General features: G+C 34.9%; 49 protein-coding genes and 1 riboswitch (1 of these 50 running past the window's edge). Of the genes, 18 read left to right on the forward strand and 31 right to left on the reverse strand.

The features are described 5' to 3' along the window. Positions 1-178: 178 nt before the first annotated feature. The 7 genes from CF599_RS09785 to CF599_RS09815 form a co-directional block, all read right to left on the reverse strand. Positions 179-1,426, reverse strand: a complete 1,248-nt coding sequence (locus CF599_RS09785) for a hypothetical protein (RefSeq protein ID WP_121965853.1) — start codon at positions 1,424-1,426, stop codon at positions 179-181. A 58-nt stretch (positions 1,427-1,484) separates the two neighbouring features. Then, positions 1,485-1,928 carry a VOC family protein gene (locus CF599_RS09790; protein ID WP_121965854.1) on the reverse strand — a complete coding sequence of 148 codons (444 nt, stop codon included), beginning with the start codon at positions 1,926-1,928 and terminating at the stop codon, positions 1,485-1,487. A gap of 85 nt (positions 1,929-2,013) precedes the next feature. Then, positions 2,014-2,319 (reverse strand): helix-turn-helix domain-containing protein, encoded by a 306-nt coding sequence (locus CF599_RS09795; RefSeq protein ID WP_121965855.1) that lies wholly within the window; start codon positions 2,317-2,319, stop codon positions 2,014-2,016. Positions 2,320-2,499: 180 nt separating this feature from the next. After that, positions 2,500-2,919: a hypothetical protein gene (locus CF599_RS09800; protein ID WP_121965856.1), complete on the reverse strand. Its 420-nt coding sequence runs from the start codon at positions 2,917-2,919 to the stop codon at positions 2,500-2,502. Between the two features lie 195 nt (positions 2,920-3,114). Continuing rightward, positions 3,115-4,002, reverse strand: a complete 888-nt coding sequence (locus CF599_RS09805; protein ID WP_121965857.1) for a bifunctional 5,10-methylenetetrahydrofolate dehydrogenase/5,10-methenyltetrahydrofolate cyclohydrolase — start codon at positions 4,000-4,002, stop codon at positions 3,115-3,117. Between the two features lie 77 nt (positions 4,003-4,079). Beyond that, on the reverse strand, positions 4,080-5,417 hold the full coding sequence (ffh, locus tag CF599_RS09810; protein ID WP_121965858.1) for a signal recognition particle protein: 1,338 nt from the start codon (positions 5,415-5,417) through the stop codon (positions 4,080-4,082). 176 nt (positions 5,418-5,593) lie between these two features. After that, positions 5,594-6,277 carry a hypothetical protein gene (locus CF599_RS09815; protein ID WP_216821873.1) on the reverse strand — a complete coding sequence of 228 codons (684 nt, stop codon included), beginning with the start codon at positions 6,275-6,277 and terminating at the stop codon, positions 5,594-5,596. 209 nt (positions 6,278-6,486) lie between these two features. Here CF599_RS09815 and CF599_RS09820 point away from each other — a divergent pair, with 209 nt between their 5' ends. The 3 genes from CF599_RS09820 (at position 6,487) to CF599_RS09830 (ending at position 11,008) form a co-directional block, all read left to right on the forward strand. Further along, a complete protein-coding gene (locus tag CF599_RS09820; protein ID WP_121965859.1) occupies positions 6,487-7,704 on the forward strand; it encodes a HEAT repeat domain-containing protein in 1,218 nt (405 codons plus the stop codon). Positions 7,705-7,765: 61 nt separating this feature from the next. Further along, a complete protein-coding gene (locus tag CF599_RS09825) occupies positions 7,766-9,457 on the forward strand; it encodes an RluA family pseudouridine synthase (protein WP_121965860.1) in 1,692 nt (563 codons plus the stop codon). 318 nt (positions 9,458-9,775) lie between these two features. Continuing rightward, positions 9,776-11,008, forward strand: coding sequence for a DUF445 domain-containing protein (locus CF599_RS09830; protein ID WP_121965861.1), 1,233 nt, complete (start codon positions 9,776-9,778; stop codon positions 11,006-11,008). 567 nt (positions 11,009-11,575) lie between these two features. Here CF599_RS09830 and CF599_RS09835 read toward each other — a convergent pair. From CF599_RS09835 to hisS, 5 genes are all read right to left on the reverse strand, one after another. Next, positions 11,576-12,334 carry a hypothetical protein gene (locus CF599_RS09835; RefSeq protein WP_121965862.1) on the reverse strand — a complete coding sequence of 253 codons (759 nt, stop codon included), beginning with the start codon at positions 12,332-12,334 and terminating at the stop codon, positions 11,576-11,578. Positions 12,335-12,336: 2 nt separating this feature from the next. Beyond that, positions 12,337-12,831 (reverse strand): hypothetical protein, encoded by a 495-nt coding sequence (locus CF599_RS09840; protein ID WP_121965863.1) that lies wholly within the window; start codon positions 12,829-12,831, stop codon positions 12,337-12,339. A gap of 309 nt (positions 12,832-13,140) precedes the next feature. Further along, positions 13,141-13,947 carry a DUF4261 domain-containing protein gene (locus tag CF599_RS09845; RefSeq protein WP_121965864.1) on the reverse strand — a complete coding sequence of 269 codons (807 nt, stop codon included), beginning with the start codon at positions 13,945-13,947 and terminating at the stop codon, positions 13,141-13,143. Positions 13,948-14,059: 112 nt separating this feature from the next. Beyond that, entirely contained in the window at positions 14,060-14,452 is a 393-nt protein-coding gene (locus CF599_RS09850) for a hypothetical protein (protein ID WP_254050275.1), read from the reverse strand. Positions 14,453-14,515: 63 nt separating this feature from the next. Continuing rightward, positions 14,516-15,886 (reverse strand): histidine--tRNA ligase, encoded by a 1,371-nt coding sequence (hisS, locus tag CF599_RS09855; RefSeq protein WP_121965866.1) that lies wholly within the window; start codon positions 15,884-15,886, stop codon positions 14,516-14,518. 198 nt (positions 15,887-16,084) lie between these two features. Between hisS and CF599_RS09860 the strand changes: the two genes are divergently transcribed. Beyond that, a complete protein-coding gene (locus CF599_RS09860) occupies positions 16,085-17,302 on the forward strand; it encodes an ABC transporter permease (RefSeq protein WP_121965921.1) in 1,218 nt (405 codons plus the stop codon). 238 nt (positions 17,303-17,540) lie between these two features. Here CF599_RS09860 and CF599_RS09865 read toward each other — a convergent pair whose 3' ends face one another. After that, on the reverse strand, positions 17,541-18,236 hold the full coding sequence (locus tag CF599_RS09865) for a pseudouridine synthase (protein WP_121965867.1): 696 nt from the start codon (positions 18,234-18,236) through the stop codon (positions 17,541-17,543). Between the two features lie 178 nt (positions 18,237-18,414). On the opposite strand from CF599_RS09865, the gene yiaA reads away from it, so the two are divergent. Continuing rightward, the gene (yiaA, locus tag CF599_RS09870) at positions 18,415-18,897 is read left to right on the forward strand and encodes an inner membrane protein YiaA (RefSeq protein ID WP_121965868.1); all 483 of its coding nucleotides are present in this window, start codon (positions 18,415-18,417) and stop codon (positions 18,895-18,897) included. 617 nt (positions 18,898-19,514) lie between these two features. Here yiaA and CF599_RS09880 read toward each other — a convergent pair. Both CF599_RS09880 and CF599_RS09885 read right to left on the reverse strand, forming a co-directional pair. Further along, positions 19,515-22,169 (reverse strand): TonB-dependent receptor, encoded by a 2,655-nt coding sequence (locus CF599_RS09880; RefSeq protein ID WP_121965869.1) that lies wholly within the window; start codon positions 22,167-22,169, stop codon positions 19,515-19,517. Positions 22,170-22,310: 141 nt separating this feature from the next. After that, on the reverse strand, positions 22,311-23,159 hold the full coding sequence (locus CF599_RS09885; protein ID WP_121965870.1) for a GLPGLI family protein: 849 nt from the start codon (positions 23,157-23,159) through the stop codon (positions 22,311-22,313). A 408-nt stretch (positions 23,160-23,567) separates the two neighbouring features. Here CF599_RS09885 and CF599_RS09890 point away from each other — a divergent pair, with 408 nt between their 5' ends. After that, positions 23,568-24,986: an MATE family efflux transporter gene (locus CF599_RS09890; RefSeq protein WP_121965871.1), complete on the forward strand. Its 1,419-nt coding sequence runs from the start codon at positions 23,568-23,570 to the stop codon at positions 24,984-24,986. A gap of 47 nt (positions 24,987-25,033) precedes the next feature. On the opposite strand, the gene CF599_RS09895 is transcribed toward CF599_RS09890, so the two are convergent. From CF599_RS09895 to CF599_RS09930, 8 genes are all read right to left on the reverse strand, one after another. Then, positions 25,034-25,507, reverse strand: a complete 474-nt coding sequence (locus CF599_RS09895; protein WP_121965872.1) for a GNAT family N-acetyltransferase — start codon at positions 25,505-25,507, stop codon at positions 25,034-25,036. A 97-nt stretch (positions 25,508-25,604) separates the two neighbouring features. Next, positions 25,605-26,318 (reverse strand): CPBP family glutamic-type intramembrane protease, encoded by a 714-nt coding sequence (locus CF599_RS09900; protein ID WP_121965873.1) that lies wholly within the window; start codon positions 26,316-26,318, stop codon positions 25,605-25,607. Positions 26,319-26,451: 133 nt separating this feature from the next. Then, positions 26,452-28,839: a TonB-dependent receptor gene (locus CF599_RS09905; RefSeq protein WP_121965874.1), complete on the reverse strand. Its 2,388-nt coding sequence runs from the start codon at positions 28,837-28,839 to the stop codon at positions 26,452-26,454. Between the two features lie 80 nt (positions 28,840-28,919). Then, positions 28,920-30,164, reverse strand: coding sequence for a DUF4374 domain-containing protein (locus CF599_RS09910; RefSeq protein WP_121965875.1), 1,245 nt, complete (start codon positions 30,162-30,164; stop codon positions 28,920-28,922). A gap of 163 nt (positions 30,165-30,327) precedes the next feature. Next, positions 30,328-30,804: a hypothetical protein gene (locus CF599_RS09915; protein WP_121965876.1), complete on the reverse strand. Its 477-nt coding sequence runs from the start codon at positions 30,802-30,804 to the stop codon at positions 30,328-30,330. A 33-nt stretch (positions 30,805-30,837) separates the two neighbouring features. Then, positions 30,838-31,788: an NAD(P)-dependent oxidoreductase gene (locus tag CF599_RS09920; protein ID WP_121965877.1), complete on the reverse strand. Its 951-nt coding sequence runs from the start codon at positions 31,786-31,788 to the stop codon at positions 30,838-30,840. Positions 31,789-31,797: 9 nt separating this feature from the next. Next, positions 31,798-32,865, reverse strand: a complete 1,068-nt coding sequence (serC, locus tag CF599_RS09925; protein WP_121965878.1) for a 3-phosphoserine/phosphohydroxythreonine transaminase — start codon at positions 32,863-32,865, stop codon at positions 31,798-31,800. Positions 32,866-33,011: 146 nt separating this feature from the next. Next, complete coding sequence (locus CF599_RS09930) at positions 33,012-34,070, reverse strand: acyl-CoA reductase (RefSeq protein WP_121965879.1); 1,059 nt, start codon at positions 34,068-34,070, stop codon at positions 33,012-33,014. Positions 34,071-34,144: 74 nt separating this feature from the next. Between CF599_RS09930 and CF599_RS09935 the strand changes: the two genes are divergently transcribed. From CF599_RS09935 to CF599_RS09945, 3 genes are all read left to right on the forward strand, one after another. After that, a complete protein-coding gene (locus tag CF599_RS09935; protein WP_038987937.1) occupies positions 34,145-34,495 on the forward strand; it encodes a 4Fe-4S dicluster domain-containing protein in 351 nt (116 codons plus the stop codon). Between the two features lie 241 nt (positions 34,496-34,736). Then, a complete protein-coding gene (locus CF599_RS09940; protein ID WP_121965880.1) occupies positions 34,737-34,958 on the forward strand; it encodes a hypothetical protein in 222 nt (73 codons plus the stop codon). A 780-nt stretch (positions 34,959-35,738) separates the two neighbouring features. Beyond that, complete coding sequence (locus tag CF599_RS09945; RefSeq protein WP_121965881.1) at positions 35,739-36,848, forward strand: DUF6266 family protein; 1,110 nt, start codon at positions 35,739-35,741, stop codon at positions 36,846-36,848. Positions 36,849-37,067: 219 nt separating this feature from the next. Here the strand turns inward: CF599_RS09945 and CF599_RS09950 are convergent, their stop codons facing one another. From CF599_RS09950 to CF599_RS09965, 4 genes are all read right to left on the reverse strand, one after another. Next, entirely contained in the window at positions 37,068-37,883 is an 816-nt protein-coding gene (locus tag CF599_RS09950) for a hypothetical protein (protein WP_121965882.1), read from the reverse strand. Between the two features lie 198 nt (positions 37,884-38,081). Further along, complete coding sequence (locus CF599_RS09955) at positions 38,082-38,903, reverse strand: hypothetical protein (protein WP_121965883.1); 822 nt, start codon at positions 38,901-38,903, stop codon at positions 38,082-38,084. A gap of 199 nt (positions 38,904-39,102) precedes the next feature. Continuing rightward, positions 39,103-39,501, reverse strand: coding sequence for an acyl-CoA thioesterase (locus CF599_RS09960; protein WP_121965922.1), 399 nt, complete (start codon positions 39,499-39,501; stop codon positions 39,103-39,105). Positions 39,502-39,700: 199 nt separating this feature from the next. Next, a riboswitch (cobalamin riboswitch) is annotated at positions 39,701-39,893 on the reverse strand. A 134-nt stretch (positions 39,894-40,027) separates the two neighbouring features. Beyond that, the gene (locus tag CF599_RS09965; RefSeq protein ID WP_121965884.1) at positions 40,028-41,521 is read right to left on the reverse strand and encodes a hypothetical protein; all 1,494 of its coding nucleotides are present in this window, start codon (positions 41,519-41,521) and stop codon (positions 40,028-40,030) included. Between the two features lie 146 nt (positions 41,522-41,667). On the opposite strand from CF599_RS09965, the gene CF599_RS09970 reads away from it, so the two are divergent. From CF599_RS09970 to leuB, 4 genes are read left to right on the forward strand one after another with little or no spacing between them, the layout of a single operon-like run. Continuing rightward, positions 41,668-42,843: a 2-isopropylmalate synthase gene (locus tag CF599_RS09970; RefSeq protein WP_121965885.1), complete on the forward strand. Its 1,176-nt coding sequence runs from the start codon at positions 41,668-41,670 to the stop codon at positions 42,841-42,843. A gap of 11 nt (positions 42,844-42,854) precedes the next feature. Next, complete coding sequence (gene leuC, locus CF599_RS09975; protein ID WP_121965886.1) at positions 42,855-44,258, forward strand: 3-isopropylmalate dehydratase large subunit; 1,404 nt, start codon at positions 42,855-42,857, stop codon at positions 44,256-44,258. Beyond that, the gene (gene leuD, locus CF599_RS09980) at positions 44,242-44,829 is read left to right on the forward strand and encodes a 3-isopropylmalate dehydratase small subunit (RefSeq protein WP_121965923.1); all 588 of its coding nucleotides are present in this window, start codon (positions 44,242-44,244) and stop codon (positions 44,827-44,829) included. Before leuC ends, leuD begins: the two co-directional genes overlap by 17 nt. 1 nt (position 44,830) lies before the next feature. After that, the gene (gene leuB / locus CF599_RS09985; RefSeq protein ID WP_121965887.1) at positions 44,831-45,949 is read left to right on the forward strand and encodes a 3-isopropylmalate dehydrogenase; all 1,119 of its coding nucleotides are present in this window, start codon (positions 44,831-44,833) and stop codon (positions 45,947-45,949) included. A 46-nt stretch (positions 45,950-45,995) separates the two neighbouring features. Here the strand turns inward: leuB and CF599_RS09990 are convergent, their stop codons facing one another. Beyond that, entirely contained in the window at positions 45,996-48,041 is a 2,046-nt protein-coding gene (locus tag CF599_RS09990) for an LTA synthase family protein (protein WP_121965888.1), read from the reverse strand. 252 nt (positions 48,042-48,293) lie between these two features. Here CF599_RS09990 and rpmH point away from each other — a divergent pair, with 252 nt between their 5' ends. Both rpmH and carB read left to right on the forward strand, forming a co-directional pair. After that, positions 48,294-48,455, forward strand: a complete 162-nt coding sequence (rpmH, locus tag CF599_RS09995) for a 50S ribosomal protein L34 (RefSeq protein WP_006256972.1) — start codon at positions 48,294-48,296, stop codon at positions 48,453-48,455. A 148-nt stretch (positions 48,456-48,603) separates the two neighbouring features. After that, the gene (gene carB / locus CF599_RS10000) at positions 48,604-51,456 is read left to right on the forward strand and encodes a carbamoyl-phosphate synthase large subunit (RefSeq protein ID WP_121965889.1); all 2,853 of its coding nucleotides are present in this window, start codon (positions 48,604-48,606) and stop codon (positions 51,454-51,456) included. 51 nt (positions 51,457-51,507) lie between these two features. Here carB and CF599_RS10005 read toward each other — a convergent pair whose 3' ends face one another. Further along, on the reverse strand, positions 51,508-51,906 hold the full coding sequence (locus tag CF599_RS10005; RefSeq protein ID WP_143824814.1) for a hypothetical protein: 399 nt from the start codon (positions 51,904-51,906) through the stop codon (positions 51,508-51,510). A 184-nt stretch (positions 51,907-52,090) separates the two neighbouring features. On the opposite strand from CF599_RS10005, the gene rmuC reads away from it, so the two are divergent. Then, positions 52,091-53,413, forward strand: a complete 1,323-nt coding sequence (gene rmuC / locus CF599_RS10010; protein WP_121965891.1) for a DNA recombination protein RmuC — start codon at positions 52,091-52,093, stop codon at positions 53,411-53,413. Positions 53,414-53,591: 178 nt separating this feature from the next. Next, positions 53,592-54,905 carry a magnesium transporter gene (mgtE, locus tag CF599_RS10015; RefSeq protein WP_121965892.1) on the forward strand — a complete coding sequence of 438 codons (1,314 nt, stop codon included), beginning with the start codon at positions 53,592-53,594 and terminating at the stop codon, positions 54,903-54,905. A 62-nt stretch (positions 54,906-54,967) separates the two neighbouring features. Here the strand turns inward: mgtE and CF599_RS10020 are convergent, their stop codons facing one another. After that, positions 54,968-55,192: a hypothetical protein gene (locus CF599_RS10020; protein WP_121965893.1), complete on the reverse strand. Its 225-nt coding sequence runs from the start codon at positions 55,190-55,192 to the stop codon at positions 54,968-54,970. A 57-nt stretch (positions 55,193-55,249) separates the two neighbouring features. After that, positions 55,250-56,494 (reverse strand): MFS transporter, encoded by a 1,245-nt coding sequence (locus tag CF599_RS10025; protein ID WP_121965894.1) that lies wholly within the window; start codon positions 56,492-56,494, stop codon positions 55,250-55,252. A 136-nt stretch (positions 56,495-56,630) separates the two neighbouring features. Here CF599_RS10025 and meaB point away from each other — a divergent pair, with 136 nt between their 5' ends. Next, positions 56,631-57,671, forward strand: partial view of a methylmalonyl Co-A mutase-associated GTPase MeaB gene (gene meaB / locus CF599_RS10030; RefSeq protein WP_121965895.1) — the 5' portion only. 63 nt of this gene lie beyond the right edge of the window; only the first 1,041 of its 1,104 coding nucleotides appear in the window; its start codon is at positions 56,631-56,633; its stop codon lies off the right edge, out of view.

The following is a 57,671-nucleotide window of genomic DNA, read 5'->3' on the forward strand; positions in this document are numbered from 1 at the left end:
TTACTAGAAAAATATGTACTTTTACTCATCGTGTTTATTGTTTTGCAAGACTAAACTACGATAACTTTTTAGAAGTCAGCTTGCTGGCTTCTTTTTTTTTATCGGACAACAATGATTTAGTATAAAAAAAAGCTACCTTAACATCTATCAAAGTAGCTTTTTTTTATATTAATCGTGATTACCACACTAATGCCTTCTCCTCATTCTTCCAAACTAACAAACGGAAGTCCTCATAGATATCAGCATTTCCGATAGTATGTGTATCTCTAACCTTCTTATTTAATGTCAACTTATGTAATATTCCAGCGTGAGTTCCTACATATAGTGTTTTATTATCTTCTGACAAGGTCATTCCACTAATAGTAGAACCCAAATAATGTTGCCATAATTCCCCTCCTTCTGTACGAATAGCTCTTATATACCCATAAGCATCACCTAGAATATAATAATCCTCTAAAGCAACACCAGCATATACACGCATACCTTCGTCTAGTGTTATTGCGTCCTCATGCTCTTCCCATGCAGGAATATTTATTCCATTTAATTTGGCTGTTTCCACACCTATAGAAGCACCATTGTAGAAATGACATGTATTACTCAATAGTTGTTTATCATCACTAGAGAATAGACAATAATGTGGATAAGATGATTGCGCACCTATCACACCTATTTTTTCTCCTTCACTATTTAACACAGCATGGTCTCTACCTTGATCACCTACTACGATAGATTTATTATCATAAGATAAAGTAGCATTCTCCATATCAATACTTGTATCGAAATCTTCATCATTATCTTCATTTAAAGGATGAAGTAATTTCTCTTGCTCTTTACTTAATAAATAAATTCCTTCAGAAGAAATAAACAGTATTTTCTGCCCATCATTAAATGGTATAAGTCTTGTAATGCCAGTATCCTTTAATACATCTAATGCAAACTCGGCTATTATTTCTCCCTCCCATCCTTGGCGAGTTACTATCTTATCGGTATACGCTATTGCATAGACATTATTACGCATAGACTGCCCGATACTTCTAATCTCTTTATCTAAGCTAGTCAACTCTGTTCCCTTCGCTAAATAAGCCTGCCTATCTTCATATGAAGTCCCTTGCATAAAAGCAACTACATCATCTGAGATAGAACAGATATCTCCTATATATCCTCCCTTGTCATCTAACATTTCCGCCAATGGACTATGTGCAGGAGCAAACTCTTCTCTAAAAGCAGCGACAGTACCATTCGCATTAGCTTCTCTTAGTAGCTTAATAACTGCTTCTCCTATCTTACCTCTAGTATCCACAGCTTCCTCACCTTCCCAGTTATCCCATCCGTGTTCATTACCGAAAGCTACCATTTCATTAATATCCTTAGCGTATTTCGCTCCTTTTAAGCTCCACTCACGTTGTAACTCCTCTCTTGTTTTCATGTTTTATTCGTTTTATTAATGGCTAAAATACACTCTTAAGTTCATCTAATTAACACCTCTATTCCGCTATTTTACGTTCACCTAGATTCTCTATTAATCTCACTAAATACCCATCAGGATCTTGTACTAAGAACTGCTTTTGTCCAAACTCTACTTCTGGAGCTACTCTATACCAACGCTCTTCTAAAGAAATAAATACTTTATACTCTGCTTTGGCTAATCTTTCTAATATCTCTTCTACAGAGCCTACTTCTATCTGAAAGTTTATCCCTCTACCATAAGGCCTTTCCATTGTTGCAGTCTCCCACTCTCTGTCATTTGGATTATACTGTTCTAACATTATCTGTGCTTCGCCTAATCCTAAGTAAGCGAATTTCTCCTCCGGACGATCATACATCACCTCAAAACCAATTAATTTACACCAAAACTGTAAGCTTGCTGTAATATCTGACACCACCAACTCTGGCACTAAGGCTGACCACTTTATATCTTGACTTCGCATACATAATCTTTTGAGTAAAAATACGATTTATTAGATACAAAAAAAGCCATCTAAAAAGATGACTATTTATTACATAACTGCCTTACTACAAAGAAATCTCATTATAAGGTTCAACACTAAAACTAACCTTTAGATCTAATGCTTTAAACACTTTTAATATTGTGGTTAATCTAGCATCTGTTGTGCTATTTTCTATCTTCGATATCTGTGCTTTCTTAACCCCTACTAATTGACCTAACTCTTCTTGTGTTAGATTACGCTCTTGTCTAGCTTGTTTTATTGTTTGCCCAAGTAGGTCTAATCGCAACTCATTCTCAAATTCATCACGTTCGACCGTTCCTTCCTTACCGATATATAAATCTGTAAGTTCATCTAAACTATATGTTTTCATCTGACCTAAACTTTATTATTACAATGTTTTACAAATATCCTAGTTTCCTATAAAAGAAACAAGTACATTTAAATTGATTATAAAAGTAGTTACTAAAACATAGCTACAATAATAGAAATCAAACAATAATTACAAAAGTATATCACAAAAAAAAGCCATCTAACAAGATGACTCATATAGTTATTTCAATGTGACAAATACTATCCCAAAAAGACCTCCTCTAGCGCCATATAATGCTGTTATACTAGGTCCATTCTTATACTCTATAGATTTGACGTCGTCTCTTTTGATAGTTGCTAAATCTTTCGAATAACTAGGTTCAGTACTATACTTGCCTTCATTACTCACGATAATCACAAGATACTCTCCTGACTTAATAATTGGTAAAGCCCCATCATTATACCAAGCACTACTTAATTGATATAAACGTTCTACATACTCTTGTAAATTCAGTTTATTCTCCTCTTTTACCTCAGATGGAGCTTCTATTAGTAGTTTTGATATACTTCGACCTGGATGAGGAGGTCTCACTGTTAGCTCTTGGGCACTTACACTTATACCCGCTAAAAAACAAAAAACAATAATTACTTTCTTTATCATAATATAACTACTTCTATAAAATTACTTCTTAAAAACATCTACAAGATGTTTTCCTTACACTCTGTTCCGTGTCACACAATACATCCACAATATAACAAAAAGAAAAATCACAATATAACAGTAGAAACGATCACTACAAAATAAAAAAGAGAGATGATACCTCACCTCTCTTCATATATAAATAAAACAGTCTTTTTATTCTCCCTTCTTAGCTCTTCTTGATCTAGCTAATAAAGTGTTCTTTAATAACATTGCTATAGTCATTGGTCCTACACCACCAGGTACAGGAGTGATAAAAGCAGCTTTCTTACTAACCTCTTCGAAGTCAACATCTCCAGCGATAACATATCCTTTCGGATTAGAAGCATCTGGTACACGAGTGATACCGACATCTACTACCGTTACACCATCCTTCACCATATCTCCTTTTAAGAAGTAAGGTACTCCTAGTGCAGAGATAATGATATCTGCTTCACGAGTAATCTCAGCAATATTCTTCGTGCGACTATGAGTAAGAGTTACAGTAGCATCACCAGGATATCCTTTGCGACTTAACAAGATACTCATCGGACGTCCCACGATGTGAGAGCGACCTATAACGACCACGTTCTTACCTGCTGTTTCTACTTTATAACGCTCAAATAATTCCATGATACCATAAGGAGTAGCTGGTAAGAAGGTTTCCATCTCTAACGCCATACGACCAAAGTTAGTCGGGTGAAATCCATCTACATCTTTATCCGCATCGATAGCTAATAAGATCTTTTGCTCATCGATGTGTTTAGGAAGAGGTAACTGAACAATATATCCATCAATAGCTGGGTTCTCATTCAACTCTTTTACTTTAGCCAAAAGTTCTTCTTCTGTAGTGTCTTCTGGTAAAGAAACTAAGGTAGATTCAAAACCTACTTTCTCGCAAGACTTAACTTTACTTCCTACGTAAGTTAAACTTGCTCCATTACTTCCAACAATAACTGCTGCTAAGTGAGGTACTTTCTCTCCACGAGCCTTCATCTGTTGAACCTCAACAGCGATCTCTTCTTTGATATCTTCCGATACCTTTTTTCCGTCTAGTAGTTGCATTAAATAATAATATGTGTGTGTTGTATAAATAAAGAAGGTTTAAACCTCATAACGAACCTTAAACCTTCTCTTGTGTCTTATTGCATTCCTTTCATTTGCCCCATCATTCTCATCAAATTCTTTCCTTTAGCTCCTTGCATCATCTTCATCATTTTGCTCATTTGATCGAACTGCTTAAGCAATTGATTAACTTGTTGAATATCCGTACCCGAACCTTTAGCGATACGCGTTTTGCGTTTCACATCTATAATCGCAGGCTTAGAACGCTCAGCAGGAGTCATCGAGTGGATAATCGCTTCGATGTGTTTAAACGCATCGTCTTCGATCTCTACATCTTTCATTGCTTTTCCTACTCCTGGTATCATCCCCATCAAGTCTTTCATGCTACCCATGTTTTTAACTTGTTGGATTTGAGTTAAGAAGTCATCAAAACCAAACTCATTCTTCGCGATTTTCTTTTGGATCTTACGAGCTTCCTCTTCGTCATATTGAGCTTGTGCACGCTCTACTAACGAGATTACGTCTCCCATCCCTAAGATACGGTCAGCCATACGATCTGGATAGAACACATCGATTGCATCCATCTTCTCACCAGTACCGATAAACTTAATCGGTTTATTTACTACTGATTTAATAGAGATAGCAGCCCCTCCACGTGTATCCCCGTCTAACTTAGTAAGGATAACTCCGTCGAAGTTTAATCTATCATTAAATGCTTTTGCTGTATTTACTGCATCTTGTCCAGTCATAGAGTCCACTACGAATAAGGTCTCATGTGGAGCAATAGCTTTATGGATATTAGCGATCTCTGTCATCATCTCTTCATCTACAGCTAGACGACCAGCCGTATCGACGATTACTACGTTAAATCCATTTGCTTTAGCATGTTTAACTGCGTTCTCCGCGATCAGTACAGGATTGTTATTCCCTTCTTCTGAATATACTTCTATACCTAATTGATCACCTACTACATGTAGCTGATTAATAGCTGCTGGACGATAAACGTCACACGCCACCAATAAAGGCTTCTTATTTTTCTTTGTCTTTAAGAAGTTTGCTAATTTACCAGAGAACGTTGTTTTCCCTGATCCTTGCAAACCTGACATTAAAATAACCGAAGGATTACCAGATAAGTTAATACCTGCAGCCTCACCACCCATTAATTGAGTCAACTCGTCTTTAACGATCTTGATCATCAATTGTCCTGGTTGTAACGTAGTAAGTACTTCTTCTCCTAAGGCTTTTTCTTTTACTATATTAGTAAAATCTTTAGCAATCTTAAAGTTAACGTCGGCATCTAATAAAGCTCTACGAACCTCTTTTAGAGTATCTGCTACATTGACTTCTGTAATCTTGCCGTGTCCCTTAAGGATATGAAAGGCTTTATCTAATTTATCACTTAAATTATCGAACATATCGGTATTATTTTAATACTTTGAGTCGCCAAAGATACTATATAACTCGTTAAGTCACAAAAAGCAAAAGCAACAAAACATACTTTTTTTGAAAATACTATGCTTTCTCCGGGTTATAAAAGATTCCCAATAGCTAAACACCCCCTATTGAGAGTCGTAAATAAGGTTTTTATACACTAAAAATCTGCTTCATACCCATGACCATTCTTACCATAAAATATTAACCACTTTGCAACTGCATAGAGGATATGAAGTTTAGCTTCCATAGTATCCTCGTCCACATCAGGTATTTCTCTCTGTGTCTTTAGATATCCTAGATTATGTTCTTGAGCTAGTTTATCAGCTACTTCCATTAGTCTATTGCCATAGTCTAAAGTTGCATCAGCTCTCTTCGTTTCCCATGCATCATAAACCAAATCTTCATCTATGATAGATAAACAGTCATTTAAAAACTGCCCTCTTAATACATTTTCATCTTGTCCAAAAGAACAATATAACGGTACTCCATCTAGCTCTTCTGCTAAATCTATAACATAATACCCTTCATGTTCTTTCTCAAATTCCTCATAAGACATAGATTTTTCATCTAATACTTCATATCTTGAACTCAACCACTGATTAGCCTGTTCATCTCGTCCTACCATAGGAGCTTTAATCGTCTCATAAGTAGGTATAAGATTAGCGAACCATTCTGTCAATAGTTCCTCTCTATTAGGAGCTTTCTTTCCCTTTAGTTTATCCCAAATACTAAGCTCTTGTTTTTTTCCATTATCGATATCACTTACAAGATCCATAATCTCATAATACCTTTGCTCAAAACCAGGCTTTGCCTTACCCATAGGGCGCATATCTAATCCCATATTATGCTAATTCAAATTGTACAATATTTCTTCTAACCCTTTCTATGCAGTCTATTCCTACAACATCAGATCCCTCTTGTATCAGATTATTACTTCTATTATTAATAACTAAAGATAAAAAAAAACACAATCATAATCTTATACAAATCAAACTAGTAACCTTAATGACAAATTTAATCAGCTAACTTAGTACACTTATAAACCACCCTATGAAGAAACTTTTTATACTAATAATATTATTTAGTACTCTTTCTTGTAAAAACAAAGAACAAGAGGAACAACTTGATCAAAACAGAGAAGCTATTGTTAATCTATTCAATACATTAGAAATGAATGAAAAGATTGATCTAATAGAAATGATCCTCTCTGACAAAGATACTCCTGCTCAAGTAATAGAAGAGTATTCAAAAGATTCTACACTTATCAATATCAAAGAAGGTAATATAAAAGGTAACATAATCAATAGCCCAAATGTTACACCTGCTATATTACAGGAAATGCATTCACTTTTACAATCAGATGATCGTTACGTTCGTATAATAGCTCTAAATACAAAACTACCTGAAAACTTATTTGAAAAATTAGCCTTAGCAAAAGACTATACTACGAGAATGTCTATTGCAGAAAACGAAAATACATCTATTACACTATTACGTCATCTAGCTAATGATTCTATTAGTGAAGTACGTGCTGAAATTGCTATTAACAAAAACACACCTGTAGATATTCTTGAACGATTGGCTATTGATGAAAATGCAGATGTCAGATACAACGTTGCAGGTCACCCTAAACTTCCTATTAACCTTTTAGAACAACTAGCACAAGACACAACAACAGTACAATTAGATTTTAACACTTATTCTGCTGTTAGAGGAAATGTAGCTAGCAATCCAAACACTCCTATTCCCATATTGATAAGTATTTTTAACACATCTACAGGTACAGACGATGTAAGCATCATGATTAGAGAATCATTGGCATTAAATCCAAATCTTCCGCTTACGTTGATAGAGAAGCTTTCTCATGATGACATTTACTTGGTACGTATTTCTATTGGTAAAAATAGTAGCACACCACTTTCTATATTAAATAAACTCGCTGATGATAAAACCGAGGTTGTAAGAGTGGCCGTTGCAAGTAATCAAAGTATATCACAAAAATTATTAGAAAAATTAGCTCAAGACAACTATTCTTATACTCTCAAAGCAATAGCTAACAATACTAAAACACCAATTTGTATTTTAGAAAAACTAGCAAATGATAATAGTCAAGATAGAATTCTCTTAAAAGAAATAAAAAACAACCCTAATATGACTAAACCTTTAAAACTATCTATCTTAAACAAAAAAGAACAAATACTTCAACTACTCCCTCTTCTTGATCCCAAAATATATAGTGAACTTTTGGTAGGCTTTAGAGAATTTTAAAACATTCCCCTCCTCCATCTCTCATTTATCCTTAATTTTGCGCTTTAAATATTCAGAATAAATGTCTCAGCCTAAAGCGATCTTCAGAAAGTTCTCTACAGATGTGCAGTCTATCGAACTGCCAACTAAGTTTACTTTCCCTTTTTATTACGAACCACACCCACTGACTGTCATAGCAGTAGAGGAGCTACAGCAGGAGTTAAGCTCTCACCCGCTTATCGCTCCTTTATTTGATACAGCACACGCAGACTGTCTGCCTACAGGGAAGATGTTCGGAGTATTAATCGTAAAGAATGCAGAGGGAGAACTAGGATATTTAGCTGCTTTCTCAGGGAAGTTAGGCAGTCATACTGACTTAGAAGGCTATGTTCCTTTAATATGCGACCTGTGGAATGAAGATGGTTTCTTTGCTAAAGAGGGAGAGGAAGTAACCGCTATTAATACGATCAATGCTAGAATAGAACTTCTAGAGTCTGATCCTACCTATACCTCCGCTAAAACGCTACTGAAACAACAACTAGCAGATGAAAAGCAAGCGATAGAACAGAGAAAAGCTGAACACAAAACACTTAAGAACGAACGCAAGGCTATCCGCAAGGCACAAGAACCTCTCTTGTCAGAAGAAGAATTTAAACTGCTTAATGACGACTTAGTCAGACAGAGCTTAAGAGATAAATATGAGCTCCGTGTATTGACAGAATATTGGCAAGAGCAAGTGAGTACTACTAAAGCCATCACTGATAGCGTAGAACAAGAATTAAATACACTAAAGGAAGAACGCAAGAACAAGTCAAATGGCTTACAACACAAGCTATTTGCTTCTTACAAATTCCTAAACTATAAAGGTGAACAACAGAGTTTACTAGACATATTTGCCAAGACTGTAGTACAGCAGCCACCAGCGGCAGCAGGAGATTGTGCAGCTCCTAAGTTGATACAGTATGCGTATGAACACGGATATATGCCTCTTGCATTAGGGGAATTTTGGTGGGGTGAATCTCCGAAGTCTGAGATACGCAAGCACCAGCATTTCTACCCTTCTTGTCGTGGTAAGTGTGAACCTATCTTAGGGCATATGTTAGAGGGGCTAGAGGTAGAGGATAATCCTCTGTTAGTTAATCCCGCACTTAACAGACCTATCGATGTAGTCTATGAAGATGAGTACTTCGCTATCGTAAATAAACCTGAGGATTTCTTATCTGTGCCAGGTATCTATATTTTTGACTCTGTATATGAGCGTATGAGATTGCGCTATCCTGATGCGACAGGCCCCCTAATCGTACACCGATTAGATATGCCTACATCAGGTATATTGATTATTGCTAAAGACAAGGATTCCCATAAAGTAATACAAAGTCAGTTTATCAAAAAAACACTTGAGAAGCGATATGTAGCTGTGCTAGATGGGATTATTACAGAAGATGAAGGGATAATCGAACTACCGTTACGAATAGACTTTGACGACAGACCGAGACAAATGGTTTGCTATGAATATGGTAAATATGCGAAGACACGCTATGAAGTAATCGAACGCAAAGATGGCAAAACGAAAGTGTACTTCTACCCTATTACAGGGCGTACCCATCAGTTGCGTATGCACGCCTCACATCCTAATGGGTTAAACACACCTATCGTTGGTGATGACCTATACGGTACGAAGGCAGATAGACTATATCTACACGCTGAAAGCATCACTTTCAAACATCCGAAAACACACGAATTAATGACTTTTACTATAAAAGAGAGCTTTTAAGCTCTCTTTTTTCATTATATTAGCTATTAACAAACACTATATCTTCTAAAATGCTTACTTAAGTTAACTTATAAACACAATTACTCTTGCGAAGCCTTAACGGCCTTAACGTAAAAGCGAGTGTCAATAGGTGCAAATTATGCAAAACTAGACAGTGTTTGAGCGATAGCGAGTTTGTCTAGTTTCAGAATTTGAACCGTAATTGACCGCTTTGTAGTTAGAGCCTTGACCTTTTTTGTTACTTTTTGGGGTCAAGCCAAAAAAGTAAAGAAATAAACAAATAGCCAATTATCTTTAAACACCTAAGCACACATTGCTATGACCGAAAAGAAAAAACAATTACAACAACATAAACGCATCGCTACAGGTCTATTTATCCTAATGGCACTAGTCTATATTATTATGGTCTATGCCATCAGACATACTCCTGCAGCTTGGATGGGATATGTCAAAGCGTTCTCAGAGGCAGCTATGGTAGGGGCTTTGGCGGATTGGTTTGCAGTGACTGCTTTATTTAGACATCCGATGGGTATGTCTATCCCGCACACAAACCTTATCGTTAATAGCAAAAATAAAATAGGTGATAACCTCGGCGACTTCGTGACAGATAACTTCTTGACTTCTGAGAATATCCGCCCTTATGTAGAGAAAGTAGACTTAGCGAATATGATTTCTTCTTGGTTAAACAAACCTGCTAACCAAACGATATTAGAAAATGAACTAGCTACTCTAACCAAGAGAATATTAACAGAACTAGAGGACAAAACTATTGTCAATCTAATGATGGCAAAAGCGAAAGATGGTATCGCAGCTATTAATATACAGAGCTTCGTTTCTAAAGGAGTATCCTATGCTATCGACCAAAATGAACACAATAAACTGCTTGATATCATCCTGCCTAAAGCGCAAATCTATGTAGAAGAACACCGTCAGGAAATCTATGATAATGTGGTAGAGAAAAAGCCTATACTAGGACTTATCGGTGGTAAAGCAGTGACGAATCAATTAATAAATGGTATCAACACTTTCTTAGAAGATATCGCTCGCGATCCGAATCACAAAATCAGAAAGGAGATTACACTTCGCTTAGAAATGTTAGCGGTAGATATAGAGGCTTCTCCATCGTGGAAAGCAAAGTTTGACGAAATACTAAATCAATTTATCACAGATGAGAAGATCAATATGTATATGTCTGACCTGTGGCAATCTACCAAAACAAGTTTACTTGCACAGCTTGAAGATAAACGGTCTACTCTGCGCACCTATATCACTAAGAGCATCGCTCGTGTAGCAGATGATCTAGAAAACAACGAAGAGAACAAAGCTAAAATAAACAAGTGGATACAGCATACCATTTATAAAGTAGCGCTTAAAAATACCAAAGAAGTAGGGCAACTAATCCGCAACACTGTAGATAGTTGGGATGGTCAGGAGCTAAGCGACAAGCTAGAACTAGAGGTAGGTAAAGACTTACAGTACATCCGTATCAACGGAACTATCGTAGGAGGTCTAGTAGGACTATTGATCTACATTATCACTTCATATCTTTAATGAGAAACCAAAACAATCTCAACTAAATACTACACCCTCTATGTAAGGTATATTTATTTTCTTAAATTTGCATTATACTTTGATTATAAACAAAGTATCAAAAATTAAGGCATCAGATTTTAGAATAATACTAAAACCGTAAATCTGCAACTACCATTTACTGCGTATAAATTCTACTTCACATAGCTTCACTTTGCTCTAAAACCACACTACAGTGTGTTCTTATCGCTAATCTTGCTCTGTTTTGTATAATTCATTCTCGTTTAAACGTTATTTGCAGATTTGAGGTAAACAAATAATCAAAAAAAAGACAGATTATCTCAATCAATAGGTAATCTGTCTTTTTTTGTATCTTGTTTTGTATCTTGTTTTGGGTGAGTCCATAGTGACTCCATAATGAGTCCATAGTGACTCCATTAAAAGGACTGTTTTAATGGAGTCACTATGTACCCACGATGCTATCAATATCTAATCATTGAAAATCAGATAGCAACTATAACCACAAAAGGGCTGTAACGCATACGTTACAGCCCTTTTGTGATTACTCTTATTTAAATTTTACAGCTACTAATTATCAGATAATCCAGTTAGATTTCTTTCCTTACCTTCACTGTCCTTAATGATGATAACCACCTCATGACGTACAGTAGATTCAGGATTATCCATTAAGATAGTAATAGTCTCTTGTGTCTTTCTATCTTTAAACTCAAGCACTCTATTAGCCATTGTCCCTTGTATATCTTCAGTTCCCTCTAATACTTGATCAGGTGCTTCTGCCATCGTTTTACCATCAATCCAAATCACTAGACGCATCACGTCTTTGTTTTTTCTATCTACACGCCAGATATCTTGACCTACTTTTATAACAGCATACGGAGCTAAGAACTTATTTACACTGCGGTGTATTCTTTTTTTATCCGCTTGAATTAGCGAATTTCTTAGATCTTTCTCTGCTTCTGTCTGATCATTAATGCGGAAAATATCTCCATCCTCTGTCAGCCACATTCTTCCAAGATCAAACATAATTCCTCTCCACCTCATTGGGCTATATTCTGCGATAACAGAGTGCGCTATCTTAGCAGAAAACTCAGGTATAAATAACTGTTCAAAGCGACTCACAAATTCGAACTCTGTAGTAATCTCAGGTATTGGGTATTCTCTCTTTAAAGGATAAACCACACGCTTAGCAATTCCCTCTCTATCTTCATTCTCAAACAAAGACATTAAAGACTCAATCTTCATTACAGTAGTTGGAGCGATAGTGCTCTCTTGACTAACCCCCTTAAATCCTATTAAAAGGAACAATATAGCTAACGCTTTTTTCATATTTATGCTTTGTTTTTTAACTCTTCTAAACGATTGCGCATGTGTTCTGATAACATCTTCTGTACCTCAGTATCTAACTCTGTTTCCTTTAGATAATCGAAGTAAACAATCAATTCTTCTAATCGTTCTGTACTTAAATTTATTCTTGCTGTACTTAAGAATGTATCAAATGAGATATGAGCCGCACATAGATAATCATATAAGTATTCTGTCCCTCCACGTTCTAATAAAGTTTCTGCTAATAAATGAAACTTGTTATAGACCGAAAAGTTTAGTTTAGTAACCATTCCCAAGTTGATAAATAACTCTCTTAACAACACCAAATCAACTGTATCTAACTGTTCGCAAACTAACTCTGCTATTTGTATTCTAAACAGGTAATTGTCATCTTTAAACTTACCACCGTACTTTCCGTTCCATTCCACAGCGATCCACTCACTATCAGACGGGGAATAATTATCTATAAAACTTTGAAAATCATCACTAATCACTTGCATACCTCCTTACTTTTTTATTTCTACTTCGAGAAGCAAAAATACAATTAAAAACAAGACGTTTTTCATTACTTATCTACAAAAAAAAGAGAAGTAACAACTATATTAGCTATTACTTCTCTTCGTTTAATTGTAGACCTTAAATCCGCAAATAACGTTTAAACGAGAATAAATAATACAAAACAGAGCAAGATTAGTGATTAAAGCACACTCTAGTGTGGTTTAAGAATTAATTAAAGCTATGTAAAGTAGAACTTATTCGTAGTAAATGGTAGTTGCTGATCTAAGGTTGTATAAATGTAAGTGTACTCCTTAATCTACTTTCAGATTAATCACAGTACGGCGTGGCTGTGAACTCGCAAACTGTTTTTGACATAGCCATTTGCTTCCTGCTTCTAGTCCTTCTATCGTATGTCCATCTTCTATTACATCTCCTGCCTCCATTAGATAGTAAGCGTAGTCCCATAGGCGACTTGCTACATCATTAAGAATAGCTTCATCATCATAGAAGAATTGGAAATCTGAGACACCTAAAGCGTGAAGCCCTACTGTATCCATCAATAAACTTCCGTGTTCCGGTTCCTCCACATTATATAAACGCACGTTAATCATTAAATCAAGACCAACATAGTTAGGATCTAAACAGTCAGCCATAAACACTTCCGGATTGATTAACTTCTCTCCATGCTCTGAAACGATAACGGTTGGTTTAGACACCTTTGCCATTGCAAATAACATCTGTTGCATCAAGACGATTCTCACTCGTGGCTCAAGGCTACGACTTAAAAAGTCTGTCACTAATATCTCATAGTTACACTTCGCTAATGCATCTGCACCTTCTTCCCAATGCCAATTCTGCTCTGTATACTTGCCGTCTATCTTTTTGATACTATCATCTTCAGCGTGCATAACCACACACTGCGCAGGTACAATTCCTTCTTCAAACTCTACTTCACAGTCAGGAAAAGTAAACACATTTGCCTCTTCAGCTAATGTCACATTAGGAAACACCTTGTGCAATTCTGTTAATACTGCTTGCAAATCTATGGATGGTTTAGTTTCGAATAATAATCTAAACATCATCATCTTTGGGTTGTTGCCTAATTTTTTACTTGCCATATCTATTTTAGTTTGTTTTATACTTTTCTTTAATAAAGTTTAAAATTACGAAATTACAAGGACTAAAAGCTGAGTAATGTCACCTTATTCAAAAAAACGAAATACAACGTACCTATACCTTATTTTGTAGTAGTAACTTCTGTATATCATACCCCAATTCTACTAATAGTTGCAGGCCATCTAATGTTAGTGAAGCATTCTCGGGATTCCACCCTTGACTTAATCCATAATCTAACGCCTGACGAATAAACAGAGGGCGATTTAAATTGACCACTATCTCTTTCTGAAGCATTTTATTATAAAGTAAAGCTCCGTGATTTAATGGATTACCAACATAATAATCATCTAACGTCCTAAAGTGAACTAGCAACGCATACTTACTCTTCTTATCTATAAAAATGCGCATCGTGAAGATACTCTCTTCCGTCTCTGACAAATAAGTGGCACCTGTACTATATAAGTATACGGTTTCATTAACCGTTAATGTTCTTAGTTTCTTCTTCATAGATATAAAAAAAGGTATGTGAAGTTACTCACATACCTTATATTAATCAAGCTTAATGCTTCTTTATTTTAGTTTCTCTATTAGCTCTTCTAGCGATAATACAGCCTGTTCACCTGAAGCTAAATCCTTTAGTGTATATTTCTGATCAGCCATTTCTTGTGATCCTACTAATACAGCAAATGGAATTGCTTTCTTATCAGCGAATTGGAATTGCTTACCTACTTTCGCTTTATCAGGGTATATTTCTGTACGGATACCTGCATCTCTAAGTTTCATTACTGCTTGCATTCCGTAGCTCATTTCTTCTTCACCCATATTAAGGAACATCGCTTTAGAAGATGTACTCACTGTCTCAGGGAACAAGTTAAGCTCTTCCATCACTAGATAGATACGATCTAATCCGAATGAGATACCTACTCCGCTCATATCTTTTAATCCGAAGATACCTGTAAGGTCATCATAACGACCACCTCCACCGATAGAACCAAGCTGTACTGTCTCAGGTGCTCCGATCTCGAATATCGCTCCTGTGTAATAGTTAAGCCCACGAGCTAAAGTTACATCTAGGTTTAGCTTCGCTGTCTGTAGCCCGATAAGCGCTACTTCTTTTCCTACGAATGCTAACTCTTCCACACCTTTAAGTCCTACTTCTGATGAAGCTAACATAATGCGTAGTTTATCTAGTTTCTCTTCGAATGTACCTGTGAAGTTAAATAATGCTTTTACTTTATCGATAGCCTCTTCAGAGATACCCTTTTCAGTCATCTCTTTTCTCACTCCTTCTTCACCGATTTTATCTAGTTTATCAAGAGCGACAGTGAAGTCGATTAGTTTATCACTTGCATCGATCACCTCAGCGATACCTGCTAATATCTTTCTATTGTTTAATTTAATTGTTACTCCGTGTACTCCCAACGCTGTAAATACTCTATCGTATAACGTCACGAACTCCACTTCTTGCCATAATGATGTAGATCCGATCACGTCAGCGTCACACTGATAGAACTCTCTATATCTCCCTTTTTGAGGGCGGTCAGCACGCCATACAGGTTGCATTTGGTAACGTTTAAAAGGGAAGTCTAACTCATTTTGGTGCATTACTACGTAACGAGCGAAAGGAACAGTCAAGTCATAACGCAATGCTTTCTCAGAGATTTGGTTAGTTAGTTTAAGACTATTCTTACTCTCTAACGCAGCGTCATCTACTTTACTCAAATAATCACCTGAGTTTAATATCTTAAAAATTAAGCGATCACCTTCTTCACCATACTTACCTAATAGCGTATCAAGGTTCTCAAAAGAAGGAGTCTCGATGGGATGGAAACCAAATTTCTCAAATCCATGTCGGATAGTTTGCATGATGTATTGTCTTCTTGCTACTTCTGTTGGAGAAAAGTCTCTTGTACCTTTTGGTATTCCAGGTTTCTTTGCCATCTCTGTTTAATTTTTATGTATTATTAATACACAAAATTACTACTTTTTTTAAAATCAACCTATTCAAACTATAGCCTAAAAGAAGGATTTGTGACATAATTTAAGAATTACAGACAAGGAAGTATTTTAAACTTTTTTGTGTATTTTTACTATATCAGTAATTTACGTGCCATTATGTTTAAACTCAGTATCGAAAATATGAGAATCGCCCTTACAAGTATCAGGAGTCAGATCCTACGTACTTGTATCACAGTGTTTATCATCGCTATCGGTATTTGGGCATTAGTGGGGATATTAGCTGTAGTCTCTGCACTGCGCAACACTATACTAAATGACTTCGCCTCTATGGGAGCCAATACATTCACGATATTACAGTATGATGTATCAGGTAGAATGGCAAAGAATAAATCTGTGCAGCAGGTCAATCCTGTTATCACTTACGCACAAGCACAGGAGTTTAAAAAAGAGTATTCTTTCCCTTTGACTAGTGTATCTATCTCATTTAATGCCGCTAATAATATAGAGGTAAAGAATGATTATATGAAGACAGATCCAGAAGTGCCTATCATCGGCTGTGATGAGAACTACTTAGCAAATAGTGGATTATTAGTACAGCAAGGGCGTAACTTTAGTTATACTGATATTGTCAATGATCACTTCGTCTGTGTAGTGGGATCTGATTTCTCTAAAAAAATGTTTAAGAATCAATCTCCTGTTAACCAAACGATTTCTATCAGAGGATATAAATTCAAGATTATAGGAATGCTAAAAGAACAAGGGAGTACATTCGGTAAGAATGAAGATCAACGAATCTTTATTCCTATCCAAATCGCCCGTTCTATATTTAATGCTGCTAATGTAAACTATGATATAAAAGTAGGGTTAATGCAAGACAACCTACTTAATCAAGCAGTAGATCAAGCTACACTAGACTTTAGAAACATAAGAAGACTTACTCCTGCACATCATTCCAACTTTGGGATAGAACGCAGTGATGATCTAATACGCTCTATGATGACGCAGGTCAATATGCTAAATGTAGCAGCTTGGGTAATCGGGCTAATTACAGTACTCGGATCTTCTATAGCCTTAATGAATATTATGCTAGTATCTGTAACCGAGAGAACGAGAGAAATAGGAGTGCGAAAAGCACTAGGTGCCAAGAGAAAGACTATCGCTGTTCAATTCTTTACAGAGACTATTATCATTGGTCAATTAGGAGGATTACTAGGTACAATGCTAGGAATTCTAACCGCTTATGCCTTAGCACAGGTTATGCATTTTAACTTTACTATTCCGTGGACTGCTATTATAGCGGCATTCACTACTACATTTATTGTGGCTATTATTTCAGGTTTATATCCTGCTGTGAAGGCAGCTAAGTTAGACCCTGTGGAAGCACTGAGGTATGAGTGATTTTGGTTGTTTTTTTGTGATGTTGTGATGTTGTTTTTTTGTTATGGTGTGATGGATTATATCTCGCTGAAAAACCTCCTGACTTTGAACTACCTGATTAAATATTACTACTTTATGAAAAAGGATTGGGTGAGACACAAAGTATTGACGCCTCTACAAACCAATTAACTTAAACTATCACCATGCATTCCTCACACGCTAGGTACAAACTGTGAACCGTTAACTGATAACTGTAAACCTAATAATACTGTTCTAGGTCGAATCCTAATACAGCATTATACTTGCGATACTGATCATCGATAGTCGCTCTAAGTTCTATTATTTCTTTAGTAATAGGGTGTGTGAACTTTAGTTCAAGAGCGTGCAATAACATTGCTCCTAATCCATGTGTATCTAACCATAGCTTATTCTGCTTATTACAGCCATGTGGGCGGCTACCTAATATCGGATGAAAGATATGTTTAAAGTGTTTGCGCAGTTGGTGTTGACGTCCTGTCTCAGGATGCGCCTCTACTAGTGAGTAACGCGAAGTCAAGTGATTGCCAAAAGGCATATCTACTTCTACTTGTTGTAGGGTTTTATAATAAGTCTTTGCTTCTTGTACTTGCCCATTGTCATTTGTCAAGGCGTAGTCTATTGTTTCCTCTTCTATGGTATATCCTCTTACGATAGCGATATACTTCTTCTCTACACTGCGAGTGGCAAAGTCATCATTTAGTACTTTTAAAACTTCCTTATCAAGAGCAAATAACAATACCCCTGAAGTCTTTCTATCTAAGCGATGTACCGGATAGACATACTGCCCTATTTGATCTCTTAAGATCTGAATGGCATACTCCTGAATATCACTTGCTATAAAAGATTTGTGCACTAATAAGTCACGTGGTTTATTAATGGCTACAATATATTCGTCTTGGTAAAGAATCTCTAACATAGTGGCAAAGATAAAAAAGCTAGTAACACTATCTACTAAAAACAGTCTGTGAAAATCGTTTTTAAATCTCTCACATCAATATTATGCTAAATTACATCAAAAACTTTTCCGCATAAAAATACTATCAAAACAACATGTGTTAATATTTTACATATATTTACTTTAAAATACAAAAACTATGTTAGAAGAAAAAGAAACAGAGGTTACGAATAAAGTACAATCTGATAATACAAACAAACCGCACTTGCAGTCTAATAACCAAAACTTAGACAGATTTAAGCCTTCGGCTATTTACGTATCAGTAGCGTGGTTAGCACTAGGAATAGGAGTTACAACATTTCTTATTGGATTATGGAATGCAGAGATACTATTAAGTGAAAAAGGATTCTATTTTACACTTCTATTATTTGGTCTATTCGCTGTAGTAGCATTACAAAAAAGTGTACGTGATAAGATAGAGGGAGTTCCTGTGACACCTATATTTTATACTATCGGATGGATAGGTACATTAGCAAGTGTTACCTTATTGATTATCGGACTAATCAATGCCGAAATGCTATTAAGTGAAAAAGGATTCTATGCAATCTCTTATTTACTTTCTCTATTCGCAGCAGTGAGTGTGCAAAAGAACGTAAGGGACTTAGAGAACTTTAGTAAGTAAAACAAGACTCTATTATATAAAAGTCTATAAAAGTAAACCTCCTACTCATTAGTGAATAGGAGGTTTTATATTTTTACTTACTCATTAATCTGCCTAGTTAAACCCAGAATCAGCGATAGACATATAAACGAAAAGTAATTATACAAGATAACTCTAAACTTATGAAAAAAGCATACAATAGTATGGTTTTAGAAGAAGTGAAAGAGGTATGAAGTAGAATTTCTTTGTAGTATTTGGCTAATGCTGATTCTGGGTTAAAACATTCTTTATGTATTAGGTTTTCGCTACGCGGTTGATTATTTACTTTTTTTACTTGATTAAAAAAAGTAACAAAAAAAATCAAGGCTGTAACTCCTAAGCGGTCAATTAAGGTACTAATTCTGTAACAAAATGAACTCGCTAGCGCTCAAACAGAATTTTGTTCCTAAGAATTTGCACCTATTGACGTTCGCATATCCGTTAAGACCATTAAGGCTTCGCAAGATTAAATACTTTAATATAGATTATTTATTCAGTCATTTCACAAAAGAACTTTAGTAAGTAAACAAGACTATATTATATAAGAGTCTATAAAAGTAAACCTCCTACTCATTAGTGAATAGGAGGTTTTATATTGATTAAAAATTAAATCGCACAGAAAACAAGAACTGTGACGGTCTAAGTTTAAACTGAGTCGTAGAAGTCTGTATGCTATTAATCACTACTTGCTCATACTCTCTAGTATTTAGTATATTCTTCCACTCGAAGTCAAAGTCTATCTTCTTCTTATTCCACTTAAAGCGGTACATCACATCCATAAATCTATTAGTGAACTTCTGTTGGCTAAATACATTCTCCTGATAGTCTAACTTCCAAACAAAGCTATGTGATTTAAAAGGGATCAAATCTATACGTACATTATGTGAGTTGCCATACGAATAAGTAGATTGCTTGATATCTTTGCGTTCATCTTCTGTATACGTGAAGTCATACGTAAAGTTCATCCAGTCAAAGTAATTATTAGTTACCTGTATTCCATATATATAATTATAAGTAGTGACGTCTCTTAAAGATTGATTAAGCAATATCTCTGACTTATTCTTATTTAAAGAAAAACTCCCCTTTAGATTAGAACTATACTCACTAAAGAACTTACCGAAGTTTAAGTTCATCATCTGTACCGTAAACGTATTATCTCTATCAATCAGTTCTATTACACCCTGACCATTCTCATCTATGGTCTGTGATAACATTGTTTTTTTCTTCGTATAATTATGAAAAGCATTTCCATTCATAAATAAACCATTGAAAGGATTCTTAAACTCAAACCTCGCATTTGTACTGACTGTTCTTGAGTCTTCTATCTTTCCTTTGTTTGCTGTAAAGTTTAAACCACTGAATATATACTGACTGTACAACTGACTTATATTAGTATAACTTTTAGAGATATTACTTCCTCCTCTAAATGTCCACATATTACTCGCTTTATAAGCCAAGTAGACAGAAGGCAAAAAGTCTACAGCATTCTTCGTGTCTTTAGTATCCAAGATATTATCATCTAGTCTAATACTATTCCATACCACCGGTAGGCTAAAGGTCATATCCCACGACGTCCCTTTAAAGCTAGCGCTTGAGTTTAAACGATTAGTGAACTGATTATATGTTAGATCATTCTGATACTCCTTACCAAGCCAAGTAGTCTGATTAGTTTGCCCATACAAATCTGTTTCAAAACGCTTATTCTCATACAATAAGCTATACTCTTCTGTGAATGTCCACTTTCTATACTTCCACGATAGTGAGACCGCATTCTGCGTGTAGAAAGTATTATCTACAAAAGACTGACTTAATACATCATACTGTTTTAAGTCTGTATTAGGAAAGTTAACATTGCCATTACTTCTTACATCATAGTCTTGCTTATCACGGGTAAAGTCAATCATAGACTTAAAGTTGGCAAACTTGTTCTTTCCTACAGGTATTAATGTACTCAGCGAGTTCTGCAATGTAAAAGTTGGAGACAGCACACTTTGTTGTATTGGGTCATTATTCTGCAACAACAAACCACGTTGTTTATCTCTACTAATATTAAACGTCACATAATCTTTCAGATAGTTATCTTTTGTATTCTTCGTAATCGTAAACTTCGAATTAAACGATTCGGTGAAGTACATACTGTTATTCTTTCTGCTATATTGGATTATATTCGTTGGATTCCCATTAGCGTCAAGGTTCTTGATTTCAGTAGACTCTTCCCCTGTGCGCTCTATCTCATTATTAGTATAAACTATATTTGTATTCATCTCTACCTTATCTGTAAACTTTGTCAAGAAGTTAGCAGAACCTAGATGTGTCTTATTAAATAAATATCTCGACTTATCTATACTTGGCAAGGCTGTAGTCACCATACTTAATGTCTGTCCTGTACTTTTCTTATAGTTATAGACATCAAAAGATCCCATACTACCAAATGCCCTAAACTTATTAACGACATCCTCGCCAGAGTTATTCGTGTCATAACTCACTAGATATTGTAAGCCCTTGCTAAAGAACATCGGAGATACCGTACTGTTCCACAATAGAGGATCTGCTCCTATCCCGATCTTAGCACTTCCACTCAGACTGATCTTATTCTTCAATCGTATATTTATGGCAGGGCTCTCTGAAGGGACTACGCCCTCAAGCATTTTAATAGGTTGGTGATTCTCTATCACTTCTAATTTACTCACGTGCAGATTAGGAAGAGCTTTAGTAATGGCGCCGTAGCTTCCTTGCATTAGGTCTTTTCCCTCTACATAAAACTTGTTAAGAGGCTTGCCTTGATATTCTATCTCGCCGCTACTCTTCACTTCCATACCAGGCATCTTCTTAATCACATCCTCTAATACCCTGTCATTCTTTCCGGCAAATTTGCTAAGATCAAATACTAATGTATCATTATGCTGCGTAATCGCTGATGCCTTCACAAAAATCTCTTGTAACTCAGTAAACTCATCCACTAGTTGTACCTGAACATCCTGAGATTTATTCTCTATCGTTTTCTCAAATACACTATAGTTGACTGCTGATGCTTTTATCTTAAGTTGAGTTAGTGTGGTCTTAACAGGTATATGGAATGCTCCTTTATCATCAGACATCTCATAAGCGATCACAGCATTAGTCTCTAGATTAAGCACTGAGACGATCACATTAGCTACACCTGCCTTGTGTTCATTACTTACTTTTCCTTTAATAACGACCTGTGCTTGTACAGATACACTTATCAAAAGAAGTATATATAAATAGTATTTCATCGTTAATAAGGTGGTTTAATTGTTGTTACCTGAAATCTACAACTACCATTTACTGTGAATTAAGTCAACTTTACATAGCCCCAATTAGCTCTGTTTGGTACAATTCATTCTCGTTTAAATGTTATTCTCGGATTTAAGGTATTAATAAAACTCTATCGGTTTATCCTCTTTCCCCATCTTCTTTTTCGTCATATCATCTGTGATATCCTTTCCCTTTTCATCCACCATCTTAAACGTAGCTGTTCCTCCCCTTTCATTCATTAGTTGAGAAAAACTCTTATTTGCATTGACAGTTCTAATCTTATCCCATTGTTTTTTATCTACATTCATTGCTTTCTCATGTCTACCTGACAACCAATATGCAGTAGTAGCCTTTTCACTCTTTAGGAACTCAAATTTATAATCTCCTGTACTGTCCTCTGCTTTTACTACGAAACCCGGTAGATTCTTAAACTTATAAGGTCCATCTATTAAAGGAATCTCTTGTGTAAACCATACCGTCCAGGTACGTCCACTAAGTTCTCCAATAGCCTTTTGCACCTTCATACCGTTATAATCTTCTATCTCATTAGAGATATTCCACTTCACTAGATTATTGGTTTCTCCCAAATTATAAGCTTCAATCCCTGAGTTTCCATAAGTATTAAGTTGAGAGCCGTTCTTATAAACTAGCCATTTCACTCTACTTCTGTATTGGCTTAAAGCCTGCATACGCACACTGAAGTCTGCGTCTTTCTTAGCTCCCGTAGAGAATTCTAGTAAAGTTTCCTCTCGCTTAAGATTTCCTTCACTACCACATCTAGACTCAGTTCCTTTAATATCTAAGTAGATAATCTCTGTACTACTCTGAAGTGACTCTTCATCCCCTGTAGCACTTGTAGAAGGAGAAGTTAACTGATATTCATACCTCATCACATCTATCTTTTCTTGGGCGTTAGCGATAATTGCACTACATAATAAGGTGGCTGATATACACAATACTTTAATCATAATTTATAATGGTTTTAGTTATTTGGTTTTCTATTTACTCACAACACATATTTATTAACAATTAAAGTTTTCGCAGTTACAACACAATAACCAATATACTACAAAAACAAAAACTTTTATAAAGATATATTATCATTTTAATCCTAATAATAGAATATATTCACTAATAATCGTTACACCAAACTAACAACTATTTATTTAGTTTTACAACTAAATAAATAGTTGTAATAGAAATATTCACACACCTCATACTTAAATAACTAATAAACAAACACTTAAAACATTCATTTCTTTTAAAAATATTTACCCCTTAAATACCATTCATATAAAAAAAGGAGAGATGCAAATCATAACTACCTAAAAAAACTATCTTTGAATCCTTAAATTACTTATGACAATTCATTACCCATGTCGACAACAACTCAAACATCAAAAACCTCTATACTTGCTCTTATCAAACAATCATTCTCTAGCGAGAATTTTGATCTGATGAATATGTCTATTAATAAAGCTGTATTCTTACTTGCTATCCCTATGATGTTTGAGATGCTGATGGAATCTGTATTTGCATTAGTGGATTTATACTTTGTAGGACATCTTAAAGAGAGTGCGTATGCCATACAGAGTGTCGGTCTGACAGAGTCTCTACTCTCTATTATCTATGCCATCTGTATTGGGATTAGTATGGCGGCTACAGCTATTGTCGCTAGGCGTATCGGAGAAAAAGATAAAGAAAAAGCCGCACAGAATGCTGCTCAAGCCATCACACTATCCATTATCATCACCATTATACTAAGTATCTTAGGCTTTATATTTGCTAAAGACTGGTTACTATGGATGGGAGCCTCAGAAGAATCGGCAGAATATGGATACGGTTATACCAGAATATTACTAGTAAGCTGTGTGTCTATTATGTTATTATTCTTAATCAACGGAATCTTTAGAGGTGCAGGTAATGCTGCTATCGCTATGAAGAGTCTTGGTTTTGGTAATATTATCAACATCATCCTATGCCCTATTATGGTTAGAGGTTGGTGGATATTCCCAGAGATGGGATTAGAGGGAGCTGCTTATTCTACAGCGATTGGTAGAAGTATGGGAGTGGTTTATCAACTATACTATCTGTCTAAAAAAGACTCTTTAATACAACTTAGACTTCACTACTTTAAGATACAGTGGGAGATGACGTGGAATATCATTAAGATAGCCGTACCAGGGATGGTTCAGTATATGATCCCTACTTGTAGTTGGGTGATACTAGCGAGAATAGTAGCACAGAGTGGAGGTGAGATAGGCTCTTCTGGTTTCCTTACCTGTCTACGTCTATTAGTATTCTTTATATTACCTGCTTGGGGGCTAAGTAATGCAGCTTCTACTCTAGTGGGGCAAAACCTAGGAAACAACAATCCTGACAGAGCATATAAATCTGTTATTGCTACCCTTAAATACAATGTTCTTTATATGGCGATCGTTACGATTATCTTCTTTACTATGGCGCAGATACTAGCCTCATTCTTTACTACGGATCCTGCCATTAAAGCTGTTGCTATTCAGGCGATATATATTGGGGCTATAGGGTTCGTAGCTTATGGAGCAGGGATGACCTTAATGAATGCCTTTAACGGAGCAGGAGATACGATTACCCCGACGATAATCAACGTTGTAGGTTTTTGGTTATTCCAAATACCTTTTGCTTACCTCTTGACATATTACTTTGATCTAGGACCTAAAGGAGCTTTTATAGCTATACCTTCAGCGGAAGTTCTAATCGCTATACTTGCTTTCATCTTGTTTAAACAAGGAAAGTGGAAACTAAAGAAAGTATAATAGCTATATAACAAAGGGCAATAGCTAACCACTATTGCCCTTTGTTTTTATAATTTTGTCCAGTAGTGTTTAGCTTCTCTAATCATATCTACATGAGGAATACCATCTTCCAAATACTCTTCTGATGACGGTTCGAATCCAAAAGAACCATAGAACTTCTTCAAGTAGCCCTGTGCTCCTATCTGTATAGCTTGTTCTCCGAATTCTTCTGCTATTTTATCTATCGCATGTTGCATTAATACACGTCCGTATCCATCTTTTCTAAAATCTGCATGTACAGCGACTCTACCAATAGATATCTCAGGATAACTAACTCCAGGAGGCACTATACGTGCGCATGCTACTACTTGATCTAGCTTAGTCGCAAAGATGTGCAGACACTTCTTATCCTTGCCATCTAACTCAGGATAAGGGCAATTCTGTTCTACTACGAACACATCTGTACGCAAACGCATTATATCATATAACTCATTCACTGTTAACTCATCAAATACCTTCGTATGCCAATGTATACTATTCATAACTCCACGATTTATATTATACTACCAAAGATAATTATTCAAAATTAAGTTGTCTTATTTTTTATTCAAAACTCATTAATCATACACTGTTAAATTATCAAATGTCAAAATACCCTCCTAAATACATAACTGCTGTTATAGCAGAATTATGTAATATATGAAAGAATACTCCATACCAAAATCCTAAGCGCACTCTGACATATCCCATTCCCAATCCTGTTATTAATTGTGGCAATACGATAAGTGGTGATAACAACAATATACGCGTATTAACCTCCTCAAAATTAGCAATATGTACATACCCAAATACAACAGCTAAACCATAGAATATATAGGGGTAATACTTAATATAAAATGACTGACTCTTATCACCTTTCTGACTAATAAAATAATTCAATAATAAGAACAATACTGTAAACAAGATAGTTAAACCTATAGTTACTGAATCACTTATTTTACTTATACTTCCAACAATATAAAAAGCAATAAACACAAACGAAATAATAAGATAGGAAGGCTTATACCTCAACGGCAAACGAAAGGTAATCTCTTCAAATAGTGGTCCAAAAATAGTGACAAACAACACAAATAATGGCACCCCTAATTCCTTTAATTTAATATCAAACAAATCTGGAGTAGGGACATCTATCATCTGATCTATCACAACTCCTAATAGAACAATAGTAAACAAACTTATTAGCCATAACCTAAAGACCAAAACGATCTTCTCAGTCTTAGTAGCAACTATACAAGCTAAATCAGGCTTCTTTAAATACTGTATAAAGTCTTTTACTATATTACTTATATTCATCTTTATTCTAACTTAATTATCCATACAAGATAACAAAAAAAGCAGCAACCTCATCACTGAGATTACTGCTCTTACAACAACTTATTAAATGATATACTCTTCTTGTTCAAATATGCTAACTAACCAATTATAATTAAAAGAAATATCTAAATTTACCTACGAAGCTTCTTCCTGGTTTTTGTAAACTAAAGTTGTCATATACTACTTTATCAAACATATTACGTGCTTCAAAAGTGAACTGATACTTTGTGTCTTTTCCAAAACTATACGTTACTAATAAGTCATGAGATACCTGATCTGGCACATCAAACTTTCCATCAGCCCTTGATCCTAAAGATGGCCAATACAAATAAAATGACTTGATGTACATCACTGAATATCCTAATGTCAGATTGTCATCCTTAAATACTTTATCAAAAGTATAATTAACATCAGCATTTCCATACATATAAGGAATATTAGGCATTTTGTCTTTATAAATTGGACTTTCTAATCCTCCCACATACTTATTTGTATTAATCATATTTTGATACGTACCATTCACACCAATATTGAAGTTTCGCTTATAGAAATACCTAATCTCTCCTTCTATACCTGTATTTTTTATAGAAGCAACGTTCTCAAAACCTAATTTATCTTTAGTTGCTCCTATCAATTTTTGATGAATAAAATCCTTTGAATCTCTAAAGAAACCATTGACATCAATATTAAACGAATGATATTTACCGATATGTGGTTGATAATTTACTCCAAGATTATAATTATAACTCTTCTCTGGTCTAAGGGTTCCTACCCCAACAGTATTCACATTATCTCCAAAAAGCTCATTAGAAGAAGGTAATCTTATACTCTTCTCAAACGAAGTTTTTAATTGTAAATTATCTAAAACAAATACAGATCCTGTAATACCATATCCAAATTCATTATTGTCTTTTTTGTATTCTCTATAAGCATAGTCTCCCCATTGACCTGATGGATTATAAGATTCTGTGTACTTTATATGTTGATTATAGTACTTCCCAAAAGCAGTCACACCCCACACTGTACTTGGTGTATATTGGTAACTTAACCCACTAATATTCTTAGTTGTCTCAGATGGTTTATTTTTTAATATATCATTTGGATACAACTCATCTTCACCTTTGCGTTTAAAGAAGTTAATCGTATTACTCAAAGAGAAGTTGTGCTTACTACCTAACTTGTAATTAACAATAGTATTCACCATACCATTATTATTCTTATACTTATACAAGGTACGATTACGTTCACCTCCTTTTTTACCATACATATCTTCATAGTCTACATAATCTCCTAAAAGATTATATCTTCTATAGACTGTATCAATCACTTGGTCACTTCCAAGGTTGTAATTAGCATTAATACTTACATCTAGCCCTTCAGTGAATAAATTGTTCTTTTTATATACGAAAGTAGGCATAACTATGTCCCCTCGCTGATGTAACTTTCCAAAGACAGTCTGTATTCTAGCTCCTGTTTGTACCTCTTTATAACTCTGTCCTAGATTAATACCAATAGCAATACGATCAGCAAAAGACTTATTAACTAATCCTATCTGTCCTACGAAGTTCTCATTGTGATATTTATCGTGGAAGCGTTTTACTTTTACATTTTGACCAATGATAACACCTGAATTAATGTCATTAACATCAGCACGTACTTTATAATCATTATCAGAGTAATTCTGATATGCATTTAATTGCGTAAAGAAACCTGACTTTTTATCTACGAATACGAAGTTCACATTTGTACGATGCGTATTAAATGAACCATACGAATAAGACATATCTAATGAGGTCTTGTCATAGGTATTCGTGATAATATTAATAGCTCCTCCTAATGCATCAGATCCAAGACCAACAGGTACTACTCCTTTATATATCTCTATTCGATTAGCAAGGTTAATCGGAATATTATTCATCTGAAAAGCAGAACCAAAATTATCCATAGGTATCCCATCGATAAAGAATTTTATCTGATTACCACTATATCCATTTAAAGAAATATTCATATTAGATCCCACTCCTCCATCTTCTCTTACACGGATACCACTTACCTTATCTAGAGCATGCCCTATATCCATAGCTCTACTGTGAAGCTTCACAGCATCTACTACTGCTACATTATATGCTTTCTCTTTAACTAACTGTACTTTACTTTTCGCTTGTATATTAATCTCCGACAAATTATAGTTATCAGGCTTCAGCGTAATATTAAATGTCTTATCCCCAGTTAATGTCAACTGCTGTGAGAAAAAAGTATAACCGATATAGCTTACCTCTACAGTGTATTGCTTATTAGATTGTAATTTAGGAATTATATACTTCCCATTTGAATCAGTCTGTCCGAACTTATTGTTCTCCTTTATTACTACAGTTGCCCCAATGACAGTCTCTCCTAAATTGTCTTTAACCACTCCTTGAAGATTAACTAATTCTTGTGCGTATCCTAGATGAATCGTACCCAAGAAGACAACTATAAAGTATTTTATAAAACTTCTCATGTGTATTATTATAATATTGATGTAAGAAAAAGACAACCTTGTAATTAGGTTGTCTTTAATCCGTTTTATAAACTATAGTATTATTTTGAAGCTACTTTAGTAATAGCAGTAATAGTACCACCTTCTACTTTCACACCTCTAGTTGCAGTCGCTGTTTCAGCATCCATTTTATAGATAAAACTTCCCTCTTTAGTAGTAATACCAACATAAACTGTCTTACCATCCATAGCAGAATAGTTTCCTTTATCAGCAAAACCTAAGTCTTTAATACCTGAAGGTAATCCATCTACCCATTTGAATGTTTTGTTATATACATTAAGAGTTGCATAACGTACATCTCCTTCTTCTAACTTATTATTCTCAAGTCTAGCGATGAAGTTTCCTTTACCTGCATAGATAAAGTTGTTCACGAAATATCCGTTAGTCGCTTTTTCTATATCCCAGAAGTAAGTATTGTCAAACTCTAATGTTTTACCATCTATTTTTAAGATCCCTGATGGGTTCTTAGTAAGCACTTTACCTTTATCTGTTACATTAGCACTAGAGAATGCATATCCGTCTCCTTTTTCATCTTGTACTAGACCATTTTTAAAGTAACCACCGATATAAGAACTCTTATCACTTTTGATTACTTTTTCTAACTTCATACTTGGGTATTCATATACTGCAGCCCATGCTGTATTAGGAAATGACGTTCCCCATACATCACCTTCTATACCTCTCATAGAGAAATAAGGAGCTACTAATTTATTCCCCATCTGAGTCAATCCACTGAAGTGTGCTCTTTCTCCGTTGTTAGCAAGCTCAACTGTATTAATAACTCCTTGCTTAACGATAGCATCAGAATCTGTATTCACAATGTACCAAGGTGCAATTTCTACTCCTGAACGTGGTATTTTCCACATTACGAAGTCATTATCTATAGCTCCATATACTTGTACTGTCTCAGTCACGAAGTTATTAGTCTTCTGTAACTTTCCATTCTTGTTTAAAGCATAAGCTGTCACAGCTCCAGGACTACCTTGTCCATATAATAAACTGTAAAATTTATTCTTAGCTGTTAAATAATAACGGTAAGCACCATCTTGCTCAATACCATTATTCTTAAGAGTAACTACCCCTTTATCGATATCTTCTACTGTAAGTAAGTAATCTGCAATACCTGTATGCTCTAATGAAGAAGCAGCGATAATAAATCTCTCTGCTTTCTGATTCTCTCCTCCCTCGTTTGTTTCATCCTTTGGAGTACTGTTATCATCACTACTACAAGAAGCGATACTTGCTACTAAACCTAACACTAAAAGTGATCGTAAATATTTTTTCATAATTTAAACTTATTTAGACTTATTTTATATAACAGCAAATATAAAGCATAACTTAACATAAAATCAAGTTTTGAGAACTTTTGTTTTTACTTAATCTAAATAAACTAAAAAGGCGACTATCTAATTACTAGATAATCGCCTTTTATTCAATATGGTACGTCGGTTAAAACAATCCTTTTAATTTATCGATTGCTCCACCTAATCCTTCTTTTCCTCCTAATAAAGACCCAAGTAAGTCTTGAGCTCCTCCTCCACCTAGTCCACTTAAGATACTAGAAAGGTCAAATCCTGACTCTCCTCCTTGTATCTTAGCTACTATAGCAGAGATTACTTGTGGTACTACACCACTTGCAAAACTATCTGCTACGCTCTCAGGCAATCCTAACTTAGCGATTAAGCTTGTAGCTAAGTTACCTACCATATCACTAACGATAGGGTTAGACGCGATATTAGATGCTTGACCAGTTAATAAACTTGTTAATCCGCTGATGTCTCCAGAAGATACACTGTCTTTTAATCCGTTGATAATACTGTCTCCAGTTTCTTTCGTTACTGCGCTTGTAAGGTCAGAAGTGATTCCCCCTTTAGCTACTTCAGAAGAACTAATTTGTTCTACTAATTTTGTAATTTGCTCTAACATAGTTTTATTTTTTTGAGTGATAAAACTACTATATTATTTTCGCAATACTTGAACTTTTTCAAATATTTCATCCCAAATTAACATTTTGCTTTCATCCGTCGCTCCATTGATATTAGGAGATAAGGAGAACGCAGGTTGCATCAGTACTTGTATTGCAGGATGAGGCTCTTCTTCAAAGCGATCTATCCCAGCAAACAAGATAGTTTCGGCGTTAATAAGGTCTACTAAATCCACTTCATTTACCGCCTCTGCATACGCACAATTAATCACTCCGATCAAGTTATGAGCATGACTAAAAGCCTCTTTATCTAAGATATATTTCTGATAATGCTTCGTATGAATAGTGATAAAATGCGAATCATGTAGCAATCTATGCATATCAGTAGATTCTAGATTTACAGGGAAGTGTATACCATTAGGTAAGACGAACTCCGCTTTCAGACTAGGCACTGTACTATCTGTATACAATACATTCATTCCTAAAGCTAATGCCTTCTGTGCTACCTTTTCTCCTGCTGCATTCAGACCTATAATACCAAGTGTTTTACCTGCTAATTCTATCCCACTACTATACGACTGTTGTAGTGATTTAAAACTAGCATCACCCTCTAAAGGCATATTTCTATTTGCCTCTTGTAATAATCTAGCTCCTGAGAATAAATGAGCAAACACCAACTCTGCTGTAGCATTAGACAAAGCCTCTTCTGCCCAAATTACTTTAATCCCACATCCTTTGATGTAATCTATTATATCTAAATCTATCTGTGTACCCGCAAAAACAATAGCCTTCAAGAAAGACAACTCATCGATCATCGTCTTATTAAGTAACGTCCCTTGCTGTAACAGAAGTATTTCTATCTCATTTTTACTAGTGTAATTCACTAATTGCTCGTGAGCTACCCTTACTTCCTTTACTTCAAAACCTAATCCCTCCAAGTCAATCTTTATTTCCTCAGGGATACCATCATTAGCTAATATTCTCATCTACTCTTATTAAATCTTTGTTTTCATTGCGTGAAGCACTTCTACTAGTGCATCCACACTTTGTTGTTTTAAGGCATTATAAAGTGAGGCTCTATATCCACCAGCCACTCTATGCCCTTTTATATTTAAGATACTCGCCTCCTTACACAGGGTATCGAATATCTCTTTCATACGTTCTTCTTTAAAGTCAAAAGTGACATTCATCTTAGATCGATACTCCACATCCGCTAATCCCACGACATAATCTAACTCATCAATAGCACTATATAAAGTAGCTGCCTTCTGATTGTTTATCTTCTCTATAGCTTGTACGCCACCTAGATTACGTAACCATCTTAGATTTAATAAACAAGTATAGATACCAAAGACATTAGCTGTATGATATAGACTCCCTTTATCTATATGCTCCGCATAATCCATCATTTGAGGAATGCTACGACCTGTCTTACCAAAAATACTATCTCTAACCAACACTACACTTAATCCCGCAGGACCAATGTTCTTTTGTGCTCCCGCATAAATCAAGTCGATCTGCTCACAGTCATACACTCTCGAGTAGATATCCGAACTCATATCACATACTATAGGACAGTCAGCTTGAGGTATATCTTGCCACTGCGTACCATAGATTGTATTATTAGAAGTATAGTGTACATAATCTAAACCTGAAGGTATATTTATCTGCTGAGGAATATAACTATAGTTGCGATCCTCAGATGATGCTAATACACTAACTTCCCCAAAAGCTGTAGCCTGAGCCATCGCCTTAGAAGACCAGTTACCCGTATTGATATACCCAGCTTTAGATTTCATCAGATTATAAGGTACGCGTAAGAATTCCATACTTGCCCCTCCTTGTAAGAACAGAGCTGAATACCCCTTGCCTTCTAATCCCAACAGAGACAGAGCCAACTGCTGTGCCTCTTCTAACACCGCCATAAACTCCTTACTGCGATGTGAGATAGACAATAGTGAAAGTCCACTCCCATTAAAATCCAAAACAGCTTCCGCAGCTCCCTTATATACCTCATCTGGCAATAAACAAGGACCTGCACAGAAATTATGCACTTGAATCATCTTTTTATGTTTTTTCGTGATTTTGTATTTTTGTGATGTTGTTTTTTGGTGATGGGGTGATTCTGTAAACCATTAACTGTGACACGCAAAGTATTGCGTCTCTACTAACGCTGGCGCGGATTTGCAATCCGTGCCATGTATAACCACTATAACCCCAACAAAAACTCCATTGTATCTACATTATCAGCATAATCCCACAATTGTGGTTCCTGCGTTTGTCCGAATGCGATACTTCCCTCTACTAAATTATTAGACACCATACACTGTATCTTATCTGCGTCCTCCCCTAAGCGAGTTCTTACCTCATTAATGTCCGTATAGTACTCATAAAAAATAGATGAGATCGGAGAAGCATATCCATTATCTTGCTTAACAGTCAAGAATCCATTGTCTAAAATCTTAAACTCACTCATTAAAAATACAGCCTTATTATAATCATAATTATTAGCATAACGCTCATACATTATAACATCTCTGTACTCATACATCCCTTGATAGAAACTGTCAAATACATACCCCTCAGGCACGAATATTTTAGAGACATTGCGGCATCCTAATCCGTAATAGGTAAATACATCTTTACCTAATGCTACTAAGTCTTCATGACTCTCCGTACCGTCAAGTACAGCAACAGAATTTCTATTTTTACGTATGATATTAGGAACACTATTAAAGTAGTAATCAAAATAGCGAGCTGTATTATTACTACCTGTAGCGATTACAGCATCGAATCCCTCCATTTTTCCTTCTATAAATTCATAACGATCAGCAAAACCAGGTTCCACCGCTACTATATACTTTACTAAGAAAGGTAGTAACTTCTGATCATTAGAAGACATCTTTATTACAGCGACATTACCAGAAATTAAAACACTGATAAAATCGTGAAAACCTACTAAGGGAATATTACCTGCCAAAATCAATCCAATGCGCTTATTTGGCTCAGTTGAAAAATCGTATTTTGAAGTCCATTTATCTAAATTCTCAGGTGTCAACGCACTTGCCCAAGAGTTGATCGAGGCAACTACTTGCTCTAATGTGAACCATCCATTATAGTGAACTGAGCTGTGAATCAGTTCAGAAAATGTTGTGAAAAATTCATCATTATGACATACATCATTGTTTTTTACAAATTCATTTGTAGTAAATTGAGCTAAAAATTGACCTAACTTAACAAATGTATTTTTTTTAACATCTAAATTCATATTGACTTGTTTGTGAATTGTTTTGGGTGTAAATTTGCATACAAAGTTAATACATATAAAACAAAATATAAGCTATGGCAATCATTATAACAGACGAATGCATAAATTGTGGAGCTTGCGAACCTGAATGTCCGAATACAGCGATATACGAAGGGGCAGATGACTGGAGATATAAAGACGGTACAGCACTGACTGGTAAGGTAGTACTACCTGACGGAACAGAAGTAGATGCTGATGCTGCTCAAGAACCAGTTTCTGACGAATTCTATTTTATCGTACCATCTAAATGTACGGAGTGTAAAGGATTTCACGAAGAACCGCAATGTGCTGCTGTATGCCCTGTAGATTGTTGTATTCCTGACGACAACCATGTCGAAAGCGAAGAAACACTTCTACAAAGACAAGCATTCTTACACAAGCATTAAGACACATACAAAGCTACTCTATACGAGTGGCTTTTTTTTTGCTACTTAGTCCATAGCACACCACATATCTAAAACAGTAAAACCTCAGGTAACAGTAATATGCTACTTGAAGTTTTGTTTTTCTATCCCCTCGAAAAATCTTTAATACACCTTTTACATTCACAAAATAATACTCTAAACTAAACACTTGTTTTCATAAATAGATTAACTTTAGAGCTAATTAACACAAAAACAATCAACTATGACTAAATCAAATTTATTTTGGACACTAGCTTTAGCGATGACTACTACTATGACATTTGCAGGAGGGCCATCTATCCAGCTATGGGGAGGAGGACTAACCATTGGTTCTATTGTCGCTGTATATCTATCTTGGACAAGAAACCAATCCATATTATGGGCAATAATCCATTTCTTTCTAGGATGGTTCTATGTAATCTATAATGTCTTAACTAAAAAATAAAACTCACTGATTATAACACTGCTCTGAATCACTTGATTCAGAGCATTTTTTTTACTACCTACTTAACTCCCCAAGTACCTACAATCCTATCTTTCTCTCTACGACTCATACCTCTTCCTAGAGTAAAGTTCTAATTAATTTTAGTTTTCATTTTTTTATATTTCCTCCTCTTTCAAGCAAAAAACTATTTTCAGGTCACCCCAAAATACCTCTCTTTTTCCACTACCTACTCTAGAAGCGTTCTAGAGAACTTCCAATTTCATTTTTTTTCTATTTTTTTTTATAGCATAAGACAACAAAATACTATGAACCAATTCATTAACCTAAATTAATAACTATTCACTTATTTCTACAACACCCTCTCACCTCAACAAACACAGGTACCTATAGCGCATCCTTGGACAATTATAGGAGAATGATAGGACAATAATTGGATATTAAGGCTAATTACCCAAGAATTCAGCTTTCATTCTACTCTTATTCTTCTCTAATGCAACATCTAATTTGAATCTGATTTTCAACTGAACAAGGTGAAATCTGACTAAAAAAGAAAATATTTCACTCGTTTTGAACACCTATTTAATTCACATTCAGCCATCAAGTTAGAGCTACAAAGGGCTGAACAGCCTATGAATTTTTCTTACTACTTATGTACTAGGTATGCTGATTTTTTTATATTACAAATACGAAAAACAACCATCTCGTATACAAGAACATACATTAGATAGCAGTGAATTAAAACAAAATCACAAAAAACCAAAAACACAAAAAACATAAGTTATGGCAGAAATCAAACAGGGTATACTAGGTCCAGTAAATGGCAAAGTAGGAACAGTAGTTGGAGCAACATGGAGAGGAATAAATTACATCCGTGCTAAACCTCGTAAGTCAAGAAAAAAACCATCCATGAAGCAATTGCTCCAATGGGATAAGATGAGTCTAGTATCAACATTTGCTAGTAAATTCAGAGACTTTGTCAATGCGAATTGCCCACCTGTGGTGAAGGGTAAAAAATGGATCGCTGGGAAGGAACAGATGATCTCTAGACTCATGACGCAAGGTATTGGGCTAAGCAATGGAGAACAACACATCAAAGTAGAAGAAGCCTTGCTATCTATCGGAAACCTTGCTCCTGCTGTAATCAAAAAGATCAATCGCCTAAAGACAGGTAAGTTTAAAGTACAATGGGAAAATGGGTTAGTTAATGCGCTTACACTTAATACAGATCAACTGACGATGATGCTGTATAACGAAACCTTAGACCAATTTACAGCAATATCTAATGTAGGAAATCGCGTTGATAAATACGCTCATTTTAGCATACCTACCGATTGGGATAAGGGTACTGTTTACTTTTGGAGTATGTGGAAAGCGGCTGATGGTAGTGTCAATAGCACAAGTTGTTTTCATGGAATCATAGAGCTAGAGAGCGGGGAGCAGGAAACAGGAAAAGAGGAACTAGAAACAGAAAACGGAGAAAAGATAGCAGGAAACGGGACACAGGGAGCTGAGAACACAATATCACACAATCTAAATAAGGTAGATACACAACACTTTACGGATCATACAAGACAAGAAAACGAGAATCCACAAGCAGAGAAAGAGAATCTACAAATGGCAGAGGTTATCCCAATCGAACAAGCACGAGAAATAGCTCTAAACCAACATCTAGAAGAAGAAAACACCCCGACTTTAAAGCAGAATAACAAAGAAGGGGCATTAAAAAAGTGGACTCCGCCTGGCTATATTCGAAAAGTAAATAAAGAGATTATCAAACAAGCTAAAGCTTCAGAAAATGAACTTCTCACTGATCAAATGAGCGAAAAGCTAAGTAATGAACCACGCTCTATTTTAGAATTTAACTCTATCACTGAAGAGCAGAGAGAATGAGATAACTGATGTGTTAGATCTTTTATTTTGCTTATTTAATTTTATTATAGACTCCACTGAACTATCACTATTAGAAAGTTCAGCGCATACTTATGTACCAAAGTAATGCAATACAGCACACTCTTATATCCAAAAAAAAGATACTGCTAAAGGCAATATCTTTTCTATTTTATCTCACGATGATATATTACTATTTACTGATTCTGTCCTATTATAAGGTTAGTTATAACTACCATTAACAAAGAAGATGTTATCATAATAGTTCCCATTGATATCCTTGTTAAAATAGATTTCATCTACTTTTTTATCCTTAAAAGCTTTCTCTACAGCTGTCTTTATATTTTCATACATTGGATTACTTTTATCAAAATCAGCAGGAAAAACCTGATATACTTTCCACGACTTAGTGTCATAGTCAGCCACTAGATTAGTCAATTTATACTTCGGTAACATACCTTTTTTACGAGTAGCTTTACGAGCAGCATCCGTTGCTATCACTTGTAAACTTGTTATCTCTTTTTTATCTTGTGGAGCGATAGTATATCTAAGACATCCTGTATCATTAAGAACTTTTCCTTCTTTATCTATACATTTTGCCTTTTTCTCTTTATTTTGATAAACTACCTCCTCTACTAAACCATCTAATAAATACATCTTACTCTCTGTCTTGATGTTTTTAACGTCTTTAATAGTATAAGTATCACGCCATTCTTTACGCAGTTTTAGCTCATCTTGACTCGTTCCCTTTACATAATTAGCACTGTTAAATATATAGCGGTTTTCAGACTCTTTATATCCTTTATACTTAATTTTATTTGTCCAAGCATCTGTTGGTTCTACTTGAAAATTACCAATAAAATACCTTACAAAGGTAGTATCTCTCTGCTGTTCTGCTAACGTACGCGCTTGGTCATATCCCATATAGGTATTTCTACTTTGCTTTCTAGCTTCAGAGATAATATTACTCTGTGCATAAGATGAAATACCTCCTGTAAGAACAAGAGCGCCTAATAGTAGTTGTTTCAAATTAATCATTTCTTGTGTTATTTGTAATTATGTTTCTACCAAATATACTTCTTAAAATTAGGTGCTCCAAGACACAAATAGACATAACCATCTTATTATTTGATTATTATAACTATTTATAATAATACATAGAGTAACTTTTATGAACTATATCAAAGTAAAAAAGCTCAAATACGAGAACGCATTTGAGCTTTTATTATTTCCTTTTTAAGATCTAAAGTTAATAGGGAGATTTAAAAAATGGTTGTAATAGTTACCATTTATATCCTTGTTAAAATGGAAGTCTTGAATCTTCTCATTGTTTAACACTACCATTATCGCAGTGACTAGCTCTGTGTACATCTTACTATCGATATCATAGCTTTTAGGGAAGTCTAGTGATAAGAACCATGATTTAGTCTTATAGTCTGACTCTATATTTACTAAGATATATTTAGGCACTAATCCTTTATTTTTCTTAACCGTTTTAAATATCTGATTCTGTAGATTAGTGGTTAACTTGGCTAATTTCTCTTTTGGGTATTTATCAGTAGTGTAAAGCATACACCCTTTTTCGTTGAGTAGTTGCCCTGATTTATCGAAGCATTTGACTGCTCTATCATCACCATTATAGGTGATTTGTTCTACTAAACCATCTACTAAGAACTGCTTAGTTACTAAGATTGATTTTTTAGCACTCTTATCTGCATAAGTAGTAGTGCGTTCCATATCTAAAGCCAGACCATCAGTTGTCAAATCTCTTTTATATCTACTAGAGCTAATTTGATACTTGTTATCCTCTAATCCTCTACCTGTATAGTCTATCTTCTCACGCCATGTACGAGTTGCATCCACTTCAAATCCTCCACTGTAGTATCTTGTGAATGTGGTATCAGTGCGTTGTTCTACTAGTTCTTTCGCTACATCGGTACCTGAATATTTAGCTCTACTTAATTTGGCCGCGTTACTTGCTGCACTGTTCTGACTGTAAGTAGTCATTGCTAGTAAGCACAGAGATATACTTAGTACAACTTTACTTAATTTAACCATTGGTTGTGTTATTATTACGTTTATAAGTGTAGTCAAATATACTTTGTATAAGTCAAGAAACATAGTCACATTATGGCGCTAATATTATATTAGTGTTAAAAGATTATTCGTAAAAAAATGGGGATAGACACTAACCTGTCTATCCCCCTACCAAAAACTAAAAAATGTAAGATGCTTACAAAATTTACTTGTATAAAACCTAATCTAATATAGATATCGGTTTGAAATTATCATCTAATGCTACGAGGGTGAATACACCTGTCACTACCTGTATGCGCTCATCTTCCTTCATCTTCTCTCTGTACACATTAACACGGATGCGAATACTCGTATTACCTATAAACTCTACCTCTCCTACCATCTCAACTAGTGAGCCTGCTGGTATAGGTTGTCTAAAGTCTATCTTGTCACTACTAACGATCACAAAACTCTTACGGCAGAAACGAGTTGCGGTCATAAAAGCAGTCTCCGTCATCATCATGATTACTCGACCTCCGAACATCGTGTTATGGTGATTAGTTGTATCAGGAAATACTACTTTAAACACGCTGGTCACTGCTTTTAATTTGCGTTCTTCTATATCTGCTTCTAATAACATCATTATGCTTGTTAGTCCTACAGTATTATAACAATAATATAGACCTGATAATGAATTATCTGCGTGCTATTCGATAAAATGGTTTGGATTAAAATGAAAAGATACAATGTGCTTATCCCTGATTATACTAGATATAACCTTAGGATGTATGAATTAACACATTCCAACTTGACATGAAGCTCTAAACCGCGAAAGCATAGTCTATAAAACAGAATAAGGCAGGTCTCCTGACTTGTAACAGCTTTTATCGTCCTTCCCATTATCTTAAATCATAACAGTGGATCACTAGGATAAAAACTAGCATGTTACTTACAGTTGCGCGACAGTTCGTGATTCTCACACGATTCCCTTTTCATATACAACTAAGTATAACCTATTCTCTGGAATTAAATACTGTATTATTACTCTAATACAGTGGCGAAGATAGTAATTCTTTTGATACAAGCAAGCCTTTTTTAACAAACAAAGCCACAACAACTTCACAGTATGTGTGGCTTTTTATTTTATTTAATGTGATATTACCTTGTTAACTTAGTTTCCTTTTAGCCCAATTTAGCACATCGATATACAGGATACTACGGATATAAAACTTATTGTCATACAGCAGTTCCATTTTATCTACAAAACCCTTTAAAACAACAACTTGCTCTTTAGACGATGCCCCTAAAAGTCCCTCAAACAACTTCATAAAAGTGTCGTGTATCTCAGTCTTGTTCTTCATCTTTTTCATCAAGTTTCTATTGGCTTTAATAAAGTCTTCATAGTGTTGATCTTGTCCTGATTCGAACTGTGCCATTAATGATAAAATACGAGTATGAAATAGCAAATCTTCCTGTACGGTATAGTCAGTATTTGCTAAAATACGGGCTGTATAGGCTAAGGAATCTTCGTATTTTTTATACCCAAAATACAGTGACGCCACTTTAAAATAGAGAATATGAAAGTGGTGTTCATCTATCATATTACTATATTCATTAATCCCTCGTTGTAATTGTTTTACGAAGATTGTACTTCCATTGTATGTCTGTTGTATAAATTCGATGTTCAGTTTATTGCTAAACTGTAATAAAAATGCCTGCGAATTAATATTCTCTGATTGTGGGAAGTTCTCGCTAGTCAATTGCTCTTCTAATCTATTGTTCCAATAAATATATTTGTCTACTGACTTAAATAATAGCAATATCTTAAATAGATAAGAATTCCCCTTGAGGTACCATATTGGGTGGCTTAATATCATCTTTGGGTGATCATAAAATAACGCTACCCATAACTTAGCATATTTATAAGCATTGCGATAATCTTGTATCAAGAAACACAACCATACATGCGCTTTAAAATACCACAACTTCTCTCTAAAGTTAAGTAACTCAATATTAATATCTAATAGCTGATCACTAAACCTTGTGATTAGCTCTTGTTTTTCGTCCTCACTTTTTGCATATCCTGAAGTAAGCATCTCATTATAAAACTTAAGCGATAAGTTAGATAACTTCGTCGCATAATAATTCTGAATAATAAGATCATTAGATTGGGCAATCAGTTCATCCGCACGCCCAGTGATACTACGTGTGATATACTGTGATTCGATAACCTTCTCTAACTCTATAATTTCTAAAGCAAGGCTCTTCTCCTCTACGTCTAATGCGATTTGTTTCGCCTTATCTAATATTTTCAACCCCTGTTTATGCAGCCCTTTTTGATATAGAATAGTAGCGAAGTCAAGTTGTTCACGGATTTGTATCCTTACATTTTTTCTACTAGGATTCATACGCAGACTCGCTAAGATAGCCTTGTATAGATTCGCTTTTAGATTAGATAATTGCTGTTTGCTTGTGATTTTTTGTTTGAGAATATACTGTTCGTCATACTCCTCCATTTTATCCATAGCATTAAATAACGAGATGAATTTAGCATCTGCATTGTTCTGCAATCTGTTTACATATAATGTGAATTGACGTTTCTCTGACCTTGTCAGTGATTTTATCAATACAAATAACCAGTCTTTTCCCCAATTTGACATTGTAACAAAAAATACTTTAAATAATTAAAAAACAACAACTTATAATACAAAAACCACATTTTAACATTGTAGTTTTTAACTTTTCTTTAAAGATAGTGAAAAGCTTTTATACACTTTTGTTTAAAGTTATTTAAAACACTAAAAATATGAAAACTGAAAAAATTGAGATTTTTGACACCACATTAAGAGATGGAGAACAAGTACCTGGTTGTAAGTTAGATAAAAAACAAAAACTAGAGATTGCTTACCAACTCGATGAGCTAGGTGTTGATGTTATCGAGGCAGGCTTTCCTATTTCTAGTCCAGGTGACTTTGAAGCTGTACAAGCCATCAGTAAGATAGTAAAGAATGCTAAGATATGTGCATTAACTCGTGCCAATACTAAAGATATAGACTCAGCTGCTAGAGCATTAGAATACGCTCATAAACCTAGAATACATACAGGTATAGGTACTTCTGATTCGCATATTAAATACAAGTTTAACTCTACACAAGAGGAAATAATAGGTAGAGCTAGTGAAGCTGTAGCCTATGCTAAAAAATATGTGCAGGATATAGAATTCTATGCTGAAGATGCAGGAAGAACAGATAATGCGTATCTAGCTAAAGTTTGTGAAGCAGTAATACAAGCAGGAGCTACAGTTATCAATATCCCTGACACGACAGGATACTGCTTACCTACTGACTATGGTAACAAGATTAAATATCTAAAAGAACATGTCAAGGGAATAGATAATGTAATCTTATCATGTCACTGTCACAATGATTTAGGAATGGCAACAGCCAACTCTATAGCAGGTATTATGAATGGAGCTAGGCAAATAGAGTGTACCATCAATGGTATCGGCGAGCGAGCAGGTAATACAGCACTAGAAGAAGTAGTGATGATCTTAAAACAACATCAGCGTTTAGGGTTTCACACAGATATCAATACCACGATGTTAAATAGATTAAGTCAGTTGACCTCTAACACGATGGGAATGGTCGTGCAGCCAAATAAAGCTATTGTAGGGGCTAATGCATTTGCTCACAGTTCAGGCATTCATCAAGATGGAGTGATTAAACGCCGTGATACATATGAGATTATTGATCCTAAAGAAGTCGGTGTTGATGCTTCATCTATTATTCTTACAGCGCGAAGTGGTAGATCTGCATTAGCTTATAGATTTAAAAACATTGGATTTGATGTGACTAAAATAGAATTAGACACACTATATGAATACTTCTTAGGAGTAGCTGATACTAAAAAAGAAGTAACTGAGGTAGACTTACATGCTATTATGACTATGTACACTCAAAACCAAATGATTAAACACGCTTAAACCAAAAACTAATGACTCATAAACCAAAAACATTATTTGATAAAGTATGGGACGCTCACGTAATAGAGAGTATAGAGAATGGCCCAGATATATTATATATAGACAAACATCTAATTCATGAGGTAACAAGTCCACAGGCATTTGATGAACTTAAGAAAAGAGGTATCTCTGTTTTTAGACCGCAACAAATAGTAGCTACTGTAGATCACAATGTACCCACTCTAAATCAAGAACAACCAATAAAAGATCCGTTATCAAAACAACAAGTAGATCAATTAGCAATAAACTGTAAAGACAATAACATTACCTATTATGATCTAGGACATGAATATCAAGGAATAGTACACATTATAGCACCTGAGCTTGGTATTACTCAACCGGGGATGAGTATGGTCTGTGGAGATAGCCATACGTCTACACATGGTGCCTTTGGTACAATTGCTTTTGGAATCGGAACAAGTCAAGTAGCCCAAGTATTCGCTAGTCAGTGTACCTTAATGAATAAGCCTAAGACAATGCGTATCACTGTTGAAGGTCATCTAAATAGTCATGTTCAACCAAAAGATGTTATCCTATATATCATCTCTAAAGTAGGAACTGATGCAGGTACAGGGTATTTCTGTGAGTATGCAGGTAATGTATTTGAACAGATGACTATGGAAGGCAGAATGACTGTCTGTAATATGAGTATAGAGATGGGGGCACGTGGAGGAATGATTGCTCCTGACCAAACTACATTTGATTATGTAAAAGGAAAGCCCTTTGCTCCTAAAGGAGAAGAGTGGGATAAAAAAGTAGCATATTGGAAAACATTACCTACAGATAAAGAAGCGAAATTCGACTGTGAATATCACTTTAAAGCTGAAGATATAAAACCAATGATTACGTATGGAACTAATCCTAGTATGGGGATAAACATTGATACATTTATTCCTCTAAACAAAACAGATTCAGAAGAAAAGGCGCTTAGTTACATGGGATTATTACCTGGTCAGGCTATAGATACCATCCCTGTAAAACACGTTTTTATTGGAAGTTGTACTAATGCTAGAATAGAAGATTTTAGAGTGGCAGCATCCTATATTAAAGGAAAGAGAATATCTCAAGACATTAATGCCTTAATAGTTCCAGGTTCACAACAAGTGGTGGCTCAAATAAAAGAAGAAGGCTTAGATGCCGTATTCCAAGAAGCGGGATTTGTGATTAGACAGCCCGGATGCTCTGCTTGCCTTGCGATGAATGAGGATAAGATTCCATCAGGAGAATTTTGTGTATCTACTTCGAACAGAAACTTCGAAGGTAGACAAGGACAAGGATCTCGTACATTATTAGCAAGCCCTCTAACAGCTGCGATAGTAGCGATAGAAGGCAAGATTACTTACTCTAAAATGAATGAATATGCAAGCGTTAACTAAGATAACATCAACAGCAACTCCTCTAGCAATAGAGAACATAGATACAGATCAGATTATCCCTGCTAGATTCTTAAAGAGTATTAACAGAGAGGGCTTCGGAGATAATCTATTTAGAGATTGGCGATCTAATAATGACGGCAGTCCTAAACAAGATTTTCCACTTAACAACCCCAAGTACTCAGGTGAAATATTAATCGCGGGGAATAACTTTGGTTGTGGGAGTAGTAGAGAACACGCTGCGTGGGCGTTGTCTGATTATGGCTTTAAAGTTATCGTAAGTAGTTTCTTCGCTGATATCTTTAAAAGTAATGCATTAAATAATGGCGTATTACCCGTTATGGTCAGCAAAGAATACCTCGCTTACCTATTTAATGAAATAGAGAATAACCCAAAAACACAGATAACTGTAGATGTAGAACATCAATCTATAGTAATAAACAATAGAGAAGAACACTTTGAATTAGACCCATATAAAAAGATCTGTCTACTTAATGGGTATGATGATATAGACTATTTAATTGCTAAAAAAGAGGCTATCGCAGCCTTTGAGTTAACCACTAATACCTACTAATATGATGAACAAATATGATATCGCTGTATTACCAGGAGATGGTATAGGCCCAGAAGTAATCAACGAAACGATTAAAGTACTTAATGCAGCTGCTCAGACGTACGTCTTCCAGTTGCAATATCACGAAGCATTAGTAGGTGCAATAGCTATTGATCAAACAAATAATCCACTACCCGCAGATACCTTAGCGAAATGTAAAGCTTCTGATGCAGTCTTATTTGGTGCGATTGGAGATCCTAAGTATGATAATGATCCTACTGCTAAAGTACGTCCTGAACAAGGGTTATTAGCGCTTAGAAAAGCCTTAGGATTATATGCTAACGTACGTCCTGTGAAGGCTTACAAGAAGTTAATCGATAAGAGTCCTTTAAAAGAGAGCATTATTCAGGGTACTGATATGGTTATTTACAGAGAGTTAATCAGTGGTATTTACTTTGGCGAAAAGAGTACATCTGCTGATGGCAAATCAGCTACTGATATCTGTACTTATCATCAAGAGGAAATCGAAAACATTACTCGTAGAGCCTTTAAAGCAGCTACACAGAGACGTAATAAAGTTACCTTAATCGACAAAGCTAATGTGTTAGAAACGTCAAGATTATGGAGAAAAGTAGTAAAGAGGATTGCAACTGAGTTTCCACAAGTAGAACTAGACTTTATGTTCGTAGACAATGCAGCTATGCAGTTAATACTTAATCCAAAACAGTTTGACGTCATCTTGACAGAAAATATGTTTGGTGATATTATTTCTGACGAAGCAAGTGTAATCGGAGGTTCTATCGGTTTATTGCCATCAGCTTCTATCGGGGATGAGCATGCTTTATTTGAACCGATCCACGGTTCTTATCCACAAGCTAAAGGCCTAGGTATTGCTAACCCTATCGCTTCTATTTTAAGTGGAGCGATGATGTTAGAGCACTTAGGAGAACACGATGCCGCAGATGCTATTCAAGACGCTGTGATACATTGTATTAATGCAGGCGTATTGACCCCTGACTTAGATACATCTTCTAAATTCAACACTACTGATATAGGAGATTATATCAGTAATCATGTGCGATATAGAACAGGATATAGATATCAAGATATAGTTCCTTATAACAAATCGACTATTATATAATCTTAAATAATAAAAGCTCCTTTATATAGGAGCTTTTATTGTTTTACTAATCCTTATTCTGTTGATGGCGCTGTATATCTTGATAAATTTTAATGGTGTGCATTGTAGTGAATGTTTTCATTTTATCTAACATATACTGACCATGCTCCCCTATCTCAGGTTGCACTAATAACTTTCGTTTATTCTTTCCTGCCCAAGTATAATAGTATACTTTATCATTTTCAATCGCTATAGCTCCTATGGAATCAGCCATAAAATTATAATCATTAATAGCAAATCTATATTTCTTCTTTTTATCAAATAAATCATCTCCAGTATAAATATACTTTGCATTTGATAAACTCAAATTAAATATAGTTGGAAAAATATCTTTATGAGCAGCCATGATATTTGCATCAAAGAAAGCAGGTTTATACTTCTCCGGTATATAGAACAAGATAGGAACACTTCTTTTCATAAAGCCATCTTCAGGTGTATATTCAAATACTTGTCTAATATTATGATCTCCAGAAGCAACTATAATTGTATTTTCGCCATAAGGAGATTCTTTTATTGTCTTGATTAATCTTGCTAATTCTGAGGCAGCGTATTGGTGAGAATAAAAATTAGCATATGCTATATCCTCTTTTACTCTAATACTCTTCTTTACCTCTGCAGGCATTTTTATCGGTTTAGTTTTAAAACTAGTTGGAACCTCAAAAGGTGTATGATTACTAATGGTAAGACCAAAGATAAACTTCGGTTTGCCATCCTCTTTCTTTAAAGTATTAAATATATAATCAAATAAATAACCATCATGTACTCCCCAAGCGAATTGCTCTGCATTAGGATTAAACTCAAGTATATCATTGTTCCCTTTTAAATAATCAAAATGCTGACGTTCTAGCATCTTATCAATATTTCTCCAAGACAAATTAGCTCCTGTTAAAAAATACGTATCATATCCCTTTGATTTAAATGGCAAAGCAATAGAAGTAGAAAAAGGAGTATCAAAATAAACAGATTGAGATATAATTGTCTTAGGTGTACCTATGATAAAGTTCTCTAACGTTTGAATGGTTCCATTAAATGCTGATGTACCATTCTTAAAATAATATAGGTTAGGTAACTCTTCTTTTAGATCTCCAATTAAATTAAACTCATCCGTATTTAGTTCAAAATAATGATTACTCATGCTTTCCATCTGAAGAAAGATCACATTAGGAGGATTCTTCTCTAAGAACTCATTATAAGCAGTTTTAGTTGACAAATCATTATCAAAAAAAGGCGACTCACTACCTAAGTATTCCTTTTGAATATCTACTATAGATTTATAGTTAGAACTAGCTATCTCCTTATCAATATCAGGAACTATCATATTCTCCTTTCGTTCTGAATTAGCGAACTTAAGACTATAAATAGCATTATATCCCAAGGAATTAACAAACTCATTAGTAGATACATTAGTATGCTCACGACGAAGGGTAAACTCACCTAAGCTACCACGCATTCCAATAAAAAATAGAAGAACAACAAGAGTTAGTAAATAGTCTTTCTTTTTAAAAGTAACTGAGATATTAGTTTCAACTAGATTCTTCTTAATAGATCGACTAAGAAAAATAAAAGATAAAACAGCAATTAGATAAACACTAACAATCTTCAAAATAGGGTAATCCGTCCAAACTGAATCTAATACAGCTGATGTGTCATCATAAAAAATTCCAAAGAAAAGTAGGTTAATATGAGATTGAAAAAACTGATAAAAGAAATAATCTATGATAATTAAAGATAAAAACAACAACAATACAATCATTAATATAATAGATATTGCAGTATAATATATTTTTAAAAACCTCAAAGAAAAACGCTGAGGAATAAACATAGAGACTAACCAAAATAATACTAATGGTAAAAAACCATAGCATATAGCAGAAATATCAAATCGTGCACCTGAAATAAGGGCTTTAACAATCCCAACCTTAACTTCATTTAATTCTTCTACATTGCCATAGCTAAATAAGAAGAAGAATCTACTAATTAAAAAAATAAAGAAGAAAAAAACAAAGTACACACACGTTATTTTCAGCACTCTTTTATATAAACCTATGTTCATGAACTTAACTTTAACACTTTTAAAACAGCAAAAATAATAAATATGATTACAAATCCTTAACAATGTCTTTATTATTTAGTAATATTGCATTTATATAGTAAGAGATCAGCAAAACAGAAAGAATAAAAATATTTTTCAAAAACGTTTTGTAAGAGTAAAAAGACTTTTATATATTTGCACTCGGTTTTTAAGCAACAGCTAATTCAAAGAAACCAGTTAGATTAGTAAAATTAAGATTTAAAGATAAAAGCAATGAGCAAAAGAACGTTTCAACCATCGAATAGAAAAAGAAGAAACAAACATGGTTTCATGGATAGAATGTCTACTCCTAACGGTAGAAAAGTATTAGCTGCTAGAAGAGCTAAAGGAAGACATAAATTGACTGTTTCTTGTGAAACAAGACATAAAAAATAATGTTTGAGTCAAACATAGCTAAAGGTGTTACTATTATTTGTAACGCCTTTTTTTATACTTTGTCGTAAAGAACACCATCTATCACACACAACAACACTAAACTTACTTCACTCACAACGAAGTATTTAACATAACAACACAGACTAAAATGCCAAAAGACAATTCTATCAAAACTGTATTAATCATTGGTTCAGGACCAATCATTATCGGACAGGCTTGTGAATTTGATTACTCTGGTTCACAATCAGCAAGATCTTTAAGAGAAGAAGGAATTAAAGTTATCTTAATTAACTCTAACCCTGCTACAATTATGACTGACCCTTCAATGGCAGATCATATTTACTTAAAACCTTTGACTGCAAGATCTATTATCGAGATCTTAGTAGCTCATCCTGAGATTGACGCTGTTCTACCTACTATGGGAGGTCAAACAGCACTAAACTTATGTTTAGAATGCGATGAGAAAGGTATTTGGGCTGACTTTGGGGTACGCCTAATTGGTGTTGACATCAACGCTATTAACATCACTGAAGACCGTGAACAGTTCAAACAACTTTTAGAAAGAATAGATGTACCTGCAGCACCTGCAAAAACAGCTACTTCATTCTTAGAAGGAAAAGAAATTGCACAAGAATTCGGTTTCCCATTAGTTATCCGCCCTTCATTTACACTTGGAGGTACAGGAGCAGCTTTCGTACACAAAGCAGAAGACTTTGACGATTTGCTAACTTATGGTTTAGAAGCTTCTCCTATCCACGAAGTTTTAATAGATAAAGCTTTACTTGGATGGAAAGAGTACGAATTAGAATTATTACGTGACAAAAACGACAACGTAGTAATCATCTGTACTATCGAAAATATGGACCCTATGGGTATCCACACTGGAGATAGTATTACAGTAGCACCTGCTATGACATTATCTGATAGAACATTCCAAAGAATGCGTGACCTATCAATCAAGATGATGCGTAGTATTGGTAACTTCGCTGGAGGATGTAACGTACAGTTCGCTGTATCACCAGACGAAAAAGAAGATATTGTAGCTATTGAGATTAACCCACGTGTATCTCGTTCTTCTGCATTAGCATCTAAAGCTACAGGTTACCCTATCGCTAAGATTGCAACTAAACTTGCATTAGGATATACATTAGATGAGTTACAAAACCAAATTACTAAATCTACTTCTGCTTTATTCGAGCCGACTTTAGATTATGTAATTGTAAAAATACCACGTTGGAACTTTGATAAGTTTGAAGGAGCAGATAGAACATTAGGTCTTCAAATGAAATCAGTAGGAGAAGTAATGGGTATCGGGCGTTCATTCCAAGAAGCGTTACACAAAGCAACACAATCATTAGAGATTAAACGAAATGGTTTAGGAGCTGACGGTAAAGGATACACAAATTACGATCAGATTATCGACAAACTTACTCACGCAAGTTGGGATAGAGTTTTCGTAATCTACGACGCAATCCAACACGGTATTCCATTAAGTAGAATACACGAAATCACTAAAATTGATATGTGGTTCTTAAAACAATATGAAGAACTATATACCCTAGAAAAAGAGATTTCTAAATATACGTTAGAGACTTTACCTAAGGATTTAATGCTTGAAGCAAAACAAAAAGGTTTTGCAGATAGACAAATCGCTCACATGTTAAACACTGTGGAAAGTAAAGTACACACACTACGTGATGATATGAATATCAACCGTGTATTTAAATTAGTAGATACATGTGCAGCTGAGTTTCCAGCTAAAACACCTTACTACTACTCTACTTTCGAAGCTGAAATTCAGAGACCTGATGGAACGCGTTATGTGTCTAACGAAAGTATCGTAACAGATAAGAAAAAAGTAGTAGTATTAGGATCAGGACCTAACCGTATCGGTCAAGGGATTGAGTTTGACTACTCTTGTGTACACGGAGTATTAGCAGCAGAAGAGTGTGGATACGAAACGATAATGATTAACTGTAACCCAGAGACAGTATCTACTGACTTTGATACAGCGAATAAATTATACTTCGAACCAGTATTTTGGGAGCATATCTATGACATCATCAGACACGAGAAACCAGAAGGTGTAATCGTACAGTTAGGTGGTCAGACAGCTCTTAAACTAGCTGAAAAACTAGAGAAAAATGGTATCAAGATATTAGGTACTAGCTTTGACGCATTAGACTTAGCTGAAGATAGAGGTCGTTTCTCTGAATTATTAGAGCAATTAGACATCCCATTCCCTCAGTTTGGTGTTGCTAAAACAGCAGAACAAGCAAACAAATTAGCAGACGAATTAGACTTCCCTCTATTAGTGAGACCTTCTTATGTATTAGGAGGACAAGGAATGAAGATTGTTATCAATAAAAAGGAATTAGAAGATCACGTAATCGAATTACTAAACTCTATTCCTGGTAACTCATTATTACTTGACCACTATCTAGCAGGAGCTATAGAAGCTGAAGCAGATGCTATCTGTGATGGAGAGAATGTACACATCATCGGTATTATGGAGCATATAGAGCCATGTGGAGTTCACTCTGGTGATAGCCACGCGATGTTACCTCCATTTAACTTAGGTGAATTTGTTTTAAACCAAATTAAAGACCACACAAGAAAGATTGCTGTAGCTTTAAAAACAGTTGGTTTAATCAACATTCAGTTTGCTATCAAAGACGATGTCGTATATATTATCGAAGCTAACCCTAGAGCATCTAGAACAGTTCCTTTCATCGCTAAAGCGTATGGAGAGCCTTATGTAAACTACGCTACGAAAGTAATGTTAGGTCACAACAAGGTAACTGACTTTGAATTTAATCCACAGTTAAACGGATACGCGATCAAAACACCTGTATTCTCTTTCAACAAGTTCAAAAATGTAAATAAAGCATTAGGACCTGAAATGAAATCTACAGGAGAAAGCATCTTGTTTATCGAGAACTTAAGAGACGATCAGTTCTATGAAATCTATTCTCGTAGAAAAATGTACTTAAGTAGATAATACTAAAAAAGCCCACTTGGATCAAGTGGGCTTTTTCTTTTTATTATTTAATTATTTGTTCCTTGTGTAGCCATTCTGCCTATTACTATAATATTTATAGTAGATTCCTCCTGCACAGACTTCATACTCTCCAAAATCAAAACTACCAGAACTCGATATCACAAAGATTGCATTAGGCAAAACATTGCGATCTTTCATAATAAACTCTTTAAGGTCTTTCATACTCCAATAACCTTGAACAACGTGCCCATCAGCTATAGCCTTTTCTTCATCAAGTTTAGTAAAGTTACAAGCGATATATCCATCCATTTTCACAAGCTTATCACTTATATCTCTCTTCTTTTTACTATTAACTTTAGTATTCTCAGCAACTGTTACTTCTTCTTTATCCTGTGCAAAAGAGAAAGTAAAAGTAAACATCAACATAACTAAACATAAAATATTTTTCATAGGCTGTAAATATTAATTAATCACTATTACTAAATTAATAAAAAAACAACTTAATTATTTATACTTCTATAAATAAACAACTTACAAACAACAAATACCTTTTGCTATAAACCATAGCAATCCAAACACTCCTAATATACACAATATTTAGTACTTTTGATTATTAAACTTTAGTAAACATATTATGTCTCAAGAACTATTAATTGCACTATTAGCTATCTTAATTATCATTGCTTTTTTTATTGGTAAATACGGTAAGAAAGAAACCACCTCATCTAGTGATCTGATAAGACTAGAAGCAGATAATGACTATAAAAGCAAGCAAATAGAACAATTAAAAACAGAGAAGAAAAACATAGAAGATAACCTAGAGTTTATAAGACAAGACAACCAAGAATTAATAGCTCGTATTTCTATACGCGACACTGAATATGCTAATCTTCAAGAGAAATTAGATACACAACAACAAGAAACAGCTAACCTACAAGAGAAATTCACAAAAGAGTTTGAGAACCTTGCTAATCGAATACTAGAAGAGAAGAGTGATAAGTTTACTAAACAGAATAAAGCTAGCTTAGAGACTCTCCTAACTCCTCTACAAGAAAAGATAGTACACTTCGAACAAAAAGTAGAACAGACACATAAAGAAAGTATTGACCACCATGCATCACTACGCCAACAGATATTTGGGTTACAACAGCTCAACCAAAAGATGAGTCAAGAAACACTTAACCTTACCAAAGCTCTAAAAGGCGATAATAAAATGCAAGGAAACTGGGGTGAGATGATCTTAGAAAGTGTACTAGAAAAATCTGGTCTAGAGAAAGGGCGTGAATACGAAACACAACAAAGTTATACCTCTGATGCAGGTAATAGATTACAGCCTGATGTAGTTATTCACCTACCTGACAATAGACATATGGTAGTCGACTCAAAAGTATCCTTAGTTGCTTATGAACAATATATCAATACTGTCGATACAGAAGAACAGAACCATTACTTACAAGAGCATTTATACTCTCTAAAAAGACATATAGATGGGCTGTCAGAGAAGAATTACTTTGAATTATATAAAGGTACTAGTCCAGACTTTGTACTCTTATTCATTCCTATTGAAACTGCTTTTTCTATTGCCATTAATACTGACAACACCTTGTATACAAAGGCATTCGAAAAAAACATTGTGATAGTTACCCCTTCTACCCTATTAGCTACACTACGTACCATAGAATCAATGTGGAGCCAGCGCAAGCAACAAGAGAATGCTTATGAAATAGCGAGACAAGCTGGTTTACTATATGACAAATTTGTAGGTCTTGTAACCGATTTACAAAAAGTTGGTAAAAGAATAGATGAGACAAGAAGCGAGTACGACAGTGCCTTTAACAAACTAAGTGAAGGAAAAGGAAATTTAATTACCTCTGTACAAAAACTAAAAGATATGGGAGCCAAAGCAAAGAAAAGCTTAGATTCACAAACTATAGATAATGCTATAGACAACCAATAGCTTAAATACATAAAATATTATCAGAAGTTTAGAGCCTGTTTAAAATACATAGACGTATTTTAAACAGACTCTAATTTTATTAAAAAATCATTAGAAATTTTAAAGTACACCAAGTAAAGATTACCTTTGCTCTGTTTTTAAGAAAATATTGTACTAACACCTTAATAAACTTCGATCTATGACTTTTAAAGATATGCACCCAGCGGATATTGCTGAAGCTATTACAGAGATGAAAAAAACTGAAAGAAACCTTGCGTTTCTAAAGCTTTCACCTGACTTAAAAGTTGAAGTATTCTCCTTCTTAGACATTAATATTCAAGAAGAAATAGTACGCAGTATGACTCAAGAAGATTATGCTGACGTACTAAACAACCTTGAACCTGATGACCGTACAGAGCTTTTAGAGGACTTCCCAGATGAGCTAATCAAATATTCTATCAACCTACTTAATGATAAAGAGAAACAAATAGCTCTTAACTTAATAGGCTATAAAGAAGATAGTATTGCTAGGCTAATGACACCTTTATATATCCAAACCAAGGCTAACAGAACAGTTAGACAAGTCTTAGATCATATAAAAGTCTATGGTAAGAAAGCTGAAACATTAAACTATATCTATGTAGTTGATGATCACAATAGATTAATTGACGACTTAAAATTAGGAGAACTTGTATTAGCTGATGAGAATACACTGATCTCTGACTTAATAGACAATACATTTACATCTATCACGAGTACTACTAAGACAGAAGATGCCTTTGATATATTCGAGAAGTATGACCGTTCTGCACTGCCTATTATCACAGAAAGTGGTGTATTAGTAGGTATTGTAACCTTCGATGATATCTTAGATGCGATTAAAGATAGAGATACTGAAGATATCCAGAAGTTCGGGGGGATGGAAGAATTAGACTTATCATATACTCAGACACCTTTATTTGAATTAGTGCGCAAAAGAGCAGGTTGGTTAATTATCCTATTCTTAGGAGAGATGCTTACTGCTTCTGCGATGGGACACTATGAAGGAGAAATAGAAAAAGCAGTGGTACTAGCGCTATTTGTTCCATTAATTATCTCTAGTGGTGGTAACTCAGGATCACAAGCGGCATCACTTATCATCCGTGCAATGGCACTAGGTGAATTAAAAATAAGCGATTGGTGGTATGTAATGCGTAAAGAATTAGCTTCAGGAGTAATGCTTGGAAGTATTCTTGGTATCATCGGTTTTATACGAATCTTTATCTGGCAAGAAGCAGGAATATACGATTATGGAATACACTGGGTAGAAGTAGGATTAAGCGTTTCTGTATCTTTACTATTCATTGTACTCTGGGGGACCTTATCTGGATCGTTAATCCCATTTATCTTGAGAAAGTTCGGTATGGACCCTGCTACAGCATCAGCACCATTTGTAGCTACTTTAGTAGACGTTTCTGGATTGATTATCTACTTCTCAATTGCAGCAATGTTCTTATCAGGAAAACTACTCTAATAAAAAAAATATATAACAAAGGGCGTAAGTACTGTATACTTATGCCCTTTGTTATATATTACTTACTCTTGAGTCGCCGTTTTAGTAGTTTTTAATAAAGTGCCATCATTCTTCACAATAGGACTATTATGATTATTGTAAATCTGAGGGCTTACACTTTTATTATATTCAGCTAGAGACTTTTGATATTCGTTCTTGAATTCACTAGAGTTTTCAGCTAATTTAGTAGAACTACTACATGAACCAAATACTACTCCAAGGGCAATAACAGTAATAAACATTTTCATAATGTAACTTTTAAGAGTTTGATATGTTTAAAGATACATACTTTTTTATTTCTAATACTACTCTTCTTCTCTAAACTTAACTTTCTTCATATTAGGTAAGAATGCAGCTATAATACCGATTAATGGTAGATAAGCACAGATCACATAGATATTCTCAATAGAAGTGCGATCTGCCCACCAACCTAATACAGCAGAACCTAATCCCCCCATACCGAAGGCAAAACCATAGAATAGCCCAGATACCATTCCTATCTTACGAGGTAATAACTCTTGCGCATATACTAATATAGATGGGAAGGCAGATGATAAGATTAATCCTATGATAACTATTAGTATTCCTGTCCATTCTAAAGAAGCATAAGGCAACATTAATGTGAACGGAGCCACTCCTAACACAGAAAACCAGATAATATACTTACGGCCAACTTTGTCTCCAAAGAAGCCTCCTATTAATGTTCCTGCAGCAACAGCTAATAAGAAATAGAACAAATATACTTGTGCCTGTACTTCACTTAATCCAAACTTCTCCATTGTATAAAATTGGAAATAACTAGAAATACTAGCAACATAGAAGTACTTAGAAAAAATCAATAATAGCAGAACAAAGATAGACGTCCACACTCTGAACTTAGATAGCTCAGGTATACGGATAGCTTTTTTCATTTTATTAGCTTGATGTTTTAAAACATCTTTATACCATCCACCGATAAAGGCATAAACAAACTGAGCGATAATAGACACTACTACAAACCACAGTAACTGTTGTTGGCCTTTAGGCAATACTATCCACGCAACTAATAATGGCGCTAATGCCGTTCCTGTATTTCCTCCTATTTGAAAAATAGACTGAGCTAAACTTCGTTTTCCCCCTGAGGCAACATAAGATACTCTAGATGATTCTGGATGAAAGATAGATGATCCGATACCTATCAATACTACTGCACAGAGTACCATCGCATAACTAGGAGCATAACTCAAAAGAATAACTCCTAACATAGAGCATAGCATTCCTATCATTTGAGAATAAGGTTTAGGATGCTTATCTGTATAAGTTCCTACTAGAGGCTGTAATAAAGAAGATGAAATCTGAAAACAGAATGTAATAATACCAATCTGTGCAAAACTTAAATTATAATTCGTCTTTAACATTGGATAAATAGCAGGTACTATGGCCTGTAACAAATCATTACATAAATGTCCAAAACTAATTGCTAACAGTATTGGATAGACTGTTTTATGGTTTAGTGTTAGCTCATTTATCTTGTCTACTATTTTTTTAGGATAAAGTAATTTACTATTCATTAGGTTATTTTTCGTTAAGCCCAAATATAAGTGCTACACTGCATACCCTCCTAACCTTTCAAATAAATTTCGAAATATGCCTATTTTTAGTACATTTACCTTTTATCATTGTTACCATCTATTTAGATTCTAGAAAATGTTACAGCATAATCATAATAAATCAGCGTTAACTGAAAACCAAGGTATAGAGCAGCCGAATACTACGGATAAAAGCGCTATTGCTAAGTTTCAAGAGAGACGCAGACAAAAAATATCGACGGCTGAAATCATCAAAAGAATAATAAACAATGATAAAGTAGCACTAAGCCAAGGTATTACCCTTATAGAGAGTTTAAATCCAGAACACCATGCCCAAGCTGAAGAAATAGTACAAGGATGTCTACCTTATGCTAATAAATCTATCCGCATAGGTATCACTGGAGTACCTGGAGTAGGGAAAAGTACCTTTATAGAAGCTTTTGGGCTTCTACTTACTAAACTAGGAAAGAAAGTAGCAGTATTAGCTATTGACCCTAGTAGTAGTATTACGAAGGGAAGTATTCTAGGTGATAAAACACGTATGGAAGAATTAGTACGATTAGAAGAAGCTTTTATACGTCCATCGGCATCAGGAGATAGTTTAGGAGGTGTAGCTAGAAAAACGAGAGAGAGTATTATCTTATGTGAAGCCTGTGGTTTTGATACCATACTAGTAGAGACAGTAGGTGTTGGTCAGAGTGAGACTGCCGTGCAGAGTATGGTTGACTTCTTTCTGCTATTAGGTCTAGCGGGTGCAGGTGATGAGCTACAAGGAATCAAAAGAGGAATAATGGAAATGGCCGATGCTGTGATTATCAATAAAGCGGATGGAGAGAATATCAAAAAAGCACATATGGCTAAGGTAGATTATAACAGAGCCTTACATTTGTTCCCAAGAAAACCATCAGACTGGAGCCCTAAAGTAAGTACCTGTAGTGCTATAGAGAATACTGGTATCCAAGAAATATGGGATATCATTACACAATACATTGAATTAACAAAAGACAATGGATATTTTGATTCACATCGTAAAGAACAGAATCAATATTGGATGATGGAAACAATCAATGAGAATATATTAATGAACTTCTATAACCATCCTGAAGTAAAAGCAATGCTAGTAGAAAACAAAAAAGCAGTGCAAAATAGTGAGTTATCA

Source organism: Myroides sp. N17-2 (genome assembly GCF_002286775.1).
Taxonomy (GTDB): Bacteria; Bacteroidota; Bacteroidia; order Flavobacteriales; family Flavobacteriaceae; genus Flavobacterium.

Coding starts and splice junctions, on each gene's coding strand:
- CF599_RS10005 (WP_143824814.1), bottom strand. CDS start 51,906: ATGAAAAATATTTTATGTTTAGTTATGTTGATGTTTACTTTTACTTTC.
- CF599_RS09935 (WP_038987937.1), top strand. CDS start 34,145: ATGGCAATCATTATAACAGACGAATGCATAAATTGTGGAGCTTGCGAA.
- CF599_RS09825 (WP_121965860.1), top strand. CDS start 7,766: ATGTCTCAGCCTAAAGCGATCTTCAGAAAGTTCTCTACAGATGTGCAG.
- CF599_RS09815 (WP_216821873.1), bottom strand. CDS start 6,277: ATGGGATTAGATATGCGCCCTATGGGTAAGGCAAAGCCTGGTTTTGAG.
- CF599_RS09940 (WP_121965880.1), top strand. CDS start 34,737: ATGACTAAATCAAATTTATTTTGGACACTAGCTTTAGCGATGACTACT.
- mgtE (WP_121965892.1), top strand. CDS start 53,592: ATGACTTTTAAAGATATGCACCCAGCGGATATTGCTGAAGCTATTACA.
- carB (WP_121965889.1), top strand. CDS start 48,604: ATGCCAAAAGACAATTCTATCAAAACTGTATTAATCATTGGTTCAGGA.
- CF599_RS09910 (WP_121965875.1), bottom strand. CDS start 30,164: ATGAAAAAATATTTACGATCACTTTTAGTGTTAGGTTTAGTAGCAAGT.
- CF599_RS09785 (WP_121965853.1), bottom strand. CDS start 1,426: ATGAAAACAAGAGAGGAGTTACAACGTGAGTGGAGCTTAAAAGGAGCG.
- CF599_RS09795 (WP_121965855.1), bottom strand. CDS start 2,319: ATGAAAACATATAGTTTAGATGAACTTACAGATTTATATATCGGTAAG.
- CF599_RS09820 (WP_121965859.1), top strand. CDS start 6,487: ATGAAGAAACTTTTTATACTAATAATATTATTTAGTACTCTTTCTTGT.
- CF599_RS09845 (WP_121965864.1), bottom strand. CDS start 13,947: ATGGCAAGTAAAAAATTAGGCAACAACCCAAAGATGATGATGTTTAGA.
- CF599_RS09890 (WP_121965871.1), top strand. CDS start 23,568: ATGTCGACAACAACTCAAACATCAAAAACCTCTATACTTGCTCTTATC.
- hisS (WP_121965866.1), bottom strand. CDS start 15,886: ATGGCAAAGAAACCTGGAATACCAAAAGGTACAAGAGACTTTTCTCCA.
- CF599_RS09885 (WP_121965870.1), bottom strand. CDS start 23,159: ATGATTAAAGTATTGTGTATATCAGCCACCTTATTATGTAGTGCAATT.
- CF599_RS09850 (WP_254050275.1), bottom strand. CDS start 14,452: ATGAAGAAGAAACTAAGAACATTAACGGTTAATGAAACCGTATACTTA.
- leuC (WP_121965886.1), top strand. CDS start 42,855: ATGACTCATAAACCAAAAACATTATTTGATAAAGTATGGGACGCTCAC.
- CF599_RS09800 (WP_121965856.1), bottom strand. CDS start 2,919: ATGATAAAGAAAGTAATTATTGTTTTTTGTTTTTTAGCGGGTATAAGT.
- CF599_RS09895 (WP_121965872.1), bottom strand. CDS start 25,507: ATGAATAGTATACATTGGCATACGAAGGTATTTGATGAGTTAACAGTG.
- CF599_RS09905 (WP_121965874.1), bottom strand. CDS start 28,839: ATGAGAAGTTTTATAAAATACTTTATAGTTGTCTTCTTGGGTACGATT.
- CF599_RS09915 (WP_121965876.1), bottom strand. CDS start 30,804: ATGTTAGAGCAAATTACAAAATTAGTAGAACAAATTAGTTCTTCTGAA.
- rpmH (WP_006256972.1), top strand. CDS start 48,294: ATGAGCAAAAGAACGTTTCAACCATCGAATAGAAAAAGAAGAAACAAA.
- CF599_RS09945 (WP_121965881.1), top strand. CDS start 35,739: ATGGCAGAAATCAAACAGGGTATACTAGGTCCAGTAAATGGCAAAGTA.
- CF599_RS09805 (WP_121965857.1), bottom strand. CDS start 4,002: ATGCAACTACTAGACGGAAAAAAGGTATCGGAAGATATCAAAGAAGAG.
- CF599_RS09835 (WP_121965862.1), bottom strand. CDS start 12,334: ATGAAAAAAGCGTTAGCTATATTGTTCCTTTTAATAGGATTTAAGGGG.
- CF599_RS09865 (WP_121965867.1), bottom strand. CDS start 18,236: ATGTTAGAGATTCTTTACCAAGACGAATATATTGTAGCCATTAATAAA.
- CF599_RS09955 (WP_121965883.1), bottom strand. CDS start 38,903: ATGGTTAAATTAAGTAAAGTTGTACTAAGTATATCTCTGTGCTTACTA.
- rmuC (WP_121965891.1), top strand. CDS start 52,091: ATGTCTCAAGAACTATTAATTGCACTATTAGCTATCTTAATTATCATT.
- CF599_RS09930 (WP_121965879.1), bottom strand. CDS start 34,070: ATGAATTTAGATGTTAAAAAAAATACATTTGTTAAGTTAGGTCAATTT.
- CF599_RS09790 (WP_121965854.1), bottom strand. CDS start 1,928: ATGCGAAGTCAAGATATAAAGTGGTCAGCCTTAGTGCCAGAGTTGGTG.
- CF599_RS09950 (WP_121965882.1), bottom strand. CDS start 37,883: ATGATTAATTTGAAACAACTACTATTAGGCGCTCTTGTTCTTACAGGA.
- leuD (WP_121965923.1), top strand. CDS start 44,242: ATGCAAGCGTTAACTAAGATAACATCAACAGCAACTCCTCTAGCAATA.
- CF599_RS09880 (WP_121965869.1), bottom strand. CDS start 22,169: ATGAAATACTATTTATATATACTTCTTTTGATAAGTGTATCTGTACAA.
- CF599_RS09830 (WP_121965861.1), top strand. CDS start 9,776: ATGACCGAAAAGAAAAAACAATTACAACAACATAAACGCATCGCTACA.
- CF599_RS09860 (WP_121965921.1), top strand. CDS start 16,085: ATGAGAATCGCCCTTACAAGTATCAGGAGTCAGATCCTACGTACTTGT.
- CF599_RS09965 (WP_121965884.1), bottom strand. CDS start 41,521: ATGTCAAATTGGGGAAAAGACTGGTTATTTGTATTGATAAAATCACTG.
- CF599_RS09970 (WP_121965885.1), top strand. CDS start 41,668: ATGAAAACTGAAAAAATTGAGATTTTTGACACCACATTAAGAGATGGA.
- CF599_RS10025 (WP_121965894.1), bottom strand. CDS start 56,494: ATGAATAGTAAATTACTTTATCCTAAAAAAATAGTAGACAAGATAAAT.
- CF599_RS10020 (WP_121965893.1), bottom strand. CDS start 55,192: ATGAAAATGTTTATTACTGTTATTGCCCTTGGAGTAGTATTTGGTTCA.
- ffh (WP_121965858.1), bottom strand. CDS start 5,417: ATGTTCGATAATTTAAGTGATAAATTAGATAAAGCCTTTCATATCCTT.
- leuB (WP_121965887.1), top strand. CDS start 44,831: ATGATGAACAAATATGATATCGCTGTATTACCAGGAGATGGTATAGGC.
- yiaA (WP_121965868.1), top strand. CDS start 18,415: ATGTTAGAAGAAAAAGAAACAGAGGTTACGAATAAAGTACAATCTGAT.
- CF599_RS09900 (WP_121965873.1), bottom strand. CDS start 26,318: ATGAATATAAGTAATATAGTAAAAGACTTTATACAGTATTTAAAGAAG.
- CF599_RS09920 (WP_121965877.1), bottom strand. CDS start 31,788: ATGAGAATATTAGCTAATGATGGTATCCCTGAGGAAATAAAGATTGAC.
- CF599_RS09840 (WP_121965863.1), bottom strand. CDS start 12,831: ATGCAAGTGATTAGTGATGATTTTCAAAGTTTTATAGATAATTATTCC.
- CF599_RS09960 (WP_121965922.1), bottom strand. CDS start 39,501: ATGTTATTAGAAGCAGATATAGAAGAACGCAAATTAAAAGCAGTGACC.
- CF599_RS09990 (WP_121965888.1), bottom strand. CDS start 48,041: ATGAACATAGGTTTATATAAAAGAGTGCTGAAAATAACGTGTGTGTAC.
- serC (WP_121965878.1), bottom strand. CDS start 32,865: ATGATTCAAGTGCATAATTTCTGTGCAGGTCCTTGTTTATTGCCAGAT.